At 62.7% G+C, this 52,353-nt stretch carries 50 protein-coding genes and 1 pseudogene; 20 read left to right on the plus strand and 31 right to left on the minus strand.

The window, feature by feature from the left end; genetic code table 11:
• The first annotated feature begins 879 nt into the window (after positions 1 to 879).
• Positions 880 to 1,143 (plus strand): replication initiation protein, encoded by a 264-nt coding sequence (locus CDA63_RS20915; RefSeq protein ID WP_165768315.1) that lies wholly within the window; start codon positions 880 to 882, stop codon positions 1,141 to 1,143.
• Complete coding sequence (locus tag CDA63_RS21890; RefSeq protein WP_165768316.1) at positions 1,067 to 1,273, plus strand: hypothetical protein; 207 nt, start codon at positions 1,067 to 1,069, stop codon at positions 1,271 to 1,273. The genes CDA63_RS20915 and CDA63_RS21890 overlap by 77 nt, the downstream gene beginning before the upstream one ends.
• A gap of 104 nt (positions 1,274 to 1,377) precedes the next feature.
• On the opposite strand, the gene CDA63_RS15070 is transcribed toward CDA63_RS21890, so the two are convergent.
• The 8 genes from CDA63_RS15070 to CDA63_RS15105 all read right to left on the minus strand — a co-directional run bounded on the left by CDA63_RS15070 (position 1,378) and on the right by CDA63_RS15105 (position 11,949).
• A complete protein-coding gene (locus CDA63_RS15070; protein ID WP_088465329.1) occupies positions 1,378 to 2,412 on the minus strand; it encodes a quinone-dependent dihydroorotate dehydrogenase in 1,035 nt (344 codons plus the stop codon).
• 137 nt (positions 2,413 to 2,549) lie between these two features.
• A complete protein-coding gene (gene carB, locus CDA63_RS15075; RefSeq protein ID WP_088465291.1) occupies positions 2,550 to 5,780 on the minus strand; it encodes a carbamoyl-phosphate synthase (glutamine-hydrolyzing) large subunit in 3,231 nt (1,076 codons plus the stop codon).
• A gap of 103 nt (positions 5,781 to 5,883) precedes the next feature.
• Complete coding sequence (locus CDA63_RS15080; RefSeq protein WP_088465292.1) at positions 5,884 to 6,288, minus strand: hypothetical protein; 405 nt, start codon at positions 6,286 to 6,288, stop codon at positions 5,884 to 5,886.
• A 172-nt stretch (positions 6,289 to 6,460) separates the two neighbouring features.
• Positions 6,461 to 7,549, minus strand: a complete 1,089-nt coding sequence (carA, locus tag CDA63_RS15085; protein ID WP_088465293.1) for a glutamine-hydrolyzing carbamoyl-phosphate synthase small subunit — start codon at positions 7,547 to 7,549, stop codon at positions 6,461 to 6,463.
• Between the two features lie 148 nt (positions 7,550 to 7,697).
• The gene (locus tag CDA63_RS15090; RefSeq protein WP_088465330.1) at positions 7,698 to 8,921 is read right to left on the minus strand and encodes a 5-(carboxyamino)imidazole ribonucleotide synthase; all 1,224 of its coding nucleotides are present in this window, start codon (positions 8,919 to 8,921) and stop codon (positions 7,698 to 7,700) included.
• Between the two features lie 23 nt (positions 8,922 to 8,944).
• On the minus strand, positions 8,945 to 9,475 hold the full coding sequence (gene purE / locus CDA63_RS15095) for a 5-(carboxyamino)imidazole ribonucleotide mutase (protein WP_088465294.1): 531 nt from the start codon (positions 9,473 to 9,475) through the stop codon (positions 8,945 to 8,947).
• A 135-nt stretch (positions 9,476 to 9,610) separates the two neighbouring features.
• Positions 9,611 to 10,888, minus strand: a complete 1,278-nt coding sequence (locus CDA63_RS15100) for a dihydroorotase (protein ID WP_088465295.1) — start codon at positions 10,886 to 10,888, stop codon at positions 9,611 to 9,613.
• Between the two features lie 80 nt (positions 10,889 to 10,968).
• Positions 10,969 to 11,949, minus strand: a complete 981-nt coding sequence (locus tag CDA63_RS15105) for an aspartate carbamoyltransferase catalytic subunit (RefSeq protein WP_088465296.1) — start codon at positions 11,947 to 11,949, stop codon at positions 10,969 to 10,971.
• An 883-nt stretch (positions 11,950 to 12,832) separates the two neighbouring features.
• Between CDA63_RS15105 and CDA63_RS15110 the strand changes: the two genes are divergently transcribed.
• Positions 12,833 to 13,378 (plus strand): recombinase family protein, encoded by a 546-nt coding sequence (locus CDA63_RS15110; protein ID WP_088465297.1) that lies wholly within the window; start codon positions 12,833 to 12,835, stop codon positions 13,376 to 13,378.
• 211 nt (positions 13,379 to 13,589) lie between these two features.
• On the plus strand, positions 13,590 to 13,730 hold the full coding sequence (locus tag CDA63_RS20555) for a hypothetical protein (protein WP_165768317.1): 141 nt from the start codon (positions 13,590 to 13,592) through the stop codon (positions 13,728 to 13,730).
• Between the two features lie 103 nt (positions 13,731 to 13,833).
• Here the strand turns inward: CDA63_RS20555 and CDA63_RS15115 are convergent, their stop codons facing one another.
• The 3 genes from CDA63_RS15115 to CDA63_RS15120 all read right to left on the minus strand — a co-directional run bounded on the left by CDA63_RS15115 (position 13,834) and on the right by CDA63_RS15120 (position 15,293).
• Complete coding sequence (locus CDA63_RS15115) at positions 13,834 to 14,568, minus strand: IS4 family transposase (RefSeq protein WP_165768318.1); 735 nt, start codon at positions 14,566 to 14,568, stop codon at positions 13,834 to 13,836.
• Positions 14,568 to 14,741 (minus strand): hypothetical protein, encoded by a 174-nt coding sequence (locus tag CDA63_RS20920; RefSeq protein ID WP_165768319.1) that lies wholly within the window; start codon positions 14,739 to 14,741, stop codon positions 14,568 to 14,570. Before CDA63_RS20920 ends, CDA63_RS15115 begins: the two co-directional genes overlap by 1 nt.
• Positions 14,742 to 15,104: 363 nt before the next feature.
• Complete coding sequence (locus tag CDA63_RS15120; protein ID WP_088465299.1) at positions 15,105 to 15,293, minus strand: IS4/Tn5 family transposase DNA-binding protein; 189 nt, start codon at positions 15,291 to 15,293, stop codon at positions 15,105 to 15,107.
• A gap of 451 nt (positions 15,294 to 15,744) precedes the next feature.
• On the opposite strand from CDA63_RS15120, the gene CDA63_RS15125 reads away from it, so the two are divergent.
• From CDA63_RS15125 to CDA63_RS15150, 6 genes and pseudogenes are all read left to right on the plus strand, one after another.
• Positions 15,745 to 18,456, plus strand: coding sequence for a hybrid sensor histidine kinase/response regulator transcription factor (locus CDA63_RS15125; RefSeq protein ID WP_165768320.1), 2,712 nt, complete (start codon positions 15,745 to 15,747; stop codon positions 18,454 to 18,456).
• A 291-nt stretch (positions 18,457 to 18,747) separates the two neighbouring features.
• Positions 18,748 to 21,906, plus strand: coding sequence for a SusC/RagA family TonB-linked outer membrane protein (locus CDA63_RS15130; protein ID WP_088465301.1), 3,159 nt, complete (start codon positions 18,748 to 18,750; stop codon positions 21,904 to 21,906).
• A 69-nt stretch (positions 21,907 to 21,975) separates the two neighbouring features.
• A complete protein-coding gene (locus tag CDA63_RS15135) occupies positions 21,976 to 23,691 on the plus strand; it encodes a RagB/SusD family nutrient uptake outer membrane protein (protein WP_088465302.1) in 1,716 nt (571 codons plus the stop codon).
• A gap of 78 nt (positions 23,692 to 23,769) precedes the next feature.
• A pseudogene (locus CDA63_RS15140) lies at positions 23,770 to 25,103 on the plus strand (sugar porter family MFS transporter).
• A 126-nt stretch (positions 25,104 to 25,229) separates the two neighbouring features.
• A complete protein-coding gene (locus CDA63_RS15145) occupies positions 25,230 to 26,135 on the plus strand; it encodes a carbohydrate kinase family protein (protein ID WP_165768321.1) in 906 nt (301 codons plus the stop codon).
• A gap of 63 nt (positions 26,136 to 26,198) precedes the next feature.
• Positions 26,199 to 27,785 (plus strand): glycoside hydrolase family 32 protein, encoded by a 1,587-nt coding sequence (locus CDA63_RS15150; protein ID WP_088465303.1) that lies wholly within the window; start codon positions 26,199 to 26,201, stop codon positions 27,783 to 27,785.
• Positions 27,786 to 28,041: 256 nt separating this feature from the next.
• On the opposite strand, the gene CDA63_RS15155 is transcribed toward CDA63_RS15150, so the two are convergent.
• The 9 genes from CDA63_RS15155 to CDA63_RS15195 form a co-directional block, all read right to left on the minus strand.
• Positions 28,042 to 28,476, minus strand: a complete 435-nt coding sequence (locus CDA63_RS15155; protein ID WP_165768322.1) for a sensor histidine kinase — start codon at positions 28,474 to 28,476, stop codon at positions 28,042 to 28,044.
• Positions 28,464 to 29,111: an IS3 family transposase gene (locus CDA63_RS15160; protein WP_165768323.1), complete on the minus strand. Its 648-nt coding sequence runs from the start codon at positions 29,109 to 29,111 to the stop codon at positions 28,464 to 28,466. The genes CDA63_RS15155 and CDA63_RS15160 overlap by 13 nt, the downstream gene beginning before the upstream one ends.
• 226 nt (positions 29,112 to 29,337) lie before the next feature.
• On the minus strand, positions 29,338 to 29,643 hold the full coding sequence (locus CDA63_RS15165) for a transposase (protein WP_088465305.1): 306 nt from the start codon (positions 29,641 to 29,643) through the stop codon (positions 29,338 to 29,340).
• Between the two features lie 38 nt (positions 29,644 to 29,681).
• Positions 29,682 to 30,212, minus strand: a complete 531-nt coding sequence (locus CDA63_RS15170) for a hypothetical protein (RefSeq protein WP_126546890.1) — start codon at positions 30,210 to 30,212, stop codon at positions 29,682 to 29,684.
• Between the two features lie 287 nt (positions 30,213 to 30,499).
• Complete coding sequence (locus CDA63_RS21625; RefSeq protein WP_088465307.1) at positions 30,500 to 30,979, minus strand: nucleotidyl transferase AbiEii/AbiGii toxin family protein; 480 nt, start codon at positions 30,977 to 30,979, stop codon at positions 30,500 to 30,502.
• A complete protein-coding gene (locus tag CDA63_RS21630; RefSeq protein ID WP_165768324.1) occupies positions 30,883 to 31,302 on the minus strand; it encodes a nucleotidyl transferase AbiEii/AbiGii toxin family protein in 420 nt (139 codons plus the stop codon). Before CDA63_RS21630 ends, CDA63_RS21625 begins: the two co-directional genes overlap by 97 nt.
• Positions 31,303 to 31,376: 74 nt before the next feature.
• Positions 31,377 to 32,102 (minus strand): DUF6088 family protein, encoded by a 726-nt coding sequence (locus CDA63_RS15185; RefSeq protein ID WP_088465309.1) that lies wholly within the window; start codon positions 32,100 to 32,102, stop codon positions 31,377 to 31,379.
• Between the two features lie 78 nt (positions 32,103 to 32,180).
• Positions 32,181 to 32,462 carry a hypothetical protein gene (locus CDA63_RS15190; protein WP_088465310.1) on the minus strand — a complete coding sequence of 94 codons (282 nt, stop codon included), beginning with the start codon at positions 32,460 to 32,462 and terminating at the stop codon, positions 32,181 to 32,183.
• Positions 32,463 to 32,585: 123 nt separating this feature from the next.
• Complete coding sequence (locus tag CDA63_RS15195) at positions 32,586 to 33,038, minus strand: hypothetical protein (RefSeq protein WP_126546891.1); 453 nt, start codon at positions 33,036 to 33,038, stop codon at positions 32,586 to 32,588.
• A 351-nt stretch (positions 33,039 to 33,389) separates the two neighbouring features.
• Here CDA63_RS15195 and CDA63_RS15200 point away from each other — a divergent pair, with 351 nt between their 5' ends.
• The 4 genes from CDA63_RS15200 to CDA63_RS15215 all read left to right on the plus strand — a co-directional run bounded on the left by CDA63_RS15200 (position 33,390) and on the right by CDA63_RS15215 (position 39,205).
• Positions 33,390 to 34,736, plus strand: a complete 1,347-nt coding sequence (locus CDA63_RS15200; RefSeq protein WP_088465312.1) for a sigma-54-dependent transcriptional regulator — start codon at positions 33,390 to 33,392, stop codon at positions 34,734 to 34,736.
• Between the two features lie 200 nt (positions 34,737 to 34,936).
• Positions 34,937 to 36,733 carry a sensor histidine kinase gene (locus CDA63_RS15205; protein ID WP_088465313.1) on the plus strand — a complete coding sequence of 599 codons (1,797 nt, stop codon included), beginning with the start codon at positions 34,937 to 34,939 and terminating at the stop codon, positions 36,731 to 36,733.
• A gap of 1 nt (position 36,734) precedes the next feature.
• Positions 36,735 to 38,726, plus strand: a complete 1,992-nt coding sequence (locus CDA63_RS15210) for a KUP/HAK/KT family potassium transporter (protein ID WP_088465314.1) — start codon at positions 36,735 to 36,737, stop codon at positions 38,724 to 38,726.
• A 74-nt stretch (positions 38,727 to 38,800) separates the two neighbouring features.
• Positions 38,801 to 39,205: a hypothetical protein gene (locus CDA63_RS15215; RefSeq protein ID WP_088465315.1), complete on the plus strand. Its 405-nt coding sequence runs from the start codon at positions 38,801 to 38,803 to the stop codon at positions 39,203 to 39,205.
• 420 nt (positions 39,206 to 39,625) lie between these two features.
• Here CDA63_RS15215 and CDA63_RS15220 read toward each other — a convergent pair whose 3' ends face one another.
• From CDA63_RS15220 to CDA63_RS21635, 3 genes are all read right to left on the minus strand, one after another.
• Complete coding sequence (locus CDA63_RS15220; protein ID WP_088465316.1) at positions 39,626 to 40,549, minus strand: DUF6929 family protein; 924 nt, start codon at positions 40,547 to 40,549, stop codon at positions 39,626 to 39,628.
• A 98-nt stretch (positions 40,550 to 40,647) separates the two neighbouring features.
• Positions 40,648 to 40,908 (minus strand): hypothetical protein, encoded by a 261-nt coding sequence (locus tag CDA63_RS15225; RefSeq protein ID WP_126546892.1) that lies wholly within the window; start codon positions 40,906 to 40,908, stop codon positions 40,648 to 40,650.
• Positions 40,909 to 41,402: 494 nt separating this feature from the next.
• On the minus strand, positions 41,403 to 41,537 hold the full coding sequence (locus CDA63_RS21635) for a hypothetical protein (RefSeq protein WP_262490666.1): 135 nt from the start codon (positions 41,535 to 41,537) through the stop codon (positions 41,403 to 41,405).
• Positions 41,538 to 41,620: 83 nt separating this feature from the next.
• Between CDA63_RS21635 and CDA63_RS21895 the strand changes: the two genes are divergently transcribed.
• The 5 genes from CDA63_RS21895 (at position 41,621) to CDA63_RS21640 (ending at position 48,023) form a co-directional block, all read left to right on the plus strand.
• Positions 41,621 to 41,851, plus strand: coding sequence for a T9SS type A sorting domain-containing protein (locus tag CDA63_RS21895; RefSeq protein ID WP_165768325.1), 231 nt, complete (start codon positions 41,621 to 41,623; stop codon positions 41,849 to 41,851).
• Positions 41,852 to 42,237: 386 nt separating this feature from the next.
• Entirely contained in the window at positions 42,238 to 43,872 is a 1,635-nt protein-coding gene (locus CDA63_RS15235; RefSeq protein WP_088465319.1) for an oleate hydratase, read from the plus strand.
• A gap of 130 nt (positions 43,873 to 44,002) precedes the next feature.
• A complete protein-coding gene (locus CDA63_RS15240) occupies positions 44,003 to 46,609 on the plus strand; it encodes a cation-translocating P-type ATPase (RefSeq protein ID WP_088465320.1) in 2,607 nt (868 codons plus the stop codon).
• 90 nt (positions 46,610 to 46,699) lie between these two features.
• Positions 46,700 to 47,935 (plus strand): Na+/H+ antiporter NhaA, encoded by a 1,236-nt coding sequence (gene nhaA, locus CDA63_RS15245; RefSeq protein WP_262490667.1) that lies wholly within the window; start codon positions 46,700 to 46,702, stop codon positions 47,933 to 47,935.
• Positions 47,862 to 48,023: a Na+/H+ antiporter NhaA gene (locus tag CDA63_RS21640; RefSeq protein WP_262490668.1), complete on the plus strand. Its 162-nt coding sequence runs from the start codon at positions 47,862 to 47,864 to the stop codon at positions 48,021 to 48,023. Before nhaA ends, CDA63_RS21640 begins: the two co-directional genes overlap by 74 nt.
• A 30-nt stretch (positions 48,024 to 48,053) precedes the next feature.
• Here CDA63_RS21640 and CDA63_RS15250 read toward each other — a convergent pair whose 3' ends face one another.
• The 5 genes from CDA63_RS15250 to CDA63_RS15270 form a co-directional block, all read right to left on the minus strand.
• Positions 48,054 to 48,497, minus strand: coding sequence for a hypothetical protein (locus CDA63_RS15250; RefSeq protein ID WP_088465321.1), 444 nt, complete (start codon positions 48,495 to 48,497; stop codon positions 48,054 to 48,056).
• Positions 48,498 to 48,787: 290 nt separating this feature from the next.
• Positions 48,788 to 49,096 carry a phosphoribosylpyrophosphate synthetase gene (locus CDA63_RS15255; RefSeq protein ID WP_242434693.1) on the minus strand — a complete coding sequence of 103 codons (309 nt, stop codon included), beginning with the start codon at positions 49,094 to 49,096 and terminating at the stop codon, positions 48,788 to 48,790.
• Between the two features lie 56 nt (positions 49,097 to 49,152).
• Entirely contained in the window at positions 49,153 to 49,311 is a 159-nt protein-coding gene (locus CDA63_RS20925; protein ID WP_165768326.1) for a globin family protein, read from the minus strand.
• A 438-nt stretch (positions 49,312 to 49,749) separates the two neighbouring features.
• The gene (locus tag CDA63_RS15265; protein ID WP_242434694.1) at positions 49,750 to 50,079 is read right to left on the minus strand and encodes a CsbD family protein; all 330 of its coding nucleotides are present in this window, start codon (positions 50,077 to 50,079) and stop codon (positions 49,750 to 49,752) included.
• A 131-nt stretch (positions 50,080 to 50,210) separates the two neighbouring features.
• The gene (locus CDA63_RS15270) at positions 50,211 to 50,477 is read right to left on the minus strand and encodes a hypothetical protein (RefSeq protein ID WP_088465324.1); all 267 of its coding nucleotides are present in this window, start codon (positions 50,475 to 50,477) and stop codon (positions 50,211 to 50,213) included.
• On the opposite strand from CDA63_RS15270, the gene CDA63_RS15275 reads away from it, so the two are divergent.
• The gene (locus tag CDA63_RS15275) at positions 50,464 to 50,700 is read left to right on the plus strand and encodes a hypothetical protein (RefSeq protein ID WP_126546893.1); all 237 of its coding nucleotides are present in this window, start codon (positions 50,464 to 50,466) and stop codon (positions 50,698 to 50,700) included. The genes CDA63_RS15270 and CDA63_RS15275 overlap by 14 nt on opposite strands.
• A gap of 136 nt (positions 50,701 to 50,836) precedes the next feature.
• Here CDA63_RS15275 and CDA63_RS15280 read toward each other — a convergent pair whose 3' ends face one another.
• From CDA63_RS15280 to CDA63_RS15290, 3 genes are read right to left on the minus strand one after another with little or no spacing between them, the layout of a single operon-like run.
• A complete protein-coding gene (locus tag CDA63_RS15280; RefSeq protein ID WP_088465326.1) occupies positions 50,837 to 51,679 on the minus strand; it encodes a universal stress protein in 843 nt (280 codons plus the stop codon).
• A gap of 46 nt (positions 51,680 to 51,725) precedes the next feature.
• A complete protein-coding gene (locus CDA63_RS15285) occupies positions 51,726 to 51,977 on the minus strand; it encodes a CBS domain-containing protein (protein ID WP_088465327.1) in 252 nt (83 codons plus the stop codon).
• 9 nt (positions 51,978 to 51,986) lie between these two features.
• Positions 51,987 to 52,187 carry a hypothetical protein gene (locus CDA63_RS15290; protein ID WP_088465328.1) on the minus strand — a complete coding sequence of 67 codons (201 nt, stop codon included), beginning with the start codon at positions 52,185 to 52,187 and terminating at the stop codon, positions 51,987 to 51,989.
• Positions 52,188 to 52,353 lie beyond the last annotated feature (166 nt).

Below are 52,353 nucleotides of genomic sequence, written 5' to 3' on the forward strand. Positions count from 1 at the left end.
TACGCGGCCTCACGCCACATGAATTTGTGTGTGCCCAGTGGCAGAAAAACCCCGTTAACTTTACCCATGACCCGACCCACCTCACGCTGGGACTATACACCTAGTTAGGACCACAAGTTGCGGGCGCCCTCTGCAGGTAGCCAAAAAAAAATGCTCCATCAGGGGTCCGCGTCAGGCTTATCAGCGTGTAGCTATCGGGGGCAGAAGCACTGCCGGGGCCCTAATTGCCGCTGACAGGCTGATCGGCAGGGGGGATGAGTGCCATTTTTCACGTAGATAAAGTAACTCCTGATTTCCGGTTCCGACCCCGCCGGCCGACCGGAGCAGGAGCCAGGGGGTGCCATTTTTCACGTAGTTGCTCAAAACAGATAATACCTTTAGCGCCACGTGTTTTCTCGCGCCTTTCCCGGGGTCCGGGACCCGTCTAACTGTCCCTGAATGCCCCTGAGCGCACTTTGTACCCACTTACGGGCTGCCTTTAACCAATCTTAAATTTCAAAAAAAGCAGAGCCTCTTCTGTTTTCTTAAAGCTCTTCTTTTACTGTTCTATATTCAGGGCCTCATAACTCACTGAATGTCATAATATTAAGTCGATTATCTACGTGAAAAACGGCACTCTGCTGCGTGAGAAACGGCACTCCTACGTGAAGAATGGCACTTTCCACACTCCCAAGCCCCCTAAGCAGCACCTGAGGGGCCTTCAGTTCCAATGAAGCGCTACAATGCCCCCAATAGTAATTACGTGAAAAATGGCACTCCTCAAAAAGATCGGCTCCTCACGGGAGCAACGGATGCCGGGTCTGGGGTGAATCACGTAACTTGGGGACTGTTCCGGGTTAACTGCCGCCCGGGGCCGTATCTGCTATGGTTACTCCATCCGTGCCTGCCCCCCTATACCCCCGGGCTTACCAGGCCAATGCCCTGGTAAGGGCTCCACTCAAGCTCACCCACGTGGAAGCGCGCATTTTCGCGCTGGCCCTGGGCTGCATCCACCAGGGCCAGACTGAGCTGCTCGGTATCATCATGCAACTGGTGGCCGGAGCTGCACGCGCGGCAGGTACGCTTCGTGGCCCTGAACCCTGTCATCGAGACGGCCACCCCCGTGGGGCGACTGGTATTGGGCATCTTCGCCGCGCTGGCTGAGTACGACCGGGAAAGCATGCCCGTACGGCCCCCAGCCAGGGCCGTACGCATAGGCCACAGCGGGCAGATCGTCGGGGTACAGCAGTGCGGGCTGGGCGTCGCGGGTGTGCCGGGGGCCATGCTGGTGTAGGCGTACCAGCCTAGAGAAACAATTCGCTCAACTGCCCTCACGTGAGTTTCTGTTCTTACTCTTGCGCTACCCCTATTGGCACCAGCACGTGCGGAGGTGGCGCGTTAGCCTGGTACCAGGCTCCGGTTTATCCGGCTCACCAGCGCCGGCCCTTCATAAATGAACCCGGTGTAAAGCTGAATCAGCGAAGCCCCCGCGTCCAGCTTCTCCCGTGCATCGGCCGCCGAGTGAATGCCACCGGCGCCGATAATCGGCAGCCCTCCGTCCGATTTTCGGTGCAGGTAGCGGATGACTTCGGTGGCCCGCGCCCGCAGCGGCTTGCCGCTCAGGCCGCCCGCGCCCAGGCTGGCTACGTAACCAGGCTCGGTGCTCAGGTTATCGCGACTGATAGTGGTATTCGTGGCGACGAGGCCGCTCAGGTTGGTTTCGCGGGCGATGAGCAGAATGTCGTCGAGCTGCGAATCCGTGAGGTCGGGCGCGATTTTGAGCAGCAGCGGACGCGGCACGGCGCGGGCCAGGTTTCGGGCCTGCACCTGCTGCAATAGCTCAATGAGGGGTTTTTTCTCCTGTAACTGGCGCAGGTTGGGCGTGTTGGGCGAGCTCACGTTCACCACAAAGTAGTCGACCACCTCGGCCAGAGCTTCAAAGCCGGCCACGTAATCGGCGGCGGCGTGCTCGTTGGGTGTGTCCTTGTTCTTGCCGATGTTACCGCCGATGATAAGCTGCCGGTCACGCCGCCGGGCCAGCCGGGCCGCTACCACAGCTGCCCCGTCGTTGTTGAAGCCCATGCGGTTCACCAGCGCCTCGTCCTGGGGCAGCCGAAACAGGCGTGGCGTGGGGTTGCCGGGCTGCGGTCGGGGCGTCACGGTCCCAATCTCCACGAAACCAAAGCCCAGCGTGGCCAGTTCATCGGTCAGGGCTGCGTTCTTGTCAAAACCCGCCGCCAGGCCCACGGGGTTAGGGAATTTCAGCCCGAAAACCTCCCGCTCCAGGCTGGAATCCTGGAAATTATACAGCGTCCGCAACAGCGCTTTGGTACCCGGCATCCGCGCAGCTCGGCGCAGATTATCGAAAACGAGGTGGTGGGCGCGCTCAGCGTCGAGGTCGAAAAGTAGGGGTTTGATGAGGGATTTATACACGGGCATTTGGGCCAAACGGTTGGTCGGGTTCAGCGAATAAGTTTTCGAGGTACAGGTATTCAGAATGCCTGAATTTTAACAGGCTCTTAGTGCAAATCTTAGTTCGATATATCGCCACGCGGACTACTAAGTCCGCGCTACATCGCCTTATACTCGTTCCAGCTTTTAATCTTCAAATCCTCCATGCCCAGCGTGCAAAAGGCGCGGATGAATGCCTTGGCCAGCCGCGCATTCGTCAGCAACCCGACGCCCGAATCCACGGCCGTGCGGCGGATTTTGTAGTCGTTATCCAGCTCGCCTTTTGACAGGTTTTTGGGGATGTTGATGACCAGGTCGATTTTCTTCTCCTTCAGATACGTCAGCACGTTGGGCTCCTGCAGCTCGTCGGGCCAGTAGAGCAACGAGCTGGGGAGGCTGTTTTCGGCGAAGAAGCGGTGGGTGCCCTGGGTGGCGTAGAGCTGGTAGCCGCGCTGCACCAGCAGCTTGCTGGCCGAGAGCAGCGCCACCTTCGACTGCAGGGGGCCGCCGGAAATGAGCACCGTTTTCGCCGGGATTTTGTAGCCCACGCTCAGCATGGCTTTCAGCAGCGCTTCCTCGGCCGTGTCGCCCAGGCAGCCCACTTCGCCCGTGCTCACCATGTCCACGCGCAGCACCGGGTCGGCGCCGGGCAGGCGGGTGAAGGAGAACTGCGGGGCCTTCACGCCCACGAAGGGCAGATCGTAGACCCGCTCGCTTTCGTCGCGGGCCACTTGCTTGCCCAGCAGCACCTGCGTGGCCTTTTTGATGAGGTTGTTGCCCGAGATTTTCGACACGAAGGGGTAGCTGCGCGAGGCGCGCAGGTTGCACTCAATCACGCTGATGGCGCCGTCTTTTTCCAGGAACTGAATGTTGAACGGGCCGCTGATTTCGTAGCGCTTGGCCACTTTTTCGGCAATGATTTTGAGCTTGCGGATGGTGCCCACGTACACCTTTTGGGGCGGGTAGTACATAGTAGCATCGCCGGAGTGTACGCCGGCAAACTCGACGTGCTCGGAAATGGCGTAGCTCACGATTTCGCCCTGGTCGGCCACCGCGTCGAGCTCAATTTCCTTGGCTTCCTGCATGAACTCGGACACCACCACCGGGTATTCGGCGCTCACTTCCTTGGCGGCTTTCAGAAATTCTTCCAGCTCGAAGGCGTTGGAAACCACGTTCATGGCCGCACCCGACAGCACGTAGCTCGGCCGGATGAGCACCGGGTAGCCTACTTCCCGCACAAATTCGTTCATAGCCTCCAGCGAAGTCAGCTCCTTCCAGCGCGGCTGGGCAATGCCCAACTCGTCCATGATGCGCGAGAACTTGTGGCGGTTCTCGGCCTCATCAATGTGCGCGGCCGTGGTGCCCAGAATGGGCGCGTGGGCTTCTTCGAGGCGCATGGCTAAGTTGTTGGGAATCTGGCCACCGGTGCTCAGAATCACGCCGCTGGGCTGTTCGAAATCCAGAATGTCCAGCACCCGTTCGAAGCTTAGCTCCTCGAAGTAGAGCCGGTCGCTCACGTCGTAGTCGGTCGAAACGGTTTCGGGGTTGTAGTTGATGAGGATGGTTTTGTAGCCTTCCTCGGCCGCCGTCTGCACGGCCTGCACGCCGCACCAGTCGAACTCGACCGAGCTGCCGATGCGGTACACGCCCGAGCCCAGCACCACGATGGATTTGGCGGTTTCGCGCTCCAGGTCGTTTTCGGTGCCGTGGTAGGTGGTGTAGAGGTAGTTGGTTTTGGCCGGAAATTCGGCGGCCAGCGTGTCAATCTGCTTCACCACGGGCAGCACGCCCAGGGCCTTGCGGCGGGCGCGCACGCGCAGCTCGTCGGCTTTCACGTCGCCCTCGCCCAGCAGCTGCACGGCAATCTGCTGGTCCGAGAAGCCGGCTTTCTTGACCTCGCGCAACAGCTTGGTTTCCAAAGAATCCAGGCCCGTGGGGCGGCCGGCGGCCAGCTGCTGGCCCAGCTCGAAAATGGTGAACAGGCGCTGCAAAAACCAGTGGTCAATCTTCGTCAATTGATGCACCTGCTCCAGCGTGTAGCCAGCCTCGAAGGCGTTGTTGATGGCGAAGATGCGCTCCTCGTTCGGCTCGCTCAGGAGCTTGTCAATCGTGTCGCGTTCGATGGTTTCGGGACGGTTGGCCACGAAGCCGCGCTTGCCGGTATCGAGCATGCGCAGGCCCTTCTGAATGGCTTCCTCGAACGATTTTCCGATGGCCATCACCTCGCCCACGCTCTTCATGGCCGAGCCAATCTGGCGGTTCACGCCCGAAAATTTGCCCAGGTCCCAGCGCGGCAGCTTCACCACCACGTAGTCGAGGGCCGGCTCGAAAAAGGCCGAGGTGGTCTGCGTGACGCTGTTTTTCAGCTCGGCCAGCGAGTAGCCCAGGCTCAGCTTGGCGGCCACGAAGGCCAGCGGGTAGCCCGTCGCCTTCGAGGCCAGCGCCGACGAGCGCGACAGGCGCGCATTCACCTCAATCACGCGGTAATCTTCCGACGCGGGGTCCAGCGCGTACTGAATGTTGCACTCGCCCACGATGCCCAGGTGGCGGATGGTTTGGATGCCGATGCTGCGCAGCTTATGGTACTCGCGGTTGCTCAGCGTCTGCGACGGGGCCACCACGATGCTCTCGCCGGTGTGAATGCCAATGGGGTCGAAGTTCTCCATGTTGCAGACCGTGATGCAGTTATCAAATTGGTCACGCACCACTTCGTACTCCACTTCCTTCCAGCCCTTCAGCGATTCTTCCACCAGAATCTGGTCCGAAGTCGTGAAGGCCTGCCGGGCCAGGGCCGTCAACTCGTCCAGGTTGTTGGCGAAGCCGCTGCCCAGCCCGCCCAGCGCAAACGCGGCCCGCACGATGATGGGGAAGCCAATGGTTTCGCCGGCGGCCAGGGCCTCGGCCATACTGGTGCAGGCCACGCTGCGGGCCGAGCGCACGCCAATCTGGTCGAGCTTGACCTTGAAAATCTCCCGGTCCTCGGTGTCGATGATGCTCTGCACGGGCGTGCCCAGCACCTGCACGTGGTACTGCTCGAACACGCCGGCGCGGTACAGGGCCACGGCGCAGTTCAGGGCCGTTTGGCCGCCAAAAGCCACCAGAATGCCATCGGGCCGCTCTTTTTTAATGACCTGCTCCACGAAGTAGGGCGTCACGGGCAGGAAGTACACGTCGTCGGCCATGCCGTCGGAGGTCTGCACGGTGGCAATGTTGGGGTTGATGAGGATGGTGCGGATGCCTTCCTCCTTCAGCGCCTTCAGCGCCTGCGAACCGGAATAATCGAACTCCCCGGCCTCGCCAATTTTCAGCGCGCCGGAACCGAGGAGGAGTACTTTGTTGGGTTTGTTCATTCTAAGGGTACTGTTCTTTTTAAACGGCTTGACCGTCATGTTGAGCGGAGCGCAGCGGAGTCGAAACATCTCTACCGCTTCGTTGAGGTCACATACTATTAAACTACTTGAATAAGCCTTTCCATTTGTCGAGTAAAGTGGCTGAAAACTTTGCCGAATTTATGTTCCTGTTCTCAAAAGCGTCAAATTCAGGCTCATAACTTTCAGCTATTATTCTACCAGAATCATAGCGCCTGCCCTCTTTGTCAATCAGGTAAGGGAAACAGTATATTCCCTTCCTGAAAATATTGGGGTTAAGAAACTGGAAGTCAATGTGAGCTTCTGCTATAAATCCCTTCTCGAAACCAATAGCCAATAGTTCCTTGTCGATGATTTCCTTTAATGACCGAGCATTATGAATCAATGGGCTTGTGTTCAGTTCCACTGGCTCAAAAGTGGCAGTCAAAATATTTAAGGAGGCCTTATCTAGATTCAGCTTTCGCGCCGCGTTCAATAACCAATCGGCCATATACCCGCAACTGTAGTATCTCTCAGTTCCAAAGAAACTTTGAGTGATATTATGGGGTAGGCTATTTAAATTTCTTCGTTTCGGCATAAGGGTTAAATCCGTTTAAACGAAGCGGTAGAGATGCTTCGACTTCGCTGCGCTCCGCTCAGCATGACGTTCTTTTTGGCTCGTTCTATTTTATTCCGGCGTTACTCTTATACGCCACCACCGCTTTCAAAAAGTCATCAAACAGAAACTCCGTATCCTGTGGCCCGCCGGCGGCTTCGGGGTGAAACTGCGTGGAGAAAAACGGCTTGGACGTGTGCTTGATGCCTTCGCAGGTGCCGTCGTTCAGGTTCTCGAACAGCATCTGCCACTCGGCGGGCAGCGTTTCGGTGTCCACTGCGAAGCCGTGGTTCTGGCTGGTGATGTAGCAGCGCTGGGTGCCGGTGCGCTTCACGGGCTGGTTGTGGCTGCGGTGGCCGTATTTCAGCTTGAACGTGTCGCCGCCCGCCGCCAGGCCCATGAGCTGGCTGCCCAGGCAGATGCCGAAAATGGGCTTGTCCTGGGCGAGGGCCTTTTGCAGGTGTTGGATGGTGGCTTCGCACATTTTGGGGTCGCCGGGGCCGTTGCTCAGGAACAGGCCGTCGTAGTCGAGGGTGGTGAAATCGTAATCCCAGGGCACGCGAATCAGCGCCACGTCGCGCTCTAGAAAGCAGCGGATGATGTTGGTTTTGGTGCCGCAGTCCACGAGCACGATTTTGTGCTGGCCGTGGCCGTAGTGCTCCACGCCGGGCTGGCTCACCTGGGCCACCAGATTGTCAAGGTTGGGGTCGTGGAAGGGCACGTCGGTGTCGGCCACGATTTTGCCAAGCATGGCGCCTTTCTCGCGCAGTTTCTTGGTGAGCATGCGGGTATCGACGTTGAAAATACCGGGGATATTGTACTCTTTCAGCCAGTCGCCGAGGCTTTTAGCGGCGTTCCAATGGCTGTGCTCCTCGGAGTAATAGTTGACCACCAGCCCGGCAATGTGAATCTTGTCGGACTCGAATATCCGGGAAATTGACTCGTACAGGTCCTCGCCGGGTACGCCGTAGTTGCCCACCATGGGGGTGGTAAGCACCAGAATCTGGCCGGCGAAGGACGGGTCGGTGAGGTTTTCAGGGTAGCCCGTCATGGCCGTGCTGAACACAACCTCGCCCGCGGCGGAGGTGAACGCGCCGAAGGATTCGCCTTCTATCGTGGTGCCGTCTTCGAGGAGGAGTTTTACTGTTTGGGACATGATAGTTGAACGCAGGGAAATGTCATGCTGAGCTTGTCGAAGCATCTCTACCGCTTCGTTGGATGGCTCAGCCGAAGCGGTAGAGATGCTTCGACAAGCTCAGCATAACCGCTCGTTTAATGTAAATTTTTGCTAACACAAACGACAGCTAAATATCATCCAGACCCGGCAGGCCGAGCAAACCAGCGGCGCGCCGCGCCACGGTTTTTACACTGGCGACATCCGGGCCGGTGATGGTCAGGTGGCCCATCTTGCGCCCGGCGCGCGCTTCTGCTTTGCCGTACAGATGCAGGTGCGTCCCCGGCAAGCTCAGTACAGCGTGCCAGTCCGGCTCCCGCCGTTGCCCGTGGCCGTCAAACCACACCTCACCCAACAGGTTGAGCATGATGGCCGGGGAATGCTGGCGCGGCGACAGTAAGGGCAGGCCCGCCAGGGTATGCACCTGCAGGTCAAATTGCGATACGTCGCAGGCGTCCAGGGTGTAGTGGCCGCTGTTATGCGGGCGCGGGGCCATCTCGTTGACTACCAGGTCGCCGTACTCATTTTCGCCTTCCACCACAAAAAACTCGACGCACAGCACGCCCACATAGCCCAGATGCTGTGCCAGGGAAACGGCCGCGTCGCGGGCCCTGGTTGCCAGGGCGGGCGGCATATTGCCTTCGTAAGCGTGGGTCACGGCCAAAATGCCATCGACATGCACGTTGCGCTGCGCGGCGAAGCTGACAACCTGCCCATCCCAGCCGCGCGCCACCAGCACCGAACACTCGGCCGTGAGCGGCAGCATCTTTTCCAGTACGCAGGCCACACTGCCCAGCTCGGCCCAGGCGGCGGCCAGCTCGGCGGCGGTCTTCACCCGGACCTGACCCTTGCCGTCGTAGCCCATGCGCGCGGTTTTGAGGATGCCGGGCAGCAAATCAGCCCGGTCGTTCTGCACGGCCTGGAGCTGAGCCGGCGTTTCTAGCACCGCGTAGGGCGCGCAAGCCACCCCCGACAGGTCGGCGCCGGCCGTGAAATGGGCTTTTTCCTCGATGCGGTCCTGGGCAATGCCAACCACGGCCGCGCCCGGGGCCACGGGGCGGGTCAGGGCCAACGTTTGCAGGGCCTGGGCGGGCACGTTTTCAAACTCGGTGGTGATGGCCTGGCACAGGTGGGCCAGTTGCGCCAGCCCGGCCGGGTCGTCGTAGTCGGTCTGGATATGGTGGTGGCTCACCAGTCCGGCCGGACTTTGCGCGTCGGGCTCCAGCACGGCGGTGAAGTACCCCAGGCGCTGGGCGGCATGCACAAACATGCGGCCCAGCTGGCCGCCGCCCAGCACCCCCAGGGTTGCCCGCTGGCCAGCGGCATCCGTACTGCCCGGAAAAACTGGGGTCATGGCGAGGCGAGGCGTTTGGTCGCTCATACGGGCAGCGTCATGGCGCGGGCGGCTTCGGTTTGTGCGGCGCGAAACGCGTGCAGCTTGGTCGCCAGGTCCGGGTCGTGCAGAGCCAGCATACTGACGGCGAATAGCGCGGCATTGGCCGCCCCGGCATCGCCAATGGCAAACGTGGCGACGGGCACGCCTTTAGGCATTTGCACGATGCTGTGCAGCGAATCCACGCCCTGCAAATGCCGGCTGGCCACTGGCACCCCCAGCACGGGCACCGTGGTTTTAGCGGCCAGCATGCCCGGCAGGTGGGCGGCCCCACCCGCGCCGGCAATGATGGCCTGCAAGCCGCGCGGACCGGCTTGTTCGGCGTAGGCAAACAAGTCGTCGGGCATGCGGTGGGCCGATACCACGCGCGCTTCGTAAGCCACGCCGAAGTGAATGAGCATCTGCACGGCATGCTGCATGGTGTCCCAGTCGCTGCTGGAGCCCATGACCACGCCGACCAGGGGCTTGCCTGGGGCGGCGCTGTTGGGAGAGTCGGAGGTGGCAGGTGTGTTCATTGAAATTTCTTGGTCGTCATGCTGAGCTTGTCGAAGCATCTCTACCGCTTCGCCAGGCGGTGCATACGAAGCGGTAGAGATGCTTCGACAAGCTCAGCATGACGTTCTGTTTGTTTTTTGAAAAAGCGCTACCTCTTAGCGCTCCAGTAGGATTTCCATGCCTAAAATCACCAGGTCCACCCGGCCTTTCAACGTCTGGTCGAGGAAGGGCGTGTTCTGGGATTTGGATTTCATGAAGTCCCGCGTGAAGGTCGTTTCCGCTTCGGTATCGAACAGGAGGCACTCGGCCGGTTGGCCGACTTCGATGGCGGCTACCGGCAGGCCCATCAGGCGTCGGGGCTCCGCCGAATAGCGCTTCACCACCAGGTCCCAACCGAATTTTCCGGGCTCGACGAAATGGTGATACAGCGATACCAGGGCCGTATCCAGGCCGGTGATGCCATTGGGCGCGCTGATGAAATCCTGGGCTTTTTCGAACGGCGTGTGCGGCGCGTGGTCCGTGGCAATGATGTCGAATACGCCTTCAATAAGACCTGCCAGCAGGGCGTCACAATCCGCCTGCGTCCGCAGCGGCGGGTTCATTTTATAGTTCGTGTCGTAGTCCCCGATGTGCTCGTCGGTGAACATCAGGTGGTGCGGCATCACTTCCGCCGTCACCTTCACATCGCCGCGCGATTTCCACCAGCGGATGGTTTCCATGCCCATCTTGCTGGACACGTGTTGGATGTGCACGTGCGCGCCCGCCGCGTGGGCCAGACGGATGTCGCGGTCAATAATGATTTCCTCCGCGCAAGCCGGCGAACCCTTGATGCCGAGCCGGTAGCTCATCACCCCTTCGTTCACGGCGCGTGGCCCGGCCAGCTCCGGCACCTCGCAGTGGCTGGCGAAAAACATCCCAAACTCGGTGGCATACTGCATGGCCCGGAAAAGGACGGCCGGGTCGGCCGTGGTATCGCCATCGTCGGTGAGCATGGTCACCCCGAGCTCGCGCATGCCCTCAATTTCGGCCAGCTCCTTGCCCTCCCGGTTCTTGGTAACGCAGCCGGAAGTGTATACCGGAATGCGCGACCGGTCCCGCGCATTATCGAGCACGGTGGCCACCGCCGTGGCCGAGTCGAGGGCCGGGCGGGTATTGGGCATCATCACCACGCCGGTAACGCCGCCATTGATGGCCGCTTCGCTGCCCGTGGTGATGGTTTCCTTGTTCTCAAACCCCGGAGCGCGGAAATGGACGTGGGCATCAAACATGCCGGGCATCAGCACCCGGCCGCGCGCGTCGATGACCCGGGCACCCTCGGGAACGGCCAGGCCGCTGCCAATTTCCTGAATTTTTCCTTCGACAATGAGGACGTCACTTTCGACAAGTACGGGGGAGTTTTCGGAGGCGATACGGGCGTTTTGAAGCAGCAGCATGAAGGGATGATTTCGGTGAACCGGCGAGGGGTATGGAAGAGATAAAGTCAAAAAGCGGCGTCAGCCATTGTGGGCGGCGCTCAGGGCGTAAGCACCGTGGAGCTGACTTTAGGCCGCGCGACGTATGATTCCTGCCGCGGGAAATCCCCGCCCGGCTTGAGCCAGTCGAGCACGGCCATGCGCACCGAGATGCCGTTTTCGACCTGGTTGGTAATAAGGCTACGCTCGTAGTCCATCACGGCGTCGCATAGCTCCACCCCCCTGTTCACGGGGCCGGGGTGCATGACGTAGAGGCCCAGGTCGCTGATTTCCGCCAGCCGGGCCGTGGTGATGCCGTACACCCGGTGGTATTCGCGGAGGCTGGGGAAAAACTGCACGTCCTGGCGCTCCATCTGCACGCGCAGCAGGTACACCACATCGGGGGCCCAGGCCATGGCTGCCTCGTAGTCGGTGAAGCGGCGGATGGTGGCCGGGCCGTACTTTGGCACCAGCGAGCCCGGCCCCAGGTAAGCTACCTCGATGCCCAGCTTTTGCAGCAACGTGCTGGTGGAGCGCGCCACGCGGGAGTGGAGAATATCGCCGATGATGAGGACCTTTTTGCCGCGGGGGTCAGGAAATTTTTCCTTGATGGTAAAAGCGTCCAGCAGGGCCTGGGTGGGGTGCTCGTGGGCTCCGTCGCCGGCATTGATGACCGACGCCGTGGTTTGGCGGGCAATCATGCCGGGCAAGCCGGGGTGGCTATGGCGAATGACGATGTAGTCGGTTCGCATGGCCTGGAGCGTCTCAATCGTCTCGCGCACCGACTCGCCCTTGGAGATGGAGGAGTGGGCAACATCGAAATTCGTGACCTCCGCCGAGAGTCGTTTGGCCGCGACCTCGAAGGAAGAGTGCGTCCGGGTGCTGGCCTCATAAAAGAGCATGAGCACGGACTTGCCTTCCAAGGCGGGAATTCGCTTCACCGAATGGGTGAACAGCTTTTTAAAGGACTTGGATTGGTCGAGGAGGAACTCGATTTCCTCCGGGTGCAGGGATGCAATGTCGATCAGGTCTTTACGTGCCATACCAGGTTGGGGAAATGAAGTACGCAGTCAGTAGTTACGAGCCGGAGGGGTTCACCCTGTTTGTTTAGTAGCTTTCGTATTTCACTGAGCGATAGGAAACAGGGCTTGGAGTTGAGGTGGCGAGTGCCGGGGTGGGCCGGGACGATGGCCGCCGCAGTCGCAGAACAGCAACCGTCGAACTAACCGGGCATAAAAAAACCGTTTCGGAATCCGAAACGGTGGCGGGGCAATACCCAGAAAAAACAACGGAAATACCAGCGGCAGAATCGGGAAAACCGACGGAACCAAAGACCTTCCGGTCCACTCGCGGCTCCCAGTCGCGCTGGGTTCCACGCTTCATCAACTGGTTTTTTGGTTGAAGCATGCTGCAAAGCTACGGTATTGTTACGCCCGACAATTCGTCAGCTAGGTTAATTTTTTCGGGCTGCTTTTCTCATCTCTGTATTTTTCAAGCTAACGAGCTAACTAACGCATCTTTTGTTGTTCTTTTCGCCACCAAAAAAATCATGGCTCGCGCAACCAGTTGCTTGGCAAGCACATCCATCTTAACTTTAGCTCTTTATTCCGCTGCTTAAGCTGGCGGACCACCATTCTGCGGTGGCAAGCAGCCCATGAACCACTCGGTATTTCATGGGCTGATTCATTTCCGGCCGGCACAAAGTAGCATCAGAGTGGTGGCCTTGGTTATAAGTTTGGTTCAAAGATTAACCGAGCCGATTATCAAGCGCTGATTAATTCACGCGCTCTTCTGCGCGACGGTAGAGCCATTACGGCACAGCTTCCAGGCCCCCACCATTCATCCCTAGCTTGGCCTAGAATAAAGGGGCCAGAAAGTAGGGCCAGACGCGTATCTTCGTGGCCCCACCTTCCTGACCCATTTGCCATGAACTTCGGCTATGCTCGTGTTTCGGCCAAAGACCAGCATCTCGATACCCAAATCGCCCAACTTCAGGCCGCCGGCATTGATCGGGTGTTTCAGAAAAAGATCAGCGGTGCTACTACCCAACGGCCCGTGCTCACCGAACTGCTGGCCACTTTGCGCACCGGCGATACACTCACCGTGGCGCGCCTGAATCGGTTGGGCCGCAACAGCGCCCACATCATGCAGCTGGTGGCCGAGCTGCACGCGCGCCAGATGCGCTTCGTGGCCCTAGACCTGGGCATCGACACGGCTACCCCCGCCGGCCGGCTCGTGCTGGGCATCTTCGCTGCGTTGGCCGAGTACGACCGGGAGAGCATCCGCGAGCGGGCGACGGCAGGTATTGCTTTGGCAAAAGCGCAAGGCCGGCACCTGGGCCGCCGACCGGGCGTGGATGAAAGTAAGCTGGCTAAAGTCCAGACCTGTCTGGCCGCCGGCATGTCGGTGCACATGACCGTGGCCGCCACGGGCGTGAGCGAGTCCAGCGTCAAGCGTTACCGCCCCAGATAGGGCTGCAAGGTCCGGCCGCGGAATGAGGCGAGACAATTCCGCTTGTCGCGTTTCGCACTAAATACCACCCCATTCTGTCCAGCATAACTGGACCACCTCAAAGCGCCCCAAGAAGACCTATTCACCGGGTCAGTAGAAAGTTTGTAGCGGGTGGATGAGCCACCATGTGCCAGAGAAAGGTATCTTTGGGCAGAACCTAACTTCTTTTTGTATGACGACCAAGACCACCAAGGCCGAGACCACCCCGCCTGCTACGCCTAAGCAGACTGACCTCACCAATGAGACCATCCACCGCCGCGTAAAGCAGGCCCAGGAGCGTCGCCGCCGTAAGCTCAAGCACGTGAACCCCTAGTTCCCGCTGGCTTTCGCCGCAAAAAAAGCTCTGTTCCCCTGCGGCTTGTCCTTACCCAAAACTCCGAAGAGCGCCGGCTGGTAGGCCGGCGCTCTTTTTGGTGTCATTCCTGCCGTAATTGCGCCGCCATCTGTACGCTTTCAACGAGCAAGCGCAAGCTCATCAGGCCCAGCCAGAGAGTTTGCCAGCCGGGCGGCCCATCACCCTTACGGCTCAGGTGACCGCCGAGCGCGGCTAGCGCCCGCCAGACCGCGTGCACGCTGGTCAGGGGCCGTCGGTGCTGGTGACGCAGCACCCGTAACTCGGTCGCCGTCAGGCCGGCCGCCTCGGCGGGCAAGTCCGGCTCCAGGCGGCTTTTCTCGCGCAAATCCACCAGGGCCAGGGCCACTACGCTGAGCAGGGCCAGGGCCGCGAACAGGCGGGCGGCGGTTTGCAGTTGCAGCTTTTCGGCTCCCAGCTCCGTTTTCAGGGCCTTATGAAAGTCCTCGATCAGCCAGCGGCTGGTGTACTGGCGCACGCGGCGTAGCGCCTGGGCCAAGTCGCTCACCGGCTGGTCGCTGAGCAGCAGCCATTCCAGTCCCGGACCCGTCGCATCCAGGCCCCGTTCTTCCCAGACCCGCACCGCGCTGGCCGGCACCGGCTCGCCCTTGCCCGTGGCCCCGGCCGGCCGCTGCGGGGCCCGCAACGCGACGAGCGGACTGAAACTCACCTGCAAGACCACTTCCCGCGCCGGCTGGCGCGGCCGCCCCCGCAACGTCAGGCGCAACTGCCCGGCACGGGGCTGAGCACGGGCCACGGCAAACAGGCGACCGGCGGGCGTCTTGTCCGGCCCGGCCATCAGGGCCCGGTCCTGGGCCGCACGACCACGAAGCCCAGACCCTGGGCCTGGCACTGCTGCAAATGCTCGTAGATGTCGGCCCCGCGGTCGGCCACCACCACCCAGCGCGTACCGGCCGGCGCCCCCCCCCCCACGGCCCGCAGACTCTGGTCCCATAATGCCGACTCGCGCACGCGGCCCTGCCGGGGCTGGGAGCCGCCGTGCGGGCTTTTTCGGCCTCGGGCACGGGCTGACGCACGTGAAACTGCTGGTCGAGCAGGCCCAGCAGCGGTAGCGCGGGCCGTTTGGCAGCCGGATAGGGGTCCTCAGCAGGCCAGGCGGCGGCCACCAGCGAGTGTAGCAGCACGCCCTGGCTGTAGGCCTTCCCTTGCCCGACAGGCCCCAGGCCCGCCCGGCGCTCGGCTGCCTCCAGCCAACTCAACTCAGTCGTATCCTCGACGAGCAGAAATGTGCCCGGTGCCTGCAACTGCTGGCCGACCAAGGCCCGGTGTGGCTGTTGCACGGCGTCAGGCGTGGTCTGCACGTGGCCCCAGCAGCTAATAGGCTGCTTTGCTGGCATAGGCTTGTCCCTGGCTCAGGTGCGGAATGCTCGCCCCCGGCTGCCGGGCACAGTCGGCCGCCAGCGTGACCACCCGTCGTGTGCGGCAAACGTCGCCCAGGTGGACGTGCCCAAAATGCGTCTGCGCCCACTGCTGCGCCATGCCAAAACCGGTGGATATACTCATCCCCGCAAGCTACCCACCGTCCACAAAAAAAGCGCTGACCCACCGGACAGTGCTTTTTAAGTTTTGGGTGTCCCGTCCGGGAATAGGTTGACAGCTTTTCCAAAAGGTGTCTCGTCCTAAGAAATGTTGACAGTTTTTTCCGCTTAAAACGGTCGTTTGCTGAGACGCCCCCCCCAATACGAATTCGGGTCGACCCTAACACAATCGGACAACGCTCCTTACCGTTGTTTTCCGTTTCTACTATTGTGCGACCCCCAGTTTCAGCGTAATTAAGGCTGTGCCTGCTGCCTAGCTTGTCTGTGCGTTCAACGGCTTTCTACGGGTTAACTATTATATGCAACTTGACACCCCGAACTATCTGTTATCCACTCCCACAGCCAGAATGAAAACCCCTGCGGCTATCAGCCTAAGCATAAAGCCTTTCCCAGGTTGGTACTGCTTCCTGATCCTTATGCTACTAGGTGGCTGCCATTCCGCGCCGCCGCCCCCGCGCTATACCATCGGCTTTTCACAGTGCACCACCGCCGACGCCTGGCGGCAGGCCATGCTGGCGGGCATGCACAAAGAACTGAGCTTCTACCCCAACGTACGCTTCCGCCTGAAGGATGCCCACGACGACAGCCGCCGCCAGCAGCAGCAGATTCAGGAATTTCTGCGCGAGGGCATCGATTTACTCATCGTGTCGGCCAACGAGGCCGAGCCGATTACGCCCATCGTGGAGGAGGTGTTCAATCGCGGCATCCCGGTCGTGATTCTGGACCGGCGCACCACATCCCGGCTCTACACAGCCTACGTGGGCGGCAACAACCAGGAAGTAGGCCAGACGGCCGGGCGCTACGTGGGTAACCTGCTACGCGGACGCGGTCAGGTGCTGGAGGTGCTCGGTGCGCCCGGTGCTTCCCCGGCCCTCGACCGGCACCAGGGCTTTGCCCAGGGCCTGGCCGCCTACCCGGGCGTACGCCTCACGGCCCAGGTGCACGGCGACTGGAAGCGGCCCTCGGTGATGGACAACCTGCCGGCCGTGCTGCGTGAACACCCGGAAATCGACCTCATTTTTGCCCACAACGACCGCATGGCCCTCGGCGCCTACCAGGTCTGCAAGCGCCTGGGCCTCGACCAGCGCATTCGGGTGGTGGGCGTGGACGGGCTGCCCGGCAACCAGGGCGGCATCCAGTTCGTGCAGGACGGAGTGCTGACGGCCACGCTGCTCTACCCGCCTGGCGGCGAAGAGGCCATCCGGACGGCCATGAAGATTCTGCGCCACCAGTCCTACGACAAGGAAAATACGCTCGGCACGATGGTCATCGACTCGACCAACGTGTTGACCATGAAGCTCCAGACCGAGAAGCTCACCAGCCAGCAGCAGGACATCCAGCGCCAGCAGGAGCTGCTGCAGCGGCAGCGGGCCACCTACGCCAGCCAGCAGACGGTACTTTACTCGCTGGCCGCGGCGCTGCTCGGGGTGGCCGTGCTGGGGCTGCTGGCCTTCCGCGCCTTCCGGGCCAACCGCCGCAGCAACCACCGATTGGGCGAGCAGAATCGCGAAATCATCTCGCAGCGCAACCAATTGCAGGAATTTTCCGAGCGCGCCAAAGTCGAAACCGAGGCCAAGCTGCGCTTCTTCACCAACTTCTCGCACGAGCTGCGCACTCCGCTCACCCTGATTCTGGGGCCGGTGGAGGAAATGCTGACGGCCGGCCCCGACCTGCCCGCCGCCCACCGCCACGACCTGAGTCTGGTGCGCCGCAACGCCCAGCGCCTGTTGCAGCTGGTGAACCAGCTCATGGATTTCCGCAAGATTGACGTGGGCAAGATGCCGGTGCGGGCCACCGAGGGCAACCTGGTAGCCTTCGTGCGCGAAATCATGGACGTGTTCGAGAAGCCCGCCCGCCAGCGCGGCATCACGCTCCGGTTCCTGCCCGCCGAGCCCGTCATCCGGCTCTGGTTCGACGTCAACATCCTCGATAAGGTCTTCTTCAACCTGCTCTCCAACGCGCTCAAGTTCACGCCCGAGCACGGCCAGATTACTGTCAGCCTCCAGCTGGAGCCGGGCGGGCAGGCCGTGCGGGTGAGCGTGGAGGACACCGGCCGGGGCATTTCCGACGAGGACCGGGCCCACATTTTCGAGTGGTTTTACCAGGGCCAGCAGGCCGGGGCCCGGGGCTCGGGCATGGGCCTGGCGCTGGCCCTGGGCCTTACTCGCCTGCACTTGGGCCAACTCAGCTTCAGCAGCCGGCCCGGCCAGGGCAGCACCTTTGTCGTGACACTGCCGCTGGAGCTGCCGGCGGCCCTGCGGCAGCTGGAGCCCACGGCCGCCGCCTACCCGGCCCTGGCCGTGGAGGAGGGTTTCATGCCGCCCGCCCCGACGGATCCAGCGGCTGGGGCCGGCGCGGCCGAAGCGCTGGTGCTCGTGATTGAGGATAACCCCGACGTGAATGCCTTTATCAACCAGAAGCTGCGGCCCCATTTCCAGGTGAGCACGGCCTTCGACGGGGCCACCGGCCTGCGCCTGGCCGCCGAGAGTATTCCAGACCTGATTGTGTGCGACGTGATGCTGCCCGAACTCAGCGGGCTGGAAGTGGTGGCCCAGCTCAAGGGCGACTGGCGCACCTCCCATATTCCGGTGGTGCTGCTCACGGCCCGCGACGCGCCCGAGCAGCAGGTGGAAGGCGTGCAGGCCGGGGCCGACCTCTACCTGACCAAGCCCTTCAACCCCACCTTCCTGCTCGAAAGCCTGCGCACGCTGCTGGCCAATCGCGACAAACTGCGCGAGCATTTCCGCCGGGAGCTGAGCCTGGACACGGCCACCGTGGCCCCCCAGCGCGTGGACCAGAAGTTCCTGGCTGACCTGACGGCTATCGTGGAAGCCAACCTCACCCGCTCCGACCTCACGGTGGAGGATGTGGCCCGTAGTCTGGGCATTTCGCGGGTGCAGCTTTACCGCAAAGTGAAGGCCATCCTGGGCACCGGCGTCACCGACTTTATCCAGGGCATCCGCCTGACCAAGGCCCGCCAGCTGCTGCTCAACGAAGACCAGACCATTGCCGAAGTGGCCTACCAGCTGGGCTTCTCCTCACCCTCCTACTTCTCCACCAGCTTCAAGGCCCGCTACCAGGTGTCGCCCTCCGAGTTCCGGGCCCTGCACACCACGCCCAGCCCCTGAATCAATTTTTGAAATCAGGTAACATGAGTGAAAGCCCCCGGCCAAACGCTGGGGGTTTTTTATTTTTAATATGTTGATTTATAAGCTTTTGATGGTTTTGAAAAAGATGAGTCAGAATCGAAAGTCTTTGAGTGAATCCGGTAAGCCGCCGGCGGGGTTTGTCCGCACCTTTGACTCACTGCCCCGCCTTGTTCCGGCCCCCGGACCGGCGGCGGGCCCACTCCGGCGCCAGTTTCCCAGGCCGTTCCGGAGCAGTACCGAAGCTGTTTTTTTCCTTCCCAATTCCCCCCCATGAAACACGTACTACCCCTGTTGCGGCCGGCCGTCGGACTGGCCCTGCTCTCGGCCCTGCCACTGCTGCCGCTCCCGGCCCTGGCCGCCGCTACCGCCGCCACCCTGCCTACCCGGCGCCTTGCCGATGCTCCCGTAACGGGCCGCGTAACCGATGAGAAAGGGGCCGGTATGCCCGGCGTAACGGTGGTGGTGAAAGGCACCAGTAATGGCACCTCGACCGGCCCCGACGGGGAGTTCACGCTTACGGTGCCCGACAACGCGACGCTGCTGTTTTCCTTCATCGGCTACAAGTCGCAGGAGGTGGCCGTGGGCGGGCGCAGTACCGTCAGCCTGGCCATGGCCCCCGACGCGGCGGCCCTCGACGAGGTGGTGGTGACCGGCTACCAGAGCCAGAAAAAAACCGACCTGACCGGCGCCGTATCGGTGGTGAAGGTGGACCAGATTCGGGACATGGCCTCCAACGACGTGACGCGCAACCTGCAGGGCCGCGTGCCGGGCGTGAACATCACCACCGACGGAGCCCCGGGCAGCGCAGCCACCGTGCGCATCCGCGGCATCGGCACGCTCGGCAACAACGACCCGCTCTACGTTATCGACGGCATCCCGACCAAAGAGGGCATCAACCAGATCAACCAGAACGACATTGAGAGCATTCAGGTGCTCAAGGATGCCTCGGCGGCCAGCATCTACGGCTCGCGGGCCGGCAACGGGGTGATTATCATCACCACCAAAAAGGCCAAGAAGGGCGCCACCCGGGTTGATTTCTCGACCTTCTTCAGCGTGCAGCAGCCTGGCCCCAACATCAAGCTGCTCAATACCCAGCAGTACGGCCAGGTGTACGGCCAGGCAGCCCTCAACGACGGCAACGTGCCCAGCTTGCCCTACTACAACTTCCAGACGAGCGTCGGCGCCGACGGCCGGCGGGTGCTCACGGGCGTAACGGTGCCCGAGTTCATCGACGCCGATAAAACCCAGCGCGCCGCCGATACCGACTGGTTCAAGGAAACCCAGCAGAACGCCCTCATCCAGAGCTACAACCTGAACGTGAGCAGCGGCGGCGAGCGGGGCGGGGCCCTATTTTCGCTCAACTACTACGACAACAGCGGCACGCTCAAGTACACCGGCTTCGACCGCTACACGGCCCGCCTCAACACCGACTACAACTTCCTCAACAACAAAATCAAGATCGGGGAAAACCTGACCATCGTGAAGTCGCAGCGGGCCGAATATGACCTGAACCTGGTACGCGACCGGACCACCCAGCTGCCCTCCATCGTGCCGGTGCGGACCGTGGACGGCGTGGGTTGGGGCGGGCCGGTGGCCGGCATGAGCGACCGGGACAACCCCCTGCGCCTACTCAAGGACAACGAGCAGAACCGCTCCAACACCGGCCGGGCCTTCGGCAACGTGTTTGCCGACGCCGAGATTCTGCCCGGCCTGCACCTGCGCTCCAGCTTCGGTATTGATTACAGCCTCTTCAAGTTCCGCCAGATTTACAAGACCTACAAGGCGGGCTTCCTCTCCGAGCAGAACAACCGGGTGACCGAGAACCAGCGTTTCTGGGGCAACTGGGTGTGGCAGAACACGGCCAACTACGACGTAACCCTGGCCGAGCGCCACCAGCTGGGCGTGGTGGCCGGCACCGAGCGCATCAGCTACTACGACGAGAGCACCTACGCCTCGCGCACCAACTTCGCCAGCGAAGACCCCAACTACACCTACCTCGACGCGGGCGCAGCCAACAAGGACAACGGCGGCTCGGGCACGGCCTACCGCCTGGCTTCCTACTTCGCCAAAGTCAACTACTCCTTCGCCGATAAGTACCTGCTCTCGGCCACACTGCGCCGCGACGGCTCGTCGCGCTTCGGCCAGGACAACCGCTTCGGCATCTTCCCGGCCTTGTCGGCGGGCTGGCGTCTGAGCGAGGAAGCCTTCGTGAAGAACTACGCCGGCTTCTTCTCCGACCTGAAGCTACGCGCCGGCTGGGGCCAGACCGGCAACCAGGACATTGCCAACTTCGCCTCCCGGGGCCTCTATCAGAGCCTGCTGGGCACCCTCGACCCCAACTTCGAGTACGACCGCGGCACCGCCTACGACATCTACGGCAACGACACCGGCCTGCCCTCCGGCTACCGGCGCGTGCAGCGGCCCAACTCCGGCCTGAAGTGGGAAACTACTACCCAGACCAACCTGGGCCTCGATTTCGGGCTCTGGCAGAATAAGCTCTCGGGCTCGGTGGACTACTTCGTGAAGAAGAGCGAGGACATTCTCGTGAACCTGCCCTACCTGGCGGCCGTGGGCGAGGGCGGCGACCAGTTCGTGAACGGAGCCAGCATCGAGAACCGGGGCTGGGAATTCCTGCTCAACTACCAGAACGAGCTGGCGGGCGGCCTCACCTACAACATCACGGGCAACCTGGCCACCTACCGCAACGAGCTGACCTACCTGCCCGACGAGGTGATTAACGCCTACGGCGGCAACGGCCAGGACGTCACGCGCCTGGGCCACTCCATCAACGCCGTGTACGGCTATGTGGCCGACGGCCTGTTCCAGAACGAGGGCGAGGTGACCGGCCACGCCACCCAGATAGGCGCCGCCCCCGGCCGCATTCGCTACAAGGACCTCAACGGCGACGGCAAAGTGGACAACTTCGACCAGACCTGGATTACCGAGGGCGTGCCCAATTTCAACTACGGCCTCAACCTGGGCGCGGGCTACAAGGGCTTCGATGTGCAGCTGTTCTTCCAGGGCGTGCAGGGCCTCGACGCCTACAACAACGCCAAATTCCGCACCGATTTCGCGTCGCTGGCCTCGGGCGAGAACTGGGGCGCGCGGCTGCTCGATGCCTGGACGCCGACCAACACCGGCTCCACCATTCCAGCCGCCACGCTCATCAACACCAACAACGAAGGGCGGGCCTCGACCTACTTCATCGAAAACGCTTCCTACCTGAAGCTGCGCAACCTGCAGGTCGGCTACTCGTTGCCGGCGGCCTTTAGCAGCCGCATCAAGCTGCAAAACGTGCGCCTCTACGTGCAGGCCCAGAACCTGTTCACCGTCAAGAGCAAGGACTACACCGGTCCCGACCCTGAGGTAACCAACTACCAGTACCCGATTCCGCGCATTTTCACCACCGGTCTGAACCTGTCGTTCTAGGGCCCCGGCGCCCCGAACTCCCTGGCTTCCTCCCTTCCCGACCGACCACGCTCCAAGCTTCCAATTCCCATGAAATACCTTAAGTCTACTCTGCTGGCCCTCTCGCTGCTGACGCTGGCCACCAGCTGCAACGACGATAAATTCCTGGACGTGCAGCCCACCGGCGCCCTCAGCGACGACCAGCTCAATTCGCCCGCCAACATCGAAAAGCAGGTTATTGCCGCCTATTCGCAGCTCGGCAACGACGTGTACCGCGCCCCTTACACCAGCATGTGGCCCTACGGCAACGTGCGCGGCGGCGACGCTTACAAGGGTGGCAACGGCACGGCCGACGTGGATGCCTTCTACTTCTACGAAACCTTCAGCTTCAACCGCGTCGATGTGGGCAACACCGACGAGCTGTGGTTCCTGATTTACGTGGGCATTTCGCGCTGCAACGATGCGCTGCGCCGCCTTGATGCGGTGAGCGAGGCGGCCATGCCCACCAAAGTGGCGCGCCAGGGGGAAATGCGCTTTCTGCGCGGCCACTTTTACTTCCTGCTCAAGGAGCTCTTCAAGCAGGTGCCCTACATTGACGAAACGGTGCCCACCGACCAGTACGGCACCATCTCGAACGTGGCCCTGACCAATGACGCGCTCTGGGGCAAAATTGCCGACGACTTCCGGTTTGCGGCCACCAACCTGCCCGCCACCCAGTCCGAAGTCGGGCGGGCCAGCAAGGCGGCGGCCCAGGCCTACCTGGCCAAAACCCTGCTCTACCAGGCCTACACTCAGACCGAAAGCCACGCTGTTACGGGCCTCGACGCGGCCAAACTGCAGGAAGTCGTGAGCCTCTGCGACCAGGTGATTCCCAAGTACTCCCTGCATCCCGACTACGCCACCAACTTCCTCACGGCCGGCGACAACGGGGTGGAGTCGGTGTTTGCCATCCAGTTTTCGCGCAACGACGGGACGCCCAAGGGCCGCACCCAGCGCGGCAACGTGCTCAACTACCCCATGAACCCGGACTACGGCTGCTGCGGCTTCCACCAGCCCAGCCAGAACCTGGTGAATGCCTACAAAACCGACGCCCAGGGCCTGCCGCTGTTCACCACCTTCAATAACTCCGACCTAAGCACGCCCGCCGACTTCCAGGCCAACACCGTCGACCCGCGCCTCGACCACACCGTGGCCATTCCGTCGCACCCCTACAAGTACCTGCCCACCTTCGTGTTCGAGAACTCCTGGCTGCGCGACCCCAACACCTACGGCGTGTTCATGTCGATGAAGGAGACGGTACTGCCCACCGACCCCAGCTTCCAGAAAACGCCGCCCTTCATGAGCACGTCGAAGAACTGGGCCGTTATCCGGCTGGCCGACGTGCTGCTCTGGAAGGCCGAAGCCCTGATTGAGCTCAACCGGCCGGCCGAAGCGCTGCCTCTCATCAACCAGATCCGGCAGCGGGCCCAGAACAGCACTGCCCGCCTGAAAAACGCGGCCGGCGGCAGCACCTCCAACTACAAAATCGGCCTCTACTCTTCGGCCGGCTGGAACCAGCAGTACGCCCGCCAGGCCCTGCGCTTCGAGCGCCGCCTGGAGTTTGCCATGGAAGGCTACCGGTTCTTCGACCTGGTGCGCTGGGGCATTGCCGCCGACTACCTCAACACCTACTTCAGCGTGGAGAAAACCAAGCGCCAGTACCTGCAAACGGCCCGCTTTACGGCCGGCCGCGACGAGTACCTGCCCATCCCGCTCAACCAGATCAACTTCAGCAAGGGCCTTTATAAGCAGAACCCGGGCTGGTAGTCCGGCGGCGCTTTCCTTTCGCAGTATTTGCTCATCCACTAGAAGCTAAGGGCCGCCGGCCTATAGCTAACCGCACATATGAAAAACAACAAAGTATTCTTCTGGTCGCTGGTGGTGGCGCTGGGCGGCTTCCTGTTCGGCTTCGATACGGCCGTTATTTCGGGGGCCGAGAAGGCCATTCAGCAGCTCTGGGGCCTGAGCGCTGTGGAGCACGGCTTCACCATTGCCATTGCCCTGATCGGCACCGTGTTCGGAGCCATTTTCGGGGGCGTGCCTTCCGATAAGCTGGGCCGCCGCCAGACTCTCATCTGGATTGCGGTGCTCTACTTCGTGTCGGCGCTGGGCGCGGCGCTCACCTCCAACTGGGTACTGTTTATGCTTTTCCGCTTTTTGGGCGGGCTGGGCGTGGGCGCCTCGTCGGTGACGGCGCCGCTCTACATCTCGGAAGTATCGCCGCGCGAGTCGCGGGGGCGCATGGTGAGCATGTTCCAGTTCAACATCGTGTTCGGGATTCTGGTCGCCTACCTCTCCAACTACCTGCTCACGGGCACCGGCGAGCAGGACTGGCGCTGGATGCTGGGCGTGCAGGTGGTGCCGGCCCTGGCGTTCTTCCTGCTGCTGTTCCGGGTGCCGGAAAGCCCGCGCTGGCTCATCGGGCAGGGGCGCGTCGAGCAGGGGCGGCAGGTGCTGCGCCTCATCAACCCCGCCACTGCCGACCAGGACGTGACCTCCATCCTGACCACCAACGCCACGACGCTGCCGGCGGGGGCAGCTCCCTGTTTGCGCGCCAGTACCGCACGCCCGTGATGCTGGCCGTGCTCTTCGCCTTCTTCAACCAGGTATCGGGCATCAACGCCATCATCTACTTCGCCCCGCGCATCTTCGAAATGACGGGCCTGGGCAAGAGCTCGGCTTTGCTGTCCTCGGCCGGGCTGGGGTTGGTCAACTTCACTTTCACGCTGCTGGCCCGCGAGTTCATCGATAAGATGGGCCGCCGCCAGCTTATGCTCATCGGTTCCTGGGGCCTGATTGCCACGCTGGGCCTGGTGGCCTGGGCCTTCTACACCGAAAACTTCCAGGCCTTCGGGGGCATGCTGGTGCCGGGGCTGCTGTTCATCTACATTGCCTTTTTCGCCTTCTCGCAGGGCGCGGTTATCTGGGTGTTCATCTCCGAAATCTTCCCCAACGCGGTGCGGGCCAAGGGGCAGGCGCTGGGTTCGAGCACGCACTGGGTAATGGCCGCCATCATTGCTTTCACCTTCCCGTATTTTGCCGAGCAGCTGGGTGGCGGCCACACCTTCGCCTTCTTCTGCTCGATGATGGTGTTACAGTTGGTATTCGTGTGGCGCCTGATGCCCGAAACCAAAGGCAGCTCCCTGGAGCAGCTCGAACAAACGCTGGTTATTCACTAGAAAAGGGAAACGGCACGGGGCATGCCGAGCGCAGCCCGAGCATCGCTACCGCTGCGATGCCAGCGTGCTGTTTCACCGGTTCAGCTCCTTCGCTATCTTATTCCCGCCCCCAAGCCGTTGAATTCCATGCCTTCCAATTCTGAAAATCCGAAAATTGTTTGCTTTGGCGAAGTGCTCTGGGACGTGTTGCCCAACGGCCGGCAGCCCGGCGGCGCGCCCTTCAACGTGGCCGTGCACCTGCACCAGCTCGGCGTATCGGTGGACCTGATTAGCCGCGTCGGCGACGACGAACTGGGCACCGAACTGCTGGACTTTATCGACTCTAAGGCGCTGCGCACCGATTTCGTGCAGCGCGGTAAAACCCACCTTACGGGCGTGGTCAAGGCCAACGTGGACGACGCCAACGAGGTGAGCTACAAAATCGTGCAGCCTGTGGCCTGGGACTACATCCAATACGATGCCGCGTTGGGCCGGCTGGTGGAAGCAGCCGACATGTTCGTATTCGGCAGCCTGGCTGCCCGCCAGGCCGGCACCCGCGAAACCCTCTACCGCCTGCTGGAACACGCCCGTTTGAAGGTGTTCGATGTGAACATGCGCCCTCCGCACTACACCCGCCAGGGCGTAACATATCTACTCGACAAAGCCGACCTCGTGAAAATGAACCACCACGAGCTGGCTGAAATCATGGCTTGGTTCGGGGCCGAAACCGACCGACCCGCGGCTATGCAGTGGCTGGCCGACCGCTTCGGCCTGCAGGGCGTATGCGTTACCTGCGGGGCCGATGGCGCCCTGCTCTGGACCAACGGCCAGCTCTACCGCGCCCCCGGCGTACCCGTAACGGTGCGCGACACCATTGGCAGCGGCGACTCGTTTCTGGCGGCCCTGCTCCGGGGCTGGCTGGCCGGCCAGGAGCCCGGCGAGTGCCTGCGCTTCGCCTGCGCCACCGGGGCGTTGGTCGCTACGCACCAGGGCGCCACACCCGCCATCGGCGAAGCCGACGTGCACCAGCTGCTGGCCGCCCAACCCGCGTAAGGCTGGGGCCCACGTCAAACAGCTCGTTCTCCCTTTGCTTACTTAGTCTCCTTCCCACCTGTGATGAAATCTGCCTTCCTGCTGGCGCTGGGCGCCCTTGCCCTTGCCGCCTGCAACCCCGATACCTCCCGGACCACTGCCACTACTGGCAACCCTGTCGCTACCGATTCTGCTACCGCCGCCGCGCCAGCCGCTACTGCGGTGCCGCCCGCCACGCCCCAGTACCGCCCGGCCTACCACTTCGCGCCGGCCGCCCACTGGATGAACGACCCCAACGGCATGGTGTATCTCAACGGCACCTACCACCTGTACTTCCAGTACTATCCCGATGGCATGGTGTGGGGCCCGATGCACTGGGGCCACGCCACCAGCCGCGACCTGGTGCGCTGGCAGGAGCAGCCCATTGCCCTCTATCCCGATTCGCTGGGCTGGATTTTCTCGGGCAGCGCCGTAATTGATGCCAACAACACGGCCGGCTTCGGCAAGAATGCCATGGTGGCCATCTTCACCCACCACAACGACCCCGAGGAGAAGAAGCACACCAACAAGCACCAATACCAAAGCCTGGCCTACAGCCTCGACGAGGGCAAAACGTGGACGAAATACGCCGGCAACCCCGTGCTGCCCAACCCCGGCATCCAGGACTTCCGCGACCCGAAAGTGAGCTGGCACGAGGCCAGCCGGCAGTGGGTGATGACGCTGGCCACCAAGGACCGAATTACGTTCTATGGCTCACCCAACCTGAAAAACTGGACCAAGCTCAGCGAGTTTGGGGAGAAGGTGGGGGCCCACGGTGGCGTGTGGGAGTGCCCCGACTTATTCCCGCTCCAGCTCAAGGGCCAGACCTACTGGGTGCTCATCGTCAACCTGAACCCGGGCGCCCCCAACGGTGGTTCGGGCACCCAGTACTTCGTAGGCCAGTTCGACGGCAAAACCTTCACGCCCCGCAGCACCGACACTAAATGGGCCGATTACGGCCCCGACGACTACGCTGGCGTGACCTGGAACAACACGCCCGGCCGCCGCATTTTCCTGGGCTGGATGAGCAACTGGACCTACGCCAACCAGGTACCCACCTCGCCCTGGCGCAACGCCCTGACCATCCCGCGCGAACTGGGCCTGCGCCAAGTGGGCACCGATATCCGCCTGACCTCGGAGCCGGTTAAGGAACTGCAACAACTGGCGGCCGCTCCCACCGTGCTGCGCAACGTAGCCGGGCAGCAGACGCCCACCGACCTGACGAGTCGCTTGCAAATGAGCAGCGACAAGCACCGCCTGACGCTGAGCACCGAGCAGCTGACCGACTTTGAGTTGGTGCTTAGCAACGCCGCCGGCGAGGAGTTGGTGCTGGGCTATAACGCCGGCGCCCGGGCCTATTTCATCGACCGTAGCAAGGCGGGTCAGACGGATTTCAACAAGGAATTTGCCAGCCGCAGCACGGCCCCACGCCTCACCTCGGCTCCCGGCACCGCCCTGACCCTTTACTTCGACGCGGCCTCCGTGGAGCTGTTTGCCGATGAAGGCCTGACGGTCATGACGGCCATCTTCTTCCCTACCCAGCCCCTGACGAGGGTGCATCTGCGCTCCAAACCCGGCATTACTTTCCAAGAAATCAGCAGCGCCGACCTGGTAGTGAAGCCAGTCAAGTGATGCTCCTTTCGGTGAAGTCTAATTCTCTGTCTGGCATTGCGTGCAAGCTGGCCCCTGCAAGGCAGCGCGCGTTTAAACAATCAATCCGAAATTCATCATCCCCGAAATGACTGGCAAGTATGCGTTTTGTGAACCCGGAACCACTTGCCTCCACCAAGAGAAGCAAGCAGGACTTTAGGGGCAGTAAGGAAGCACAATAATTCACGCACCCATTTGAGTTTTGTCCCTTGACGTAATGTAGCTTATACCCACACCCCTAACAGGGAATTGACGAGGGAAACCACAGCTGAAACGCACTGCCGGCTCCCTCTACGGAATGGACCTGAATGCTGCCCTGGTGCAGTTGCATAATTTGCTTGGCCAAGCTTAGCCCAATCCCGGAGCCGTTGGTACGAGTGGTAAAAAAAGAAATAAAAATGCTGTCCAGCACATCGGCGGGAATACCGGTTCCGTTGTCTTTCACCTCCACCACCACCCGCTCCTGTTCATCGGACCAGGCCCGCAGGCTAATGCGCGGGTTGGGGTTTTGGGTGAGCGCCTGTGACGCATTGAGGACCAGATTGATAAGCACCTGCTCCAGCAGATGGCCGTCGGCGTGCAGGGTAAGGTGGGCGGGCCGGACGCTAAGGGTGACTTCGATGCCTTGTGCGGCCAGCTGCTCCGCCTGAGATGGTCCAGCTATGCCGGACACAATTGGGACGTGGTTTGAAGTTGCGTTTCGAAGTGGTTGGGTGAGCGGTAACCGAGCAAAGAATGCCGTCGTTCGGCGATGTGGTGGCTGATTTCGAGCTTGGCCTCGGCTAGACCGGGAAAGCTGCCGCCATCGAGCAGTTCGGCCTTTAAGCGGCTCCAAAACGATTCGGCGTGGGCGTTGTCGTAGCAATTGCCCCGCCGGTTCATGCCCTGTACGGCCCCGTGCCGGGCGAGTAAGTCCTTAAAGCGGGTGGCCGTGTACTGGCTGCCCTGGTCGGAATGGACGATGAGCCCCGCCCGGGGCTGGCGCACGGCCAAGGCCCGGCGCAGGGCCTCGCTGACCAAATCTTCGGGCATGGTCTCGCGCACGTCCCAGCCCACGATTTTGCGCGAGCAGCGGTCCAGCCAGACGGTCAGGTAGAGCCAGCCGCCGCCCTGGCGCGGCAAATAGGTGAAGCCCCGGCCCACCCAGACCCGGTTCGGGGCGGTGGGGGCCGGTTGGTCGAGCAAGCGGTTGGGCGCGGCGCGCACGGCCGGGTTAGAATCGGTGGTGCGCGCCGCCGCGAACGAGCGGGGCTGTTGCGCGCGCAGGCCGTGCGCTTTGAGCACGCGGCGGATGCGCCAGCGACCCACCCCGAGTAGCCGTTGGCTTGCACTTCGGCGCGCAGTCGACGCGTGCCATAGCGTTGGCTGTGGTACGTAACGGCTTCGCGCACGGCTACTTGCCAGGCCGGTTCGGCCGTTGGCACCTGTTGGCGGCGCTGCCAGCCGTAGTACGCGGCCGGGGCCACGCGCAGCACCTGGCAGAGCTGGCGCACGGGTACCTGAGCGGCCCGCTGCGCGATGTAGCGGTACGTGCTCACGAGGCCCCGAACTGGCCGAAGATGACCAAGGCTTTTTTTAACCTATCAAGCTCCTGCGTGAGCCGTTTATTGGCCGCACGCAGGGCCCGCACCTCCGGGTCGCCGGCCACTTCCACACTACCCACTTCGGCCACGAGTTGGGCCTGCTGCCAGCGGTAGAGCAGCTTGGGGCTGATGCCCAGTTGCCGGGCCGCTGCCTGGGTGCTACGGCTCTCCGATGCCAGGCGTAGGGCTTCGGCCTTGAAGGCCTCGTCGTATTTACGCTGTTTGTCGGGCGACGCCCCGCTCTTTTTTGCTGTCATAACAGAAGAACTATACGTCCTTCTTCTGTCCGTCTTGATTATACCACCTCAGCCACCCAAAACTGGGCCACTGCTAAAGCGAAGGCGTAAGCTATCGTCTCGCGTGTTTCCCAAGGCACGAATTTCCGGCGTAGGTACGTGCGCACCCGAGTGTAGGTGTCTTCCAGGGCCATTTGCGTGGCAAAGGGGGCTTCGACCTGCACGCCCGCGCGCAACGGAACGGCGTACACGGCGGGCTCCGTAAGGAAGCGCCCAACCGCAACCATATGGATTTCGCCCCAAGTCATGTAAGCCGGCGGGAGCAGGAACTGGTCCGCCCGGCAGCACGCGTCAAAGGCCGCCGCGGTGGAAAAAACCAGCGCCGGGGACGTGTCGCGCAAGCCGTTTTCCAAAAGGACGATTTCGCCATTGACCAACGGGTACCCGGTGGCGCATTTGCTGGGAATGGCCCGCGTCCCCCGAAGTCGGTGAATGGAACCACCGTGTTGTTCCGGATACGCGAGGGCTTCTGGCATCGGCAAGGTCCGGCATTCGGCAGAAGGAACAGGAATAGAACGGTTGGTAGACATAAGTAAAAGCATGATGCACCGGCCCGACAGCTGGTTTTAGTCACACTTAGCAGGGTAACCCTTTCCGCCTGTGACTTCCACTGGGTTTAAGAAAACGGTAGTTCTGGTAGGTAGTGAGTGATTCGGTGTTACAGCCCGCAAAGGCTGGTGAAAAGTATGGGGAAAGCTTAAGCTTATTTTATCCTCCGCTGCTATGTAATGGCCTCCTATAGCCCCTGTAACCGGGCCGTTATTGCCGCCAGGGACTGCTGCAGTGCGGCGGCAGCCGGCAACGGGCCGTACACTAATTACCGGAAAGCGCCCTGGTAGGTGGGTGCTAAATGCTGCCAAGTTTGGCCTGCGTCGGCAAACAGGCGCGCCTGCGCCAGCGGGCGCGCAGCCCATTCGCCCTGAAATTCCTGATTGCGGGCATCGTCAGCGCGCACTTCGACCAGCAGCGCCTCGAACACCAGCCCGGCCAGAAACTCCCGCAATGGCGGCGGCTGAAGCAGTCGGTGCAGGTCGTAGGCGTGGTGGAGTTTGACCTGCAGCTCACCTAGCGGGTCGTGTGCGTAGCCCGCACGCACCAGGGCCAATATCTTCTCCACCAGGGTTCGCTCTAAGGCCAGGACGAGTATCTCAGACGGGGCCAGCCCGTGCTGCTCCACCAGGGCCAGCTCACCGCGCTGGGTCAGAAACTGGCCGGCGTAGGACTGCACCGGCCGCCACTGGCTGGGGTGGGGGCGGGCGAAAGCGTTGATTTCGAGCAGCACCGCGCCGGGCCGCATCTGGCTGCCGGGGTGGGCACGGCAGTAGCCGGGAACTGGTGCAGGGTCTTGCGAAAGTGGCTCCCGCGCACGGTCACGTCCGCTTCCACCACGGCCGTCAGCCCCTGGGTAATGTGCCGGGCCCCCGCATCCATGAGCTTCTTGACCTGCCCGCCACTCCAGCCCTGGGTGCCGGCGATGGCCAGGTCCACGTCTTCGGAAAACCGTTCGACCAGCCCGTAGGCCTTGGACAGGGCCGTACCGCCCTTGAATACCAACTGCTCGCGGTAGGGCGAATCGGCCAGCGCCCGCAAGAAGTAGCTTACCCAATAGTCCTTCTCCACAAAGGATTCGGGTAAGCCCAACCCTTGAGCGGTGGCCAGCAGGATCTGCCCGAACTCCGGGCTCTGGTGCAAAGTCATTGGATGTTCCACGCGGCGCGATTGGGCAGGGCCCCGGCACTCAGGCCCAGGCGGTAGGTAGTTAAAGGATTGAGGGTGGCGCGTAATGTGGCCGCGCCTTTGATATCGGTTAGCCTTTCCAGCAATGCGCCCAGTACGGCGCGGGCCCGGGGCGGGGCCTGTGCCGCGGCCAGCTCCGTCAGACGACGCCGGGCGGCCGGGGAAAGGCGGATGATTTCACGCTGCACCCGGGCCAGTACCTCATCGGGGCTGGTGTCGGGAATGCGGCGCAGGTCCCGCAGCACTTCCAGCCACTGCAGCAGAGGCACGTCGCTGGCCCTCTCCGGGGCCGGGCGCACCACGAACCCCACGTGCCGGGGTGGGGTACGTCGCGGCCGGGGGGTGGTCACGGTCGTTTCGGCCGGTACCTGGGTAGTCAGGCCCAACTGGTGGTAGAGGCTCACGCCCGCCCGGTAGGCCAGCGGCTCGCCGCCGGCGGCCGTGAGCGTGCGCAATACGGCTCCCTCGGAAGGCTGCAGCGGACCAAAGCGACTGTTCTGGGGGCGGTAGTACTGGCCTTTGGCAAAGCGGACCAGCAGGCCTTGCCGGCTCAGCCGGCTCAGCGCCGCGGCCACCGCCCCGAACTGAGCGGGCTCCGTCACCAGATCGGCATAGGTCAGCAGCTCGCCCGGCGCAAAGGCCTCGACTTGCCGGCGAACACACTGCATGATGGATTCGGGCATGGCAAACAGAAATACGCAGAAGGCAAATATACGAATTATGTCAAGTTTTTACATGTAAAAACTTGACATAATTTAAGCTTAGTCCGTTCCCGCCGAGGCTCGGTTGCTAGCCTGCACCTCCGCCAAAACTACGGCCATAATGTCCTGCGCGGGCTCGTTAAGCAAATCCGCGACCCGCAGCAGCTCACCAATCGTGAGGGAAGAGGGGTTGGCCTCACGCTGCTTGATGGTGCGGTAGCTCATGCCCAGATGTTGCATCATCTCGCGCTCGGTAAAGCGGTATCGGCCGTGGCGCAGCAGGTCCGTAAAACGCCGGGGCGAAGCGGCAGTTGGGGGCAGTGGGGGAGGGGAAGCGGGCATATAGGGGAAGAAAGTAGAAAGTAAGGCGGCCGGCAGGCAGGGGCAGGGGCGAGGGGCAGCGATACCCCACTGCCCCCGGCCCCACCGGTAACGTGAGCGTAGGTCACCGGCGGGCGCAAGGCGTTAGCAGTCGTCGCAAGGGTGGGGGCGCGGATTCTGCCGCGCCTCCTCGGCCAGCGCCTGGTTTTCCCAGGCTGCCACGCGCTGCATAATATTGGTCAGCCAGCGGCCCAGGCGCGCGGGGTCGGCTTCGGCCAGAATCCGGCCGGTGGCCGTGCGGCGCTGCTCATCACTGAAAGCGGGGTGCTCCAGCAGCCGGGTCAGCTCGCTGCGCTGGGCGGCAATGACCAGCGACGTCAGCGAAGGCCCCGTTTGCTGGCTCAGCACCTGCGTCCCCAGCGCCGGATCAGCTGCCGGATCCGCCGCCAGCGCCCCGTTATCGGCCGGGCCCGCCGGGGCGGTGGGGTGGGAGGGAGGCGGCTGCGGCGCGGGTTGCGGCTGTGGCTGCGCCCCATCGGGAGCTGGGGGACTCACAATCAGCTCGGCGGCCCGCTGGGCCCGGATGGCAGCCTGCACCACCAGTTTTTTGTCCCCGCGCAGCTGCTCCAGCCAGAACTGCAGGTAAGCGGCCGTATTTTCGAGCGTGGCGCCCAGCTCCCGGGCCTGCCGGAAGGTGAGAAAGAATGGTGTGCCTTATCAAGCCTATTTCACCTCCAAATTTGCCCCTAACACTTGACTTTTAACACAGTTCATGTGCCTTATCGTACCCTCTCCGAAAGACTGGGGCTGTTTAAATCACCGTTAATGGGCCTTCGGGCCATTAACGGCTGGTCTGGTGAAGTGGGCCATGGAAAAAGCCCGGCTGCCGTAAAACCGTATGTTTGCCAGCTTCGCTGATGCGACTGTTCTTCTCTATTGCCCGCCCCCATGCCCGACGGTACCCTGCTGCTCATTGACGACGAACCCAGCCTGCGCCACATTCTCTCGCGGGTGCTGGGCCTGGAGGGCTATACGGTCCTGCCCGCCCCCGATGCCCGCCATGGCCTGGAACTGCTGCAGCAGCACGCGGGGGAGGTGCTCGTGGTGCTCTGCGACGTGAAGCTGCCCGACGCCCACGGCGTGGAGCTGCTCGCTCGCCTCAAGGCCCTGGCGCCGCTGGCCGAAGTCATCCTGCTCACCGCCTATGGCACCGTGGCCGACGGCGTGCGGGCCATGAAGCTCGGGGCCTTCGACTACCTGACCAAGGGCGACTCCGATGATCAGCTGCTGGTGGTGGTGGAGCGGGCCATGGAAAAAGCCCGGCTGCAGCGCCGGGTGGCCGACCTGGAGCAGCAGATGGGGGCCCAGCACGACTTTGCTTCGATGATTGGTACCTCGGCCGCCCTGAGCCAGGCCAGGGACCTGGCCCAACGCGTGGCTCCCACGGAAGCGGCCGTGCTGCTGGAGGGGCCCACCGGCAGCGGCAAGGAGCTGTTTGCCCACGCCATCCACCACGCCAGCCCCCGCCGCGCCAAGCCCTTGGTGGCCGTCAACTGCTCGGCCTTCCCCAGGGACCTGCTCGAATCCGAGCTCTTTGGCTACAAGAAGGGCGCCTTCACCGGCGCGCTGGCCGACAAAAAAGGGCTGTTTGAAGAGGCCAGTGGGGGCACGCTGTTCCTGGATGAAATCGGGGAGCTCGACATCAACCTGCAGGCCAAGCTGCTGCGCGTACTCGAGGGCCAGGAGTTCACCAAGCTCGGCGACACTAAACCCACCAAAGTAAACGTGCGCGTGGTGGCGGCCACCAACCGCAACCTGCGCCAGGAAGCCGACCAGGGCCTGTTTCGGGCGGACCTCTACTACCGCCTCTCGGTGTTTGTGGTGCCGGTACCGCCGCTCAGCGCCCGCCGCGACGACATTGAGCCCCTGGCCCAACATTTTCTGCAAGTCTACGCCGCCAAGCTCGGCAAGCGCCTGCACGGCCTCGACCCGGCCTTTCTGCAGCAGCTGAGCCGGTACGAGTGGCGCGGCAACGTGCGGGAGCTCAAAAATGTGCTGGAGCGCGCCGTCATTCTCGCCGATGAGCAGTGGCTGACCACCGACCTGCTGCCCCCGGAGTTCCAGACCCGGGCCGACGCTTTCGAGGCCGAAGACGCGCGCTCGCTACGCGCCCTGGAAAAGCGCCAGATCCGGCTGGTGCTGAGCGAAACGGGCGGCAATAAAACCGAAGCCGCCCGGCAGCTGGGCATTGGTCTGAAGACCCTGTACCGCAAAATCGGGGAATACGGCCTGTAAACGCCGGCGCGCCCACCCGGTCGACCCGATCATTCTGACAAAAAACCGTGTCAGAATGATCGGGTCGGCCCCGAGAATTTCCCGCCTGAAAATGGGTGGAATAAATTAATGCCGTGCCTGTAAGCGCCTTAGGCGGCCGGCGCGGGCGTCTTGTAAAACGTGGCGGGGCATTGGCTGGTCCCTGCGCCGTTAGACGGGCTATGAACATCAAAACCAAGATTACCCTGGGCTTTCTGGCCGTGCTGGCGCTGCTGCTGGCACTGGGCGGGTACGCCCATTACACCGTGCAGCGCCTGGACCGCAGCTCCCGGACCATTCTGCAGGATAATTTTTACTCCGTAGAAGTGGGCCAGCAGATGCTGCAAACCCTGGCTGGGGCCGAACTGCACGTACCCGGTGCCCGCGCGCAGAGCCTGGCGCGCTTTGGTGACCAACTCCAACGAGAAGCGCGCAACATTACCGAGCCCGGCGAGCAGCTCCTGGTCGATAGCCTGACCCGGGAGCTGGCTGCCGCGGCGGCTTTGCCCGCTGACTCACCCGGCTGGGCACCGGCCCTGGCCCGGATGCGCGACCTTACCCAGCGGGTGGTGGCGCTCAACCTGCGCGCCGTGACCCGACGAAACGAGTTGGCCAACCGCACCGCTAAAGTTGCGAGCCGCAACCTGCTGGCCTTCGTGGCCCTGAGTCTGCTGGTGGCCCTGAGCCTGGCCATTGGCGTGCCGGAAGCGGCTGTGGGCGGGCTGCGCAAGCTCTCGGCCAGCATCGAGCACGCGGCCCAGGGTGACTTTGCCACCTCCATTGCCATTGAGAGCCGCGATGAGTTTGCCCAGGTGGGGCTCGCCTTTAATCGGCTGCTGCGGCACCTCAACGAGTTTCGTAACACGAACCTGGGCGAAGTGCTCACCGAGCGCAACCGGGTGGCCAGCATTGTGCAGACGCTGGACGAAGCCTTGTTCCTGTTCGACGAGGCCCGCGTCGTGCTGGTGGCCAATCCGCCCGCCTGCGCCCTGTTGGGGCTGCCCCAGGCCCAGGTAGTGGGCCAGGCCGCCGACCAGCTGGCCCACGCCAACCCCGTCATGGCCTCCCTGCTGCCCTTAGTCACGGCCCCGGGCCCGGCCGGGCCGCAGCCCTTTACGGTCGACCAGGCCGGCGAGGAAAGCCACTACCGCCTGCTGGTGCACAACGAAACGTGGTTCAACCCCGTGCGCAGCCAGATGGAATTTCTGGGCACCATCGTGGCCCTGCACAACATCTCCGACTTCAAGCGGCTCGACCAGGCGAAATCCCAGTACCTGGCCACCGTGTCGCACGAGCTGAAAACCCCGCTCTCCACCATTCACTTCCACCTCAAGCTGCTGCTCGACCAGCGCGTGGGGCCGCTCAACGCCGAGCAGCAGCAGATGGTGGGCACGCTGCAGCAGGAAAACCAGCGCCTGCTCAAGCTCACCCGCAACCTGCTCGACGTGGCCCGCCACGAGTCGGGCGCCATCCCGCTGCAGGCTCGGCCCACGACGGTGGCCGACCTGGTCGCGGCGGCCACCGGGCCGCTACGGCTGCAGCTGGCCCCCAAAGCCCTGGCCCTGACCGTGGACCTGCCCGCCGGCCTGCCCCTGGTGCTGGCCGACCTGGAGAAAACGGCCTGGGTACTGCTCAACCTGCTGGCCAATGCGGTGCGGTACTCACCCGAAGGCGGGCGCATCGTGGTAAGTGCCGCCTGCCAGGGCGACTACGTGCAGCTGAGCGTGCAGGATGTTGGACCGGGCATTGCCCCCGAGCACCAGGAGCGCATCTTTCAGCGCTTTGCCCAGGTGCCCGACGCCGGCGGCGCCCACCGCGAAGGCAATGGCCTGGGCCTGAGTATTTCCCACGAATTTATCACCACCCAGGGCGGAGAGTTGGGTGTCCGCAGTGCACCCGGCGCGGGCAGCACGTTCTTTTTTACCCTGCCCCGGGCCCACGAGCCCAGCTATTCTCCCGAATCTTTCTCTTCCCTTTAGCATGACAGCCGAATCCAACGCGAATCCCGCCAACGCCGCCAGCCACCACACCAGTCGCATCACCACGGCCGGCCTGCTCGTGGCCCTGGGCATTATCTACGGCGACATCGGCACCTCGCCGCTCTACGTGATGAAGGCCATTGTCCCCGGCCTGATCGACGCTAACCTGGTCTACGGGGGCATTTCGTGCGTCTTCTGGACGCTCACGCTGCAAACCACGCTCAAGTACGTGCTGCTCACGCTCAACGCCGACAACAACGGGGAAGGCGGCATCTTCTCCCTGTTCGCCCTGGTGCGGCGGCGCGGGGCCTGGCTCTCGGCCGTGGCCATCATTGGCGGGGCGGCCCTGATGGCCGACGGCGTGATAACGCCGCCCATCTCGGTCTCGTCGGCTATTGAGGGCCTGCAGGCCGTCTATCCCACCTTGCCGACCGTGCCCATCGTCATTGGCATTATCGTCGCCCTGTTTCTGCTGCAAAGTTTTGGTACCCAGATTGTGGGCAAAGCATTTGGCCCCATTATGCTGGTGTGGTTCTCCATGCTGGCCGGGCTCGGGGTGAGCGGCATTCTGCAGCACCCCGAAGTGCTCCAGGCGCTCAACCCCTACTACGCCTACAACCTGCTGGTGAACACGCCGGGCGGGTTCTGGCTGCTGGGGGCCGTGTTCCTGTGCACCACCGGGGCCGAGGCGCTGTACTCCGACCTGGGCCACTGCGGCAAGGGCAACATCCGCATCAGCTGGATTTTTGTGAAGACCTGCCTGCTGCTCAACTATTTCGGGCAGGGCGCCTGGATGGTGGCCCACCAGGGTGAGCAACTGGCCGGCCGCAACCCCTTCTATGCCCTGATGCCGTCGTGGTTCCTGCTCATCGGCATCGGCATTGCAACCCTGGCGGCCATCATCGCCTCGCAGGCGCTCATCACCGGCTCGTTTACGCTGGTGGCCGAGGCCATTCGCCTCAACATGTGGCCCAAGGTGAAGCTCAACTACCCCACCGACGTGAAGGGGCAGCTGTTCGTGCCCAGCATGAACCGCCTGCTGCTGCTAGGCTGCATTGGCATCGTGCTCTACTTCCGCAAGTCCGAAAACATGGAGGCGGCGTACGGCCTGGCCATTACCGTGACCATGATGATGACGACGCTGCTGCTGAGCATGTGGCTGCGGGCCCGGAAAGTGCCCCTACTGCTGGTGGTTTTGTTTCTACTGGTCTACGGGGTAATTGAAGGCTCCTTCCTGGTGGCCAACCTCATCAAGTTTCCGCACGGCGGCTGGGTATCGGTGGCTATCGGCCTGGTGCTGATGGGGGTGATGTACGTGTGGCTGCGGGCCTACCACATCAAGCGCCGCCTCACCGAGTTCGTGCCCATCGACCCGTACCTGGAAGGCATTCAGCAGCTGAGCGCCGACGAGTCCATCCCCAAGTACGCCACCCACCTGGTGTTCATGTCGTCGGCGGAGCGGGGCACGGAAATCGAGCAGAAAATCATCTACTCCATCTTCCAGAAGCGCCCCAAGCGGGCCGATATCTACTGGTTCGTGCACGTGGACACCACCGACCAGCCCTACACGCTGGAGTACTCGGTGAAGGAGCTGGCCCCGGACGACGCCTACCGCATCAACTTCCGGCTGGGCTTCCGGGTCGAGCAGAAAATCAACCTCTACTTCCGCAAGGTGATTGAGCAGATGGTGCGCAACAAAGAGGTGGACATCACCTCGCGCTACGAGTCGCTGAGCAAGCAGCACGTGACGGGCGACTTCCGCTTCGTGGTGATGGAAAAGTACCTCTCGGTCGAAAACGACTTTCCTTTCGTCGAGAAGCTGGTCATGCAGGCCTACTTCTACATCAAACAGTTTATTGCCTCCGAAGACAAGTACTTCGGCCTCGACACCAGCTCGGTGAAAGTGGAGAAGGTACCCTTGGTGCTCTCCCCGGTGCAGGACGTCACGCTCACCCGCATCGGCGCCCCGCTTGCCCCAATCGAAACCCGGTAAAGGTGAGGTTATAAGCGGGGTGGCCCCGGCTCGCTTGCTACGCGTCACTCGCTGTTACTTCTTCCTTCTTGCCGATGCGCGTCCGGAGCTCTTTCCGTACCCTGGGCTGGCTTGCGCTGGCCTGGATGATAAGCCTCGCGGCCCTGCTGACCGTGGTAGCGCGCACCCTGTCCGTGCCGCAGTTGCTGCTGGGGGCCGGGGTACCCACGGTGCTGCTGGCCGGGCTCGTCGGCTACTATTTCGGGCAGGTATCCACCCGCGAGGGCCTGCTACGGGTGCGCTACCCGCTCCGGTTTCCGGGCAAAACGTACCTGCTGCTGCACTCGGAGGTGACGGCGCTTTCTGTGCGGCGGGGCCTGACCACGACCCTGGTATTCCACCTGGGCCGGGAAATGGCCGTTTCCTTGTCCGTCGCCGCGCTGGATCCGGCAGCCATTGCCGCCGTGACGGCCTGGGTTGGGCAGCAGGGCCCGGGCTAGCCTCTGCCCCTTAGCAAGTGTGCTGCTGCACGGACAGGCCGATGGTCATTTCCGGGGGGGGGGGCGTAAACTGCCCTGTTGCGTTCGACAAATGAAGACGTATGAGTGGTGGATATAGACTACGACTGCTTCCGCTGCGACTTTGGGACTGAAATTTTAACCAGGGCCGAACAAGCCGCCTAAAACAAGTGCAGTGGAGCAATAAAGGGGCACCTAGCCCCGGCCAGCCATGTGCGGTTTAGGGTAGAAGGCCGGGTGCTCGCAGCCGGGAACAGTTGCTTTCCGTAGTGCCACTGCCTTACCGTTGACCCCTACGGCAACCGGACGAGTAGTATCGCCATTGCTTTTTAATAGGACTTACGCATTTGAGTCCCGCAGTAGGGGAGGGGGATACGTCTACCCCTTGTGCCATAAGAAGCCCTACCTCTTTAACTGCACCTCAGCCACCAGGGCAGTGCTACCACCCCGGTCGTCGTCCGACACGAGCAGTAATTCCAACTGGTCCGGCCCTTGGGTGCGGCGCACGGCTAATCCCTCCACTTTACCGAGGTAGGCGCGGCCATCACCCCACGTAAGTCGGGCAAACGAAGCGGTTTGTGCCGCCAGGTCGAGTAGTCCCACGAAGGAACCCAGGGTGGCCCCGTCGGCTAGCGCATCCGTCGTCGCCTCCACCGAGGCCGTGATCAGCAGTCGTCCGTCGACAAAAGTGGCCCCGGAGAAGCCCGCTGCATACCCTCCTAGCGTCGGCAACGCAAAACGCAGAACCCGCCCCGGTGGGGGTACCGGCAGGCGCGGCTCAAACAAATGCGCCAGCGTAGCGGCCAACGGCAGCTCGAACACCAAGGCTGGCCCCGCGCCCACGGGACGCTGCAATAGCAGCAGTTCCGTGGGCGTGGTAGCGGCGGCTTCGAGGTTGAGGGTGGTGCCGATGGGCAGATGCGTCCGCAATCGGGCGTAGAGCCCCGCCAGGTCAAGGCGTTGTACGAAGCGGGGGCGGCCCCCTTCAGGCGAGGCCCCGGGTGATACTAAGCCCACGAAGTAGCCGGTTTCGCGGTTGGCTTGCGCCCCCGAGCCACAAAGCAGCAGGCCGGCTTGACCGCCTGGAGCCACGACGGCGGCCATGCATTCGAGGTCCGGCTTGCGCGCTTTCGGAATCCGGCCCGTTCCGAACTCGGTGCTGACGAAGAGTTCCACCTGATCTACTGGTGCCAAAGTAGCCGCGTCGAGCAAATACAGGTAAGGCGCATCGTCGCTAAGCAGGTAAGCCGCAGGGCCGACAATCTCCACCCCCGAGGCCGAGGGCAAGTCGAGCAGCGTCGTTTCGGAAAGAATGGTTGCTATCATGATGCCTAGAAGGAGGGATAGAATAAAGAGGGAAAAATGGCGACTCGGCTAGTTAAGCGGATGCATTTCGGGCCGGCTGCCACTGTAGCTTGGCTGGGTTATTTTCTCAGGCAGAGTAATTTGTCGCAATTCAGAGACACGTCGACGGTAATGGTCCGCAGCCAGCCCAGCGCGCGGCGGTGCAGGATGCGTTGACGGTCGGCATCGTACATGGACTGCTGCACCACACCCTTGGGCTTGCCCAGCACGATGCTCTGCTTGCGGCACGCCCGTAGCCTTTGCTTGGTGCGCTCAGGCACGTAGTAGCGCGCCAACTCGGCCAGCAGGGCGAAAATGGTCAATAGGATTTTGTGAGTCATGGCGCAGTGGTTCGGCGGGTCCAGGTCCTACTTGATCAGAATCAGCCAGCAGCGCTTCTGACCATGCAGTTCCTCAATCAGGCATAGCACCTTGCGCAGGGAGCGGCCCAGCCGTGGGAGTTAGGAGACAATGATTGTATCGCCGGCGTCAACCTTGGTCAGCAGTCCGGGCGGGCGGCACTGCGCGGCAGTCCGGCGGGAGGACATCTATACTTGCATCCACTCGTCCAGGGTCCAGCGGTGCTCGACCAGGCAGCGGGAGATGAGACACTTTTAGATTTCGGCCGATTGCGTGCTGATGGAGACGTGGATTTAGCCAAAAATCAGGGTGAAAAGCGGGCGCTTAGTGGTAATTAGTGGTAAGGTGAATGGGCCTGGTAAAGTTATCGGTTTTTGATGCCTTTACACGGACGTTGCCACTAGCACGAAGCTCGGGATAACAGTGGTTTCAATAAACAAACGGCTTGTCATCTGCGGGCCCAGCCGCTCGAACCTTATACCAGTTGCCATTGGTTGAAGCGTTGGTCGAGCAGGGCATGAAAGTGCTCCTGGATCTGGCTGGCTGGCGTTCCTGCCCGCGTGTTGAGCGCCTCGCCCACGGAGCTACGGGTGCTGGTACCGCGGGGCACCCGTACGGGTGCGTGGATGGTTGCCGGAGTAGGAGGGCGCGGCAGCTCGGTTGGTATTACCGGCCCAGACAGCTACGAACGTATTGCCAAACCCAGCCCGCGGCCCGGTAACCGTCCGGTGGACCCAGGCAGACTTCACGGTGGATTCGTTGGAGCTCATCGATGCGGTGGGCCGCCGCGTGCTGCACCGATCCGCAAGACCGGCTGAACAAGATGAGCTAACGCTGGATGTAAGCGGAGTGCGCGCCGGCTTATACCTGATCATTCTGCATACGAGCCAAGGAAAGGTATATAAACGCCTTTCGCTTCTCTGATATAGGTGCACGAGGATAAACGTAGCAAAGGAGTTCCGGTAAAAACAAGCCAGCGGCGCGACTGGGCACATGACATCAGTCAGGCCACTGCCTGATTGGCATCATGGGTTACCAGCGGGTTCCCCATAACCTTTGCACCACAACCACTGTCGGGCTTCCCTGGCCTAAACCATTTCCGACCTGCATCGCCCGGGCTTCGGCCCTAGCAAATCCGCCGACTCGTTTTAAGCACTTGGTTTTCAATACAATCCGGCGCTACAAATCTGACTAGCAGCCGCTGATTCAGCGTCGTTAACGGAACCTGCTTTTGGCCTGGAGGCCTGCGCAGTGCGCCGGGCCTGTTGGTTGAGGTCGGTCGGTGTTTCCACTTTTCAGCATTTCATTTTATGGCTACTCCCGCCCTGCTTCCTGCCGTTCACGCTTATCTGGTGGGTGGGGGAATTGCCTCCTTTGCCGCCGCCGTCTTTCTGATCCGGGATGGCGGGGTATCGGGCCGCAACATCCATATTTTCGAGCAAGCGGCGCTGGTTGGGGGCAGCCTCGACGCGGCCGGCCGGGCCGAGCAGGGCTACGTGCTGCGCGGCGGCCGGATGATGAATGCCACCTATTTCTGCACCTACGACCTACTGGCCTCCATCCCCTCGCTGGAGCACCCTGGCCAGTCGGCCTACGACGACATCGTGGCCTTCGACCAGCGGATGACGACCTCAGCCCGGGCGCGGCTGGTGAATGGCCGGGGCGAGGTGATGGACGTAACCTCGCTGGGCCTGAGCGCGGCCGGGCAGCTGGCCCTGCACGAGCTGATGGCGGCCCTCGAACCAGACCTGGGTGCCCGCCGCGTGGACGACTGGTTTGCGCCGGACTTTTTCACCACCACTTTCTGGCTGCTGTGGTCGACCATGTTCTCGTTTCAGCGCTGGCACAGCCTGGCCGAGTTCCGGCGCTATTTACTGCGGTTTCTGCACGAGCTGCCCAACCTGGGTACCCTGGCCGGAGCCGAGCGCACTCCTTATAATCAGTTCGATTCGGTGGTGCTGCCCATCATGACCTGGCTGCGCGAGCAGGGCGTGGCCTTCCGGCTGGGCTGCCAGGTAACGGACCTGGATTTTGCGCCCGGCGCAGACGGGAAAACGGTGGTAGCCATGCAGTACCAGCAGGGACAGCAGCAGCAATTGCAGGCCGTGCAGCCGCACGATATCGTGCTGATGACCAACGGCTCGATGGCCGCCAACTCGGTGCTGGGCTCCATGACCACCGCCCCCACGCCGCGGCCCGATGCCGACGACCGCGCCTGGGCCCTGTGGAAAACACTAGCGCGGAAGTACCCCGATTTTGGCCGGCCGGAGGTCTTCGCCAACCGGCCCGCCGAGGCCACCTGGGAGTCGTTCACCGTGACGAGTAAGGGGTCGCAGTTCTTCGATTTGATGGCCAAATTCAGCGGTAACCAGGCCGGGACCGGGGCGCTAGTTTCGCTCGTCGATTCGAGCTGGCTGCTGTCGGTGGCGCTGCCCCACCAGCCGCACTTCCTCAACCAGCCCGCCGACGTGACCGTGTTCTGGGGCAATGCCCTGTTTCCGGACCGCGTGGGCGACTTCGTGCCGAAAAAAATGCGCGACTGCACGGGCGCGGAAATCCTGACCGAGCTGCTGCACCACCTGCACTTCGGCGCCGAGCTGCCGGCCCTGCTGGCGGCGGCCAACTGCATTCCATGCCTGCTACCGGCCATCAGCAGCCCGCTACTGACCCGCGCCCCCGGCGACCGGCCGGCCGTGGTGCCGGCCGGCTCCACCAACTTCGGCTTCCTCGGCCAGTTCACCGAAATCCCGGACGACGTGGCATTCACCATCGAATACTCCGTGCGCTCGGCCCAGCTGGCGGTGTACACGCTGCTCCAGCTCGACCGCCAGCCCCCCGCCGTGTACCAGGGCCAGCACGACGCGCAGGTGCTGGCTAACGCCCAACGGGCCATCCGGCAGCCGGGCCGGAGTGCCAGCAGCCAACTCGCCGCCTGCCCCCGGTAAAACGGGTTTTCGGCGCGAAACAGATCATTACAACTACTAGCACAGCAACAGATTACGACCGGTTGTACGCTGTTTTAGGACTTGAGGCTGGCACTGGCTCCACCGACTAATTTACCACAGAAGCTGCCTTATGGACTATCACGTTGCACTCGTGACCGATGTCGCCGCCGCGCTGGCTACCTCGCCGGCTGGCCTCGACGCGGGCACGGCCCGGCAGCGCCTGGCCGAGCACGGCCCCAATCAACTGGCCGATACCCAGCAGAAAACCATCTGGCTGCTGCTGCTCCACCAGCTGGCCGACGTGATGATTCTGGTGCTGCTGGCCGCCGCCGGGGTGTCGGTGCTCATTGGCGAGGCCAAGTCGGCCGGCGTTATTCTGGCCATTGTGGTGATGAACGCCATTATTGGGTTCGTGCAGGAATACCGGGCCGACAAGGCCATGGAGGCCCTGCAAAAGATGGCCGCCAGCCACGCCCAGGTGCTCCGGGGCGGCCAGCCGCAGGCCGTGCTCACGGCCGAGCTGGTGCCCGGCGACGTGGTGCTGCTCGAAGCCGGCAACGTGATTCCGGCCGACGTGCGCTTCCTGGAAGCCCACGCCCTGAAAGTGGACGAGTCGTCGCTGACCGGCGAATCCGGCAACGTGGAGAAAACGGTGGAGCCCCTGCCGCCCGCCGAGTACCCCCTCGGCGACCGGCTGAACCTGGGCTACAAGGGCACCTCCGTGACCAACGGCCGGGCCACGGCATACGTGGTGGCCACCGGCATGGGCACCGAGCTGGGCAAGATTGCCGCCCTCATCCAGACGGCCGAAGTGGTGACGCCCCTGCAAAAGCGGCTGGGCACGCTGGGCAAGCGCCTGTCGGTGGCGGCGCTGGTGGTCGGCAGCCTGTTTTTTTGGGTCGGCTGGCTGCGGGGCGAACCCTGGGAGGACTTGCTGCTGGTATCTATTTCGCTGGCCATTGCGGCGTTGCCCGAGGCGTTACCGGCGCTGGTTACCGTGTCGCTGGCGCTGGGGGCGGGCCGGCTCATGCAAAGCCACGCCCTCATCCGCAAACTGCCGGCCGTGGAAACGCTGGGCTCGGTAACGTACATCTGCACCGACAAAACCGGCACGCTCACCCTCAACCAGATGACCGTGGATGGCCTCTACGAAGTGCCCGCCGTGGCGCTGCCCGGGCTGGGAGGTCGCAACGCCCTGCTCACGGCCCTGGCCCTGAATACCGACGCCACCTGCGACCCCGAAAACCAGTGGCTGGGCGACTCCACCGAAGTAGCGCTGGCCCGGTACGCCGCCGACAAAGACTACGCCCGCGCCGCGCTGGAGGAGCCGTTTCCGCGCCTGGCCGAGTTGCCCTTTGACTCGGAGCGCAAGTGCATGAGTACGCTGCACCAAACCCCGGACGGCGTGCTGGTGCTCACCAAAGGCGCCGCCGGTTCCCTGTATAAGCAGCTCACCAGCAGCCACCAGGCCGACCTCGCCGACCTCACGCGGCGCGTGGATGCCCAGGCCGCGCGCGGCTACCGGGTGCTGGCCTACGGCGCCAAACTGCTGCCCGAAATGCCCGCCGACCTCACCCCGGCCGCCGTGGAAACTGACCTGTTATTTCTCGGCTTCGCCAGCCTGATGGACCCGCCCCGCGAGGAGGCCCGCCAGGCCGTGGCCGAGTGCAAAACGGCCGGCATTATTCCCGTCATGATTACCGGCGACCATAAGCTCACGGCCCAGGCCATTGCCGAGAAGCTGGGTATTATTTCCTCCGAAGAAGAGTTGGTGCTCACCGGCCCCGAGCTGGCGGCCCTGGACGAGCCCGGCTTCGCGGCCGTGGTGGAAAAAGTGCGGGTGTACGCCCGCGTCGACCCGGCCCAGAAGCTGCGCATCATCAGCGCCCTGCAGGCCCGCCACCAGTTCGTGGCCATGACCGGCGACGGCGTGAACGACGCGCCGGCCCTCAAAAACGCCGATATCGGCATTGCCATGGGTATCGGCGGCACGGAGGTGGCCAAAGAGGCGGCCGCTATGATTCTGCTCGACGACAACTTTGCCACCATCGTGCAGGCCGTGCGGCACGGGCGGCGCATCTACGACAACATTCTCAAGTTCATCCGCTACATTTTGGCCGGCAGCGCGGGAGAAATTATTGCCCTGTTTTGCGCGCCGTTTTTCGGCTTGCCCGTGCCGCTGCTGGCCATCCATATTCTCTGGATCAACCTGATAACCGACGGCCTGCCCGGCCTGGCCCTGGCCTACGAGCCGGCAGAAGAGAACAATATGCAGCGCCCGCCCATCGACCCGCGCCAGACCATTTTCGCCGATGGGCTGGGCTGGTTTATTCTGGGTATCGGGGTGCTGGTAGGCGGCCTCACCATTGCCATGCAGGCCTGGTCTATTCACCGGGGCCTGCCGCACTGGCAGACGATGGCCTTTAGCGTGCTCTGCTTCAGCCAGCTGGGTATGGCGCTGGCCATTCGCTCGCGCCGCGAGTCGATTTTTAGCCTCGGCCTGCTCTCCAACAAACCCATGCTGGGGGCGGTGGTGCTCACCGTGGGCCTGCACCTGCTCATCCTCTACGTGCCCGTCTGCAACGAGCTGTTCAGCACCCAGCCGCTCACCCTGGCCGAGCTGGGCATCACCGTGGCCGTGGCCAGCGTGGTGTTCTGGGTAGTGGAAATCCAGAAGCTCATCGTGCGGCGGCGCGGCGCGGCCGTGGTAACGCAGCCGTCAAGCACATCCGTGTAGCGCACTCGTGCTACCTGAGTGCGTCCTGTTTAGCTAAGCTCCGCGCGTTGCGCCAATGGGCTAACAGCTACTTTTTCTTCTCCTGCCTACATGCCCGTTATCCGACTCTTTCACTCCCTGGTGTGGCCTTTCGTGCGGTTCTTCCGCCTTGAGGTGGCGAGCGGCCTGTTGCTGCTGGCCAGTGCGGCGCTGGCCTTGGTGCTGGCCAATACCAGCTGGGGGCCGGCCCACTACTTCCCGGCCATCTGGCACGAACACCTGCGCATCACCGTGCACAACCTAGTGCTCGACCACTCCCTGCTCGACTGGATAAATGATGGGCTGATGACCCTGTTTTTTCTGATGGTCGGCCTGGAAATTAAGCGGGAGGTGCTGGGGGGCAGACTATCGTCGCTGCATCAGGCGGCCCTGCCGCTGGCCGGGGCCCTGGGCGGGATGCTGGTGCCGGCGCTGCTCTTCGCGGTTTTTAACTACAACACGCCCACGGCCAGCGGCTGGGGCATCCCGATGGCCACCGATATTGCCTTTGCGTTGGCCGTGCTGCAATTGCTGGGGCCGCGCGTGCCGTTGGGCCTCAAGGTGTTCCTCACGGCCTTGGCCGTAGTCGACGACATGGGGGCCATGGTCGTTATTGCCGGTTTCTACACCAAAACCCTGTACCTGAACTACCTGTACCTAGCTGTCGGCACCTGGGCCTTGCTGCTGGTTTTCAATTACCTACGCATCAGTACCCTGTGGGCCTACCTGCCGCTGGGCGTGCTGCTCACGTTCTTCATGATCGAATCGGGCATCCATACCACGCTGGCCGGCGTGCTGCTGGCAGCCGCCATTCCGTTCCGGGCCGACCGCCCGCGCCCCGATATGCTGCACCGGCTGCACCAGCAGCTAAGCCGGCTGCGCACCGAAACGCAGGGCGAGGACGCCAAGCCGCACGGTATCAGCACGCAAATGGAGAACCTGGGCCGCCGCAGCAGCTCCCCGGCCCAACGCCTGGAGAGCCAACTGTTCACGGTGGTGGCCTTCGTAGTTATTCCCCTGTTTGCCTTCGCCAACAGCAGCTTGGTAATTGCGCCGGCGGCCGTGCGGGGGCTGCTTTCGCCGCTGGGCCTGGGTATTCTGGTAGGGCTAGTGGTGGGCAAGCCCCTGGGCGTGGGAGCCCTGTGCTGGCTCACGGTGCGCCTGGGCTGGGCCTCGTTGCCGCCCGCCCGGCGTCAGCTGGCGGCAAGTGTGGGGCGTGGGCATGCTGGCCGGCATCGGGTTCACCATGTCCATCTTCGTCACGCTGCTGGCCCTGGGTGCCCACTCGCCCGATACCGACACGGCTAAGCTGGCGGTGCTGGTGGCATCGGTAGTTGCCAGCGGGCTGGGCTACGCTGCGGAGCACGCTGGCCGCGCCGTCGAAGGAGTAGCATAAAGCCCGCCGCCGGGCTGCTGGGCCCTTTTATTAAGGGCGGCGGCGAGGTAGTTTCCGGCCGTCGCCCGTCAGCGTAATAGTGCGGCTGAAGTTGGTTTCGCAGGTGGCCATTTCGTAGGTCAGGCCCCCGGTGTGGGTATTTACGACTTCGTACGCCTGGCAAATGGTGCGGGTGGGATAATATGTGGCCAGGGTGTGCTGCACTGGTAATGGCAGCGTACCCAGGGCTATGTCGTGGCCGGTGGCCTGCACTTCGCCGTTCATATCAAACCTCACCAACCGGGGGGCAGTGCCTTGCATGTAGCTGGCCTGATACCAGCCCTGGACGCGTTTCCACTTCACATTTCGGGCTTGAGGATGCAACTGCTGCAGCGCCACGAAGGCCAGCGGCGGTACCTGGTCATCGGGAATGGCCTGGGCATGCGCAATCGGCCCCCACAAGAGGGCCGCCAAAAGCAAGATGAGGGTTTTCATGGCAGCTCGTTCTGGTACAGGTGGGCAGACTCGCCCACCACAAAAACCTCGTTGCACAGTATCAAAGGCAAAAATGAAGCTGGCCAAATGGCCCGGCAGCAGCAACCGGCAACCGGCAATAGGGTGCAAATGCCCGCTACGGTTTGCTAACCGCCAGAGTCAGCAAAAACACCGCCCCCTTCGCCGCAACGACGCTGTGCGGGATACCCGCGTGCAGGGTCAGCAGCTGCGTGGGGGACAGCTCCGACCACTTGGGGCCCGGCGCGACGGTTGAGGGGTGGGTGGTTGTGTTACGGCGTCTTCGGCTGCAGGGCCTTCACCATGTCGGCCCCCATTGCCTCGCTCGAAATCCCGTAGCCGTTCACCAATGTGCCTTTTACGCCATGCCGGGCCGAGGAAATAGCGTACACTACGGCCTCGTCGCCGGGGTCCGACATGCCTTCGAAGCGGTAGTGCCGGTCGACCTGAAACTCATCGGGTGAAAGCTGGAGCGCGTTGCCGTGGCAGATCAGGCAGTTGTCCTGCAAATTGAAGTCAACGGTGTAGCCTTCCTTTTTCAAGGCATTCAATACTTCGGAAACGGTGGTCATCGTATTCATGGCAGGAAGAAAATAGAGGAATAAAGAAACAGGGGCCGGTTGGTGGGCGGTTTTACTTACAGGATGGCAAAGCCGCCGCCGGCGCGGGCCATAGCTATTTTGGCCTGGAACAGGTTGCCCATCTTCCGGGCTCGGAGTTTTATTTCAGTGGCGCGGGAGCCGGTAAACAGCTCGTCCACGATCTGCCCAAACAGGGCCAGCCAACGGGTGGGCACCAGGGGCTGGGAAAAGCTTTTGGGTGAGCAAAGCCAAAATTACCAGCCCTTACCCGTCCCGCAGATGACAAAGCTCATCTCTGGGGGATGAGCTTTGTCATCTGCGGGACGGAGGGCCCTGGGGGCAGCAGACACGACCAAGCTTAGGGTGCCGGACTTGACACCAAACGTACGTTCATCGTGCACGGCGAGCCTGCGCCCGCCGAGGCCCTGGCCTAAACCCTGCGCGAAGCCCATGGCTGGCTCAACGTAGAATTGCCCGACTACCTGGACCGGAAAGTGCTGTTTGAAGGCATTTAACCCCCTTTGCCACGGCCGCCGGCCGAAGATGAGGTGGTGCTCCACCTGGAATGAGCCTGCCCCCGGGTTGCCGCTGGCCCAAGTGGGTCCGGTGCGCACCGGGGGGCGTTTCATGGTGAGCAGGCGTCTGCCAGGGGCCTAGAGGGCGTTCAGCATCTTCACGATTTTGCGTTTGGACTTGCCGAGCTTGGCTTGCAGACGGCTCACCAGCTCGTGGCCCTTGCCCTCCACGTAGGTCAGGTCCTCGTCGGTGAGGTGAGTATAGGCTTGTTGCAGCTTGTCTTTGAGCTGATTCCAGTCGCCTTGCAGCCGCAGTCGTTGGTCAGTCCGGTAGTGGCGGAACTGGCGGCGGCGCTCCATGCTTTTATTGGAATACAGCAGGATACCGACGACTGCCCCTACGCCGGCACCGGCCAGAGAGGTGAGCAGTACTTTACCGGTAGTGTTTTTGGGTGTCTCACACGTCATCGTAAGAAGGCTAAAAAAGTGGATGATAACGCCGCCGGCCAACTTTGGCGCGGGGCGTTTGAAGTTCAACAAAGGTGCTATGCCGTCCGCCCCGCGGCACTGATTTTCAGCAGACCGAACGATGATGTTCGTCAAGTCAGGTGTAGGGTTGGTTGCGGCTTTGGCTGCGGGAGGGGTAGGGGCGGAGCGGTAGTGGCGGGCGGGTGCTCGGCCGGGACAGTGGTGGATACCACCAGCAGTGGGTAGCTGCCGGCCCGCAGAATCTTCAGGCAGAAGGTGAGCAGGTCGGCGGCGGCCGGGCAGTCCTCATCAGCCTGGCTAAGCACGAACAGGGCCGGCTGGTAGCGGCGGGCCAGATGCTGGGCCACGGGGGCCAGCAGGTCGGTGGCTACTTCCACCGTGGCCGTGGTTTGCAGCCCTTCGGCCTTGTTGGTAGAGAATGGCGGCCGTATCGGTCTGGCGGGCCAGCTCCTGGTGGTGGTAGCCTTGTTGGGCCACCAAATCGGTGGAGTTGAACAGCGGGGCGCGGTTGATGTGCAGCAGCACCAGGCCGCCGTCCAGGACCTGCGTCAGGATATCGGCATATTCAATGGCGCGGCGAGCGGGCGGGCGGGCGGATAGAACCCCACGAAAACGATGAGGGAAAGGGCCAGGTGCAGAAAGATGGGGGGAGACGCTTTGAAGTAAATAAGTTGGCGCGTGTAAGCAGTCAAAAAAAGGCAGTCATGCTCCGGCCTCGCTTCGCATGACTGTTCTTTCAATCCTGGCCGATTTCCTGGGTGGCCAGCAGCAGCACCGGCACCTGTGTATGCCGCAGCACCTCATCAATTACACTGTTGCCGAACAGCTTGGCTACCCAGCCGTGGCCGGGGTCGAGCAGGATCAGCACTTCGGCCGAGAGTTCCTGCACGGCTTGCTGCAGGCCGGCGGCAGCGCCTTCGGCCACCACCCGGTGGAGGCTGCTGCCGGCCAGCGCGGGCGTCAGGCCACATGCCCGGGCGGCCGTGAGGCCGTGCCGGCCAGCATTGGGTTCATAAGCTTGGGCGATGGTAATGGGCATCACGGCGGCATCCAGGGCCGCGAGCAGCGGGCGCAGGGCCAGGGCTTCGGGCGTGAGGGTGAAAAACTGGTCGCGCACGGCCAGGGCCAGGCAACGGGGTGGGCGCAGAGCAGCCGTGGGCAGGTGCTGGGGCACCAGCAGCAGCGGGTAGCCCGTTTCGTGAGCCAACGGCAGGGCCCGATTGCTGAGCCATTCGTCCAGCGGACCGTTGGTGGCCGTGAGGCCGGCAACGACCAGCAGCGGCCGATGCCGCGCCAGGGCTTCCTTCACGGCCTCATCCCAGCGGCTGACTATGGTGGAGGCGGTGGCGGGCACGGGCATGGCGGCGGCTATTTCTTCCAGTGCGTGGTGCTCCCGTCGCATGTCGCGGGCATTGATGGCATGTGTAACCCTGCCTACCCGCGCCGTAGTGGGCGGCGTGGGGTACACGTGCAGCAGGTGAACCTCAGCCCCCAGCGGGGCGGCCAGCACGGCTGCGTAGGCCCGGGCGCGCTCGGCAGCGGGCGAAAAGTCGGATAGGACAAGCAGGGTGGGCTTCATAGCAGAAGGAATTGGAACAGAAACACAAAACCGGACGTCGCAGCGCCTAGTGGCTGAGTGCGGCCCGGATGATCAGGCACTCGGTGAGGTTGCTTTGGTCGATGACGCCGCGCAGCCGATGATTTTCCAGCACCGGGTAAAAGGCGTTGGGCTGGCACAGGGCGCGGGTGTACACCATGGCCAGGCTATCACCGATTTCCACCATATCGAATTCGTGGCTCATGACCTCCGTCACGGCCGTGGTCAGGCGGTTGTCGCGCAGGGCGGCCATGAGCAGCGGCCGGGTCAGCACCCCCACGGCCTTGCCCTAGTCGGAGCCGGCCAGCAGGGTATCGGCGGCGTCCCGCACGCTGTCGGTGGGGGCGAGGTAATTGGTTATCATGCCGTGGCCCACGGTGTAGTCGCGCAGCAGCTCGCGGTGCTGCACCTGCACGTTTTCAATGTGCGCCCCGAAGTACACAAAGATGCCGATAAGCAGAGCCGAAAGCAGGAAAGTGGGCAGTAGCATACAAGTGGGACTAAGGGGGCTAAAAGAGCCCGGAGTGAGAAAAACGGCCAGCGCCCGCCGCCACGTTGCTTGTCAGCTCATGCGGGGCAGGTAGTCGGGCTGATCCGGGGCCTCGGCGGGTAGCAGCAGCACGGGTACGGGGCAGCCGCGTAGCACCTGCGCCGTA

The organism is Hymenobacter amundsenii (assembly GCF_002204745.1).
In the GTDB taxonomy this organism is placed as follows: domain Bacteria; phylum Bacteroidota; class Bacteroidia; order Cytophagales; family Hymenobacteraceae; genus Hymenobacter; species Hymenobacter amundsenii.

Bases quoted from the DNA above. Each gene is read 5' to 3' on its own strand.
- carB (WP_088465291.1), bottom strand. From the start codon at position 5,780: ATGAACAAACCCAACAAAGTACTCCTCCTCGGTTCCGGCGCGCTGAAA.
- CDA63_RS15080 (WP_088465292.1), bottom strand. From the start codon at position 6,288: ATGGCCGATTGGTTATTGAACGCGGCGCGAAAGCTGAATCTAGATAAG.
- carA (WP_088465293.1), bottom strand. From the start codon at position 7,549: ATGTCCCAAACAGTAAAACTCCTCCTCGAAGACGGCACCACGATAGAA.
- CDA63_RS15090 (WP_088465330.1), bottom strand. From the start codon at position 8,921: ATGACCCCAGTTTTTCCGGGCAGTACGGATGCCGCTGGCCAGCGGGCA.
- purE (WP_088465294.1), bottom strand. From the start codon at position 9,475: ATGAACACACCTGCCACCTCCGACTCTCCCAACAGCGCCGCCCCAGGC.
- CDA63_RS15100 (WP_088465295.1), bottom strand. From the start codon at position 10,888: ATGCTGCTGCTTCAAAACGCCCGTATCGCCTCCGAAAACTCCCCCGTA.
- CDA63_RS15105 (WP_088465296.1), bottom strand. From the start codon at position 11,949: ATGGCACGTAAAGACCTGATCGACATTGCATCCCTGCACCCGGAGGAA.
- CDA63_RS15110 (WP_088465297.1), top strand. From the start codon at position 12,833: ATGAACTTCGGCTATGCTCGTGTTTCGGCCAAAGACCAGCATCTCGAT.
- CDA63_RS20555 (WP_165768317.1), top strand. From the start codon at position 13,590: ATGACGACCAAGACCACCAAGGCCGAGACCACCCCGCCTGCTACGCCT.
- CDA63_RS15115 (WP_165768318.1), bottom strand. From the start codon at position 14,568: ATGGCCGGGCCGGACAAGACGCCCGCCGGTCGCCTGTTTGCCGTGGCC.
- CDA63_RS15120 (WP_088465299.1), bottom strand. From the start codon at position 15,293: ATGAGTATATCCACCGGTTTTGGCATGGCGCAGCAGTGGGCGCAGACG.
- CDA63_RS15125 (WP_165768320.1), top strand. From the start codon at position 15,745: ATGCTACTAGGTGGCTGCCATTCCGCGCCGCCGCCCCCGCGCTATACC.
- CDA63_RS15130 (WP_088465301.1), top strand. From the start codon at position 18,748: ATGAAACACGTACTACCCCTGTTGCGGCCGGCCGTCGGACTGGCCCTG.
- CDA63_RS15135 (WP_088465302.1), top strand. From the start codon at position 21,976: ATGAAATACCTTAAGTCTACTCTGCTGGCCCTCTCGCTGCTGACGCTG.
- CDA63_RS15145 (WP_165768321.1), top strand. From the start codon at position 25,230: ATGCCTTCCAATTCTGAAAATCCGAAAATTGTTTGCTTTGGCGAAGTG.
- CDA63_RS15150 (WP_088465303.1), top strand. From the start codon at position 26,199: ATGAAATCTGCCTTCCTGCTGGCGCTGGGCGCCCTTGCCCTTGCCGCC.
- CDA63_RS15165 (WP_088465305.1), bottom strand. From the start codon at position 29,643: ATGACAGCAAAAAAGAGCGGGGCGTCGCCCGACAAACAGCGTAAATAC.
- CDA63_RS15170 (WP_126546890.1), bottom strand. From the start codon at position 30,212: ATGTCTACCAACCGTTCTATTCCTGTTCCTTCTGCCGAATGCCGGACC.
- CDA63_RS21625 (WP_088465307.1), bottom strand. From the start codon at position 30,979: ATGCGGCCCGGCGCGGTGCTGCTCGAAATCAACGCTTTCGCCCGCCCC.
- CDA63_RS15185 (WP_088465309.1), bottom strand. From the start codon at position 32,102: ATGCCCGAATCCATCATGCAGTGTGTTCGCCGGCAAGTCGAGGCCTTT.
- CDA63_RS15190 (WP_088465310.1), bottom strand. From the start codon at position 32,462: ATGCCCGCTTCCCCTCCCCCACTGCCCCCAACTGCCGCTTCGCCCCGG.
- CDA63_RS15200 (WP_088465312.1), top strand. From the start codon at position 33,390: ATGCCCGACGGTACCCTGCTGCTCATTGACGACGAACCCAGCCTGCGC.
- CDA63_RS15205 (WP_088465313.1), top strand. From the start codon at position 34,937: ATGAACATCAAAACCAAGATTACCCTGGGCTTTCTGGCCGTGCTGGCG.
- CDA63_RS15210 (WP_088465314.1), top strand. From the start codon at position 36,735: ATGACAGCCGAATCCAACGCGAATCCCGCCAACGCCGCCAGCCACCAC.
- CDA63_RS15215 (WP_088465315.1), top strand. From the start codon at position 38,801: ATGCGCGTCCGGAGCTCTTTCCGTACCCTGGGCTGGCTTGCGCTGGCC.
- CDA63_RS15220 (WP_088465316.1), bottom strand. From the start codon at position 40,549: ATGATAGCAACCATTCTTTCCGAAACGACGCTGCTCGACTTGCCCTCG.
- CDA63_RS15225 (WP_126546892.1), bottom strand. From the start codon at position 40,908: ATGACTCACAAAATCCTATTGACCATTTTCGCCCTGCTGGCCGAGTTG.
- CDA63_RS15235 (WP_088465319.1), top strand. From the start codon at position 42,238: ATGGCTACTCCCGCCCTGCTTCCTGCCGTTCACGCTTATCTGGTGGGT.
- CDA63_RS15240 (WP_088465320.1), top strand. From the start codon at position 44,003: ATGGACTATCACGTTGCACTCGTGACCGATGTCGCCGCCGCGCTGGCT.
- nhaA (WP_262490667.1), top strand. From the start codon at position 46,700: ATGCCCGTTATCCGACTCTTTCACTCCCTGGTGTGGCCTTTCGTGCGG.
- CDA63_RS15250 (WP_088465321.1), bottom strand. From the start codon at position 48,497: ATGAAAACCCTCATCTTGCTTTTGGCGGCCCTCTTGTGGGGGCCGATT.
- CDA63_RS15255 (WP_242434693.1), bottom strand. From the start codon at position 49,096: ATGAATACGATGACCACCGTTTCCGAAGTATTGAATGCCTTGAAAAAG.
- CDA63_RS15265 (WP_242434694.1), bottom strand. From the start codon at position 50,079: ATGACGTGTGAGACACCCAAAAACACTACCGGTAAAGTACTGCTCACC.
- CDA63_RS15280 (WP_088465326.1), bottom strand. From the start codon at position 51,679: ATGAAGCCCACCCTGCTTGTCCTATCCGACTTTTCGCCCGCTGCCGAG.
- CDA63_RS15290 (WP_088465328.1), bottom strand. From the start codon at position 52,187: ATGCTACTGCCCACTTTCCTGCTTTCGGCTCTGCTTATCGGCATCTTT.